The organism is Streptomyces sp. NPDC101776, assembly GCF_044766845.1.
GTDB lineage: Bacteria > Actinomycetota > Actinomycetes > Streptomycetales > Streptomycetaceae > Streptomyces.
Map to the genome: position 1 here is coordinate 70508 of NZ_JBIWMV010000022.1, position 56412 is coordinate 126919.

At 71.2% G+C, this 56412-nt stretch carries 53 protein-coding genes, 1 pseudogene and 1 riboswitch (1 of these 55 running past the window's edge); of the genes and pseudogenes, 37 read left to right on the forward strand and 17 right to left on the reverse strand.

The annotated features are described in order from the left end of the window. Window positions 1-1913, forward strand: partial view of a primosomal protein N' gene (locus ACIRRY_RS42750; protein ID WP_403984215.1) — the 3' portion only. 235 nt of this gene lie to the left of the window's left edge; the window shows 1913 of its 2148 coding nt (coding positions 236-2148); its start codon lies off the left edge, out of view; it ends in the stop codon at window positions 1911-1913. Window positions 1914-2237: 324 nt separating this feature from the next. Here ACIRRY_RS42750 and ACIRRY_RS42755 read toward each other — a convergent pair whose 3' ends face one another. Further along, entirely contained in the window at window positions 2238-2807 is a 570-nt protein-coding gene (locus tag ACIRRY_RS42755) for a hypothetical protein (RefSeq protein ID WP_403984217.1), read from the reverse strand. A 265-nt stretch (window positions 2808-3072) separates the two neighbouring features. Between ACIRRY_RS42755 and fmt the strand changes: the two genes are divergently transcribed. Together fmt and ACIRRY_RS42765 are read left to right on the forward strand one after the other, a co-directional pair. Beyond that, window positions 3073-4005 carry a methionyl-tRNA formyltransferase gene (fmt, locus tag ACIRRY_RS42760; RefSeq protein WP_403984219.1) on the forward strand — a complete coding sequence of 311 codons (933 nt, stop codon included), beginning with the start codon at window positions 3073-3075 and terminating at the stop codon, window positions 4003-4005. 84 nt (window positions 4006-4089) lie between these two features. Continuing rightward, window positions 4090-5508, forward strand: coding sequence for an RsmB/NOP family class I SAM-dependent RNA methyltransferase (locus ACIRRY_RS42765; protein ID WP_403984221.1), 1419 nt, complete (start codon window positions 4090-4092; stop codon window positions 5506-5508). A gap of 327 nt (window positions 5509-5835) precedes the next feature. Here the strand turns inward: ACIRRY_RS42765 and ACIRRY_RS42770 are convergent, their stop codons facing one another. The 7 genes and pseudogenes from ACIRRY_RS42770 to ACIRRY_RS42800 all read right to left on the reverse strand — a co-directional run bounded on the left by ACIRRY_RS42770 (window position 5836) and on the right by ACIRRY_RS42800 (window position 13159). After that, complete coding sequence (locus ACIRRY_RS42770) at window positions 5836-7023, reverse strand: alpha-hydroxy-acid oxidizing protein (protein ID WP_403984223.1); 1188 nt, start codon at window positions 7021-7023, stop codon at window positions 5836-5838. A 34-nt stretch (window positions 7024-7057) separates the two neighbouring features. Next, a pseudogene (locus ACIRRY_RS42775) lies at window positions 7058-8325 on the reverse strand (cytochrome P450). 102 nt (window positions 8326-8427) lie between these two features. Next, window positions 8428-8907, reverse strand: coding sequence for a type II toxin-antitoxin system RatA family toxin (locus tag ACIRRY_RS42780; RefSeq protein ID WP_403984225.1), 480 nt, complete (start codon window positions 8905-8907; stop codon window positions 8428-8430). A 44-nt stretch (window positions 8908-8951) separates the two neighbouring features. Next, on the reverse strand, window positions 8952-10082 hold the full coding sequence (locus ACIRRY_RS42785) for an acyl-CoA dehydrogenase (protein ID WP_403984227.1): 1131 nt from the start codon (window positions 10080-10082) through the stop codon (window positions 8952-8954). A gap of 710 nt (window positions 10083-10792) precedes the next feature. Next, window positions 10793-11968 (reverse strand): SDR family oxidoreductase, encoded by a 1176-nt coding sequence (locus tag ACIRRY_RS42790; RefSeq protein WP_403984229.1) that lies wholly within the window; start codon window positions 11966-11968, stop codon window positions 10793-10795. A 24-nt stretch (window positions 11969-11992) separates the two neighbouring features. Further along, complete coding sequence (locus tag ACIRRY_RS42795; protein WP_403984338.1) at window positions 11993-13006, reverse strand: aspartate aminotransferase family protein; 1014 nt, start codon at window positions 13004-13006, stop codon at window positions 11993-11995. A 9-nt stretch (window positions 13007-13015) separates the two neighbouring features. Beyond that, entirely contained in the window at window positions 13016-13159 is a 144-nt protein-coding gene (locus tag ACIRRY_RS42800; protein ID WP_403984231.1) for a hypothetical protein, read from the reverse strand. A 335-nt stretch (window positions 13160-13494) separates the two neighbouring features. Between ACIRRY_RS42800 and rpe the strand changes: the two genes are divergently transcribed. From rpe to ACIRRY_RS42825, 5 genes are all read left to right on the forward strand, one after another. Next, a complete protein-coding gene (gene rpe, locus ACIRRY_RS42805) occupies window positions 13495-14181 on the forward strand; it encodes a ribulose-phosphate 3-epimerase (protein WP_403984233.1) in 687 nt (228 codons plus the stop codon). 78 nt (window positions 14182-14259) lie between these two features. Then, window positions 14260-15306 (forward strand): sugar-binding transcriptional regulator, encoded by a 1047-nt coding sequence (locus ACIRRY_RS42810; RefSeq protein ID WP_200688342.1) that lies wholly within the window; start codon window positions 14260-14262, stop codon window positions 15304-15306. A gap of 90 nt (window positions 15307-15396) precedes the next feature. Next, window positions 15397-15762: a ribonuclease domain-containing protein gene (locus tag ACIRRY_RS42815; protein WP_403984235.1), complete on the forward strand. Its 366-nt coding sequence runs from the start codon at window positions 15397-15399 to the stop codon at window positions 15760-15762. Continuing rightward, a complete protein-coding gene (locus ACIRRY_RS42820) occupies window positions 15759-16076 on the forward strand; it encodes a barstar family protein (RefSeq protein ID WP_403984237.1) in 318 nt (105 codons plus the stop codon). Before ACIRRY_RS42815 ends, ACIRRY_RS42820 begins: the two co-directional genes overlap by 4 nt. Window positions 16077-16111: 35 nt before the next feature. Continuing rightward, entirely contained in the window at window positions 16112-16723 is a 612-nt protein-coding gene (locus ACIRRY_RS42825; protein ID WP_403984239.1) for a hypothetical protein, read from the forward strand. Window positions 16724-16788: 65 nt separating this feature from the next. Here ACIRRY_RS42825 and ACIRRY_RS42830 read toward each other — a convergent pair whose 3' ends face one another. Beyond that, window positions 16789-18324: a hypothetical protein gene (locus tag ACIRRY_RS42830; protein WP_403984241.1), complete on the reverse strand. Its 1536-nt coding sequence runs from the start codon at window positions 18322-18324 to the stop codon at window positions 16789-16791. 204 nt (window positions 18325-18528) lie between these two features. Here ACIRRY_RS42830 and ACIRRY_RS42835 point away from each other — a divergent pair, with 204 nt between their 5' ends. The 5 genes from ACIRRY_RS42835 to ACIRRY_RS42855 all read left to right on the forward strand — a co-directional run bounded on the left by ACIRRY_RS42835 (window position 18529) and on the right by ACIRRY_RS42855 (window position 22030). After that, complete coding sequence (locus ACIRRY_RS42835; RefSeq protein WP_403984243.1) at window positions 18529-19971, forward strand: GuaB1 family IMP dehydrogenase-related protein; 1443 nt, start codon at window positions 18529-18531, stop codon at window positions 19969-19971. Between the two features lie 88 nt (window positions 19972-20059). Continuing rightward, window positions 20060-20584: a GNAT family N-acetyltransferase gene (locus ACIRRY_RS42840; RefSeq protein WP_403984245.1), complete on the forward strand. Its 525-nt coding sequence runs from the start codon at window positions 20060-20062 to the stop codon at window positions 20582-20584. Between the two features lie 15 nt (window positions 20585-20599). Further along, window positions 20600-20995, forward strand: coding sequence for a hypothetical protein (locus ACIRRY_RS42845; protein ID WP_403984247.1), 396 nt, complete (start codon window positions 20600-20602; stop codon window positions 20993-20995). A gap of 98 nt (window positions 20996-21093) precedes the next feature. Beyond that, window positions 21094-21546 (forward strand): Lrp/AsnC family transcriptional regulator, encoded by a 453-nt coding sequence (locus ACIRRY_RS42850; protein WP_019066424.1) that lies wholly within the window; start codon window positions 21094-21096, stop codon window positions 21544-21546. Window positions 21547-21601: 55 nt separating this feature from the next. Beyond that, entirely contained in the window at window positions 21602-22030 is a 429-nt protein-coding gene (locus ACIRRY_RS42855; RefSeq protein WP_403984249.1) for a VOC family protein, read from the forward strand. An 80-nt stretch (window positions 22031-22110) separates the two neighbouring features. Here ACIRRY_RS42855 and ACIRRY_RS42860 read toward each other — a convergent pair whose 3' ends face one another. After that, window positions 22111-22851, reverse strand: a complete 741-nt coding sequence (locus tag ACIRRY_RS42860; RefSeq protein WP_403984251.1) for a GntR family transcriptional regulator — start codon at window positions 22849-22851, stop codon at window positions 22111-22113. Window positions 22852-23063: 212 nt separating this feature from the next. Here ACIRRY_RS42860 and ACIRRY_RS42865 point away from each other — a divergent pair, with 212 nt between their 5' ends. The 5 genes from ACIRRY_RS42865 (at window position 23064) to ACIRRY_RS42885 (ending at window position 28610) form a co-directional block, all read left to right on the forward strand. Then, window positions 23064-24221: an ABC transporter substrate-binding protein gene (locus ACIRRY_RS42865; RefSeq protein WP_403984253.1), complete on the forward strand. Its 1158-nt coding sequence runs from the start codon at window positions 23064-23066 to the stop codon at window positions 24219-24221. After that, window positions 24218-25117 (forward strand): ABC transporter permease, encoded by a 900-nt coding sequence (locus ACIRRY_RS42870; protein WP_403984255.1) that lies wholly within the window; start codon window positions 24218-24220, stop codon window positions 25115-25117. The genes ACIRRY_RS42865 and ACIRRY_RS42870 overlap by 4 nt, the downstream gene beginning before the upstream one ends. Next, a complete protein-coding gene (locus ACIRRY_RS42875; RefSeq protein ID WP_403984257.1) occupies window positions 25102-25920 on the forward strand; it encodes an ABC transporter permease in 819 nt (272 codons plus the stop codon). Before ACIRRY_RS42870 ends, ACIRRY_RS42875 begins: the two co-directional genes overlap by 16 nt. A 3-nt stretch (window positions 25921-25923) precedes the next feature. Beyond that, the gene (locus ACIRRY_RS42880; RefSeq protein WP_403984259.1) at window positions 25924-27006 is read left to right on the forward strand and encodes an ABC transporter ATP-binding protein; all 1083 of its coding nucleotides are present in this window, start codon (window positions 25924-25926) and stop codon (window positions 27004-27006) included. A gap of 128 nt (window positions 27007-27134) precedes the next feature. Next, window positions 27135-28610: an HAD-IA family hydrolase gene (locus ACIRRY_RS42885; protein WP_403984261.1), complete on the forward strand. Its 1476-nt coding sequence runs from the start codon at window positions 27135-27137 to the stop codon at window positions 28608-28610. A gap of 6 nt (window positions 28611-28616) precedes the next feature. Here the strand turns inward: ACIRRY_RS42885 and ACIRRY_RS42890 are convergent, their stop codons facing one another. After that, on the reverse strand, window positions 28617-29489 hold the full coding sequence (locus ACIRRY_RS42890; protein ID WP_403984263.1) for a DUF1963 domain-containing protein: 873 nt from the start codon (window positions 29487-29489) through the stop codon (window positions 28617-28619). Between the two features lie 233 nt (window positions 29490-29722). Here ACIRRY_RS42890 and ACIRRY_RS42895 point away from each other — a divergent pair, with 233 nt between their 5' ends. Both ACIRRY_RS42895 and ACIRRY_RS42900 read left to right on the forward strand, forming a co-directional pair. Continuing rightward, window positions 29723-30511, forward strand: a complete 789-nt coding sequence (locus ACIRRY_RS42895) for a carbon-nitrogen hydrolase family protein (RefSeq protein ID WP_403984265.1) — start codon at window positions 29723-29725, stop codon at window positions 30509-30511. Window positions 30512-30565: 54 nt separating this feature from the next. Continuing rightward, window positions 30566-32278: a flavin monoamine oxidase family protein gene (locus ACIRRY_RS42900; protein ID WP_403984267.1), complete on the forward strand. Its 1713-nt coding sequence runs from the start codon at window positions 30566-30568 to the stop codon at window positions 32276-32278. A 7-nt stretch (window positions 32279-32285) separates the two neighbouring features. On the opposite strand, the gene ACIRRY_RS42905 is transcribed toward ACIRRY_RS42900, so the two are convergent. Then, the gene (locus ACIRRY_RS42905; RefSeq protein WP_403984268.1) at window positions 32286-33215 is read right to left on the reverse strand and encodes a TIGR03619 family F420-dependent LLM class oxidoreductase; all 930 of its coding nucleotides are present in this window, start codon (window positions 33213-33215) and stop codon (window positions 32286-32288) included. Between the two features lie 88 nt (window positions 33216-33303). Further along, a complete protein-coding gene (locus ACIRRY_RS42910) occupies window positions 33304-33990 on the reverse strand; it encodes a DUF5995 family protein (RefSeq protein ID WP_403984269.1) in 687 nt (228 codons plus the stop codon). 143 nt (window positions 33991-34133) lie between these two features. Here ACIRRY_RS42910 and ACIRRY_RS42915 point away from each other — a divergent pair, with 143 nt between their 5' ends. The 3 genes from ACIRRY_RS42915 (at window position 34134) to ACIRRY_RS42925 (ending at window position 37266) form a co-directional block, all read left to right on the forward strand. Then, entirely contained in the window at window positions 34134-35252 is a 1119-nt protein-coding gene (locus ACIRRY_RS42915) for a glycoside hydrolase family 6 protein (protein WP_403984340.1), read from the forward strand. A 114-nt stretch (window positions 35253-35366) separates the two neighbouring features. Then, window positions 35367-36632, forward strand: a complete 1266-nt coding sequence (locus ACIRRY_RS42920; RefSeq protein ID WP_403984270.1) for an alginate lyase family protein — start codon at window positions 35367-35369, stop codon at window positions 36630-36632. A 175-nt stretch (window positions 36633-36807) separates the two neighbouring features. Further along, a complete protein-coding gene (locus ACIRRY_RS42925; RefSeq protein WP_403984271.1) occupies window positions 36808-37266 on the forward strand; it encodes an acyl-CoA thioesterase in 459 nt (152 codons plus the stop codon). Here the strand turns inward: ACIRRY_RS42925 and ACIRRY_RS42930 are convergent. Next, window positions 37226-38437 (reverse strand): MFS transporter, encoded by a 1212-nt coding sequence (locus ACIRRY_RS42930; protein WP_403984272.1) that lies wholly within the window; start codon window positions 38435-38437, stop codon window positions 37226-37228. The two genes, ACIRRY_RS42925 and ACIRRY_RS42930, sit on opposite strands and share 41 nt — an antisense overlap. Before the next feature lie 161 nt (window positions 38438-38598). Here ACIRRY_RS42930 and ACIRRY_RS42935 point away from each other — a divergent pair, with 161 nt between their 5' ends. Further along, window positions 38599-39942: an ROK family transcriptional regulator gene (locus ACIRRY_RS42935; RefSeq protein ID WP_403984273.1), complete on the forward strand. Its 1344-nt coding sequence runs from the start codon at window positions 38599-38601 to the stop codon at window positions 39940-39942. Between the two features lie 59 nt (window positions 39943-40001). Here ACIRRY_RS42935 and ACIRRY_RS42940 read toward each other — a convergent pair whose 3' ends face one another. Next, complete coding sequence (locus ACIRRY_RS42940) at window positions 40002-40883, reverse strand: RNA polymerase sigma-70 factor (RefSeq protein WP_403984274.1); 882 nt, start codon at window positions 40881-40883, stop codon at window positions 40002-40004. Window positions 40884-41141: 258 nt separating this feature from the next. Continuing rightward, window positions 41142-41275: riboswitch (FMN riboswitch) on the forward strand. Between the two features lie 148 nt (window positions 41276-41423). Here ACIRRY_RS42940 and ACIRRY_RS42945 point away from each other — a divergent pair. The 9 genes from ACIRRY_RS42945 to ACIRRY_RS42985 all read left to right on the forward strand — a co-directional run bounded on the left by ACIRRY_RS42945 (window position 41424) and on the right by ACIRRY_RS42985 (window position 48781). Beyond that, window positions 41424-42026: a riboflavin synthase gene (locus ACIRRY_RS42945; RefSeq protein WP_399122318.1), complete on the forward strand. Its 603-nt coding sequence runs from the start codon at window positions 41424-41426 to the stop codon at window positions 42024-42026. Further along, entirely contained in the window at window positions 42023-42667 is a 645-nt protein-coding gene (locus ACIRRY_RS42950) for a nicotinamide riboside transporter PnuC (protein ID WP_403984275.1), read from the forward strand. The genes ACIRRY_RS42945 and ACIRRY_RS42950 overlap by 4 nt, the downstream gene beginning before the upstream one ends. After that, a complete protein-coding gene (locus ACIRRY_RS42955; RefSeq protein WP_403984276.1) occupies window positions 42664-44007 on the forward strand; it encodes a bifunctional 3,4-dihydroxy-2-butanone-4-phosphate synthase/GTP cyclohydrolase II in 1344 nt (447 codons plus the stop codon). Before ACIRRY_RS42950 ends, ACIRRY_RS42955 begins: the two co-directional genes overlap by 4 nt. A gap of 49 nt (window positions 44008-44056) precedes the next feature. Continuing rightward, window positions 44057-44542, forward strand: coding sequence for a 6,7-dimethyl-8-ribityllumazine synthase (ribH, locus tag ACIRRY_RS42960; protein WP_019059681.1), 486 nt, complete (start codon window positions 44057-44059; stop codon window positions 44540-44542). A 34-nt stretch (window positions 44543-44576) separates the two neighbouring features. Then, window positions 44577-44849 carry a phosphoribosyl-ATP diphosphatase gene (locus ACIRRY_RS42965; RefSeq protein ID WP_018534786.1) on the forward strand — a complete coding sequence of 91 codons (273 nt, stop codon included), beginning with the start codon at window positions 44577-44579 and terminating at the stop codon, window positions 44847-44849. Window positions 44850-44908: 59 nt separating this feature from the next. Beyond that, window positions 44909-45757 (forward strand): ATP phosphoribosyltransferase, encoded by an 849-nt coding sequence (hisG, locus tag ACIRRY_RS42970; protein ID WP_403984277.1) that lies wholly within the window; start codon window positions 44909-44911, stop codon window positions 45755-45757. 14 nt (window positions 45758-45771) lie between these two features. Then, a complete protein-coding gene (locus ACIRRY_RS42975) occupies window positions 45772-46215 on the forward strand; it encodes a PH domain-containing protein (RefSeq protein WP_403984278.1) in 444 nt (147 codons plus the stop codon). Between the two features lie 176 nt (window positions 46216-46391). Beyond that, the gene (locus ACIRRY_RS42980; RefSeq protein ID WP_403984279.1) at window positions 46392-47726 is read left to right on the forward strand and encodes a hemolysin family protein; all 1335 of its coding nucleotides are present in this window, start codon (window positions 46392-46394) and stop codon (window positions 47724-47726) included. Further along, a complete protein-coding gene (locus ACIRRY_RS42985) occupies window positions 47723-48781 on the forward strand; it encodes a hemolysin family protein (protein ID WP_403984280.1) in 1059 nt (352 codons plus the stop codon). The genes ACIRRY_RS42980 and ACIRRY_RS42985 overlap by 4 nt, the downstream gene beginning before the upstream one ends. A gap of 131 nt (window positions 48782-48912) precedes the next feature. Here ACIRRY_RS42985 and ACIRRY_RS42990 read toward each other — a convergent pair whose 3' ends face one another. After that, window positions 48913-50772 (reverse strand): AAA family ATPase, encoded by a 1860-nt coding sequence (locus tag ACIRRY_RS42990; RefSeq protein WP_403984281.1) that lies wholly within the window; start codon window positions 50770-50772, stop codon window positions 48913-48915. 434 nt (window positions 50773-51206) lie between these two features. Continuing rightward, window positions 51207-51827: a uridine kinase gene (locus ACIRRY_RS42995; protein ID WP_403984282.1), complete on the reverse strand. Its 621-nt coding sequence runs from the start codon at window positions 51825-51827 to the stop codon at window positions 51207-51209. A 217-nt stretch (window positions 51828-52044) separates the two neighbouring features. On the opposite strand from ACIRRY_RS42995, the gene ACIRRY_RS43000 reads away from it, so the two are divergent. The 4 genes from ACIRRY_RS43000 to ACIRRY_RS43015 all read left to right on the forward strand — a co-directional run bounded on the left by ACIRRY_RS43000 (window position 52045) and on the right by ACIRRY_RS43015 (window position 55835). Then, window positions 52045-53424, forward strand: a complete 1380-nt coding sequence (locus ACIRRY_RS43000; RefSeq protein WP_403984283.1) for a peptidase C39 family protein — start codon at window positions 52045-52047, stop codon at window positions 53422-53424. A 128-nt stretch (window positions 53425-53552) separates the two neighbouring features. Continuing rightward, complete coding sequence (locus ACIRRY_RS43005) at window positions 53553-53699, forward strand: SCO1431 family membrane protein (RefSeq protein ID WP_403984284.1); 147 nt, start codon at window positions 53553-53555, stop codon at window positions 53697-53699. Between the two features lie 65 nt (window positions 53700-53764). Further along, entirely contained in the window at window positions 53765-54424 is a 660-nt protein-coding gene (locus ACIRRY_RS43010) for a TetR/AcrR family transcriptional regulator (protein WP_403984285.1), read from the forward strand. A gap of 229 nt (window positions 54425-54653) precedes the next feature. After that, window positions 54654-55835 (forward strand): acyl-CoA dehydrogenase family protein, encoded by a 1182-nt coding sequence (locus tag ACIRRY_RS43015; RefSeq protein WP_403984342.1) that lies wholly within the window; start codon window positions 54654-54656, stop codon window positions 55833-55835. The last annotated feature ends 577 nt before the right edge of the window (window positions 55836-56412 follow it).

The following is a 56412-nucleotide window of genomic DNA, read 5'->3' on the forward strand; positions in this document are numbered from 1 at the left end:
CGCAGCCCGGGGTGCGGGTGCGGGTCAGGTTCGGGGCCGGGCGGCATCGGGTGCGGGACGGGCGGCGCGAGGGCGGGGGGCTGATCGACGGGTTCCTGATCGAGCGGCTGGCCGAGTCCGACTACTCCGGGCCGCTCGCCGCGCTGGCGCAGGTCGTGTCGCCGGAGCCGGTGCTGAGCGCGGAGCTGCTCGGGCTGGCCCGGGCCGTCGCCGACCGGTACGCCGGGAGCCTCGCCGATGTGCTGCAACTGGCCGTGCCGCCGCGCAGCGCACGGGCCGAGCAGAAGCCGTCGCCCGCACCGTTGCCGCCACCGGAGGTGCCCGAGGCGGGGTCCTGGGTGCGGTACGAGCGGGGGGCCGGGTTTCTGGAGGCGCTGGCCTCGGGGGGCGCGCCGCGCGCGGTGTGGAACGCGCTGCCGGGGCCCGAGTGGAGCGAGGAGATCGCGCGGGCCGTCGCCGCGACGCTCGCCTCGGGGCGCGGGGCGCTCGTCGTCGTACCGGACGGGCGGGCCGCCGGGCGGGTCGACGCCGCGTTGACGGCGCTCCTTGGCGAGGGGCGGCATGCGCTGCTCACCGCGGATGCCGGGCCCGAGAAGCGGTACCGGCAGTGGCTGGCCGTACGGCGGGGGTCCGTGCGGGCGGTCGTCGGGACGCGGGCCGCGATGTTCGCGCCGGTGCGGGATCTGGGGCTCGTCGTGATCTGGGACGACGGGGACGACAGCCACAGCGAGCAGCACGCGCCGCAGCCGCATGCGCGGGAGGTGCTGCTGCTGCGGGCCGCGCTGGACAAGTGCGGCTTCCTGCTGGGGAGTTGGAGCTGCACGGTGGAGGCCGCGCAGCTCGTGGAGAGCGGGTGGGCGCGGCCGTTGGTCGCCTCGCGCGAGCAGGTGCGGGCGGCCGCTCCGCTCGTACGGACCGTGGGGGACGGGGACTTGGCGCGGGACGAGGCCGCGCGGGCCGCCCGGTTGCCGACGCTGGCCTGGCAGGCAGTGCGGGAGGGGCTGAAGCACGGGCCGGTGCTGGTGCAGGTGCCCCGGCGCGGGTACGTGCCGCGGATGGCGTGCGCGCAGTGCCGGGCCGCCGCGCGGTGTCGGCACTGCGCCGGGCCGCTGGAGGGGCAGGACGGGGGTGTGCTGCGGTGCGGTTGGTGTGGGGTCGTGGAGAGCGCGTGGCACTGTCCCGAGTGCGGGGGGTTCCGGTTGCGGGCCCAGGTCGTGGGGGCGCGGCGGACCGCGGAGGAGTTGGGGCGGGCGTTTCCGGCGGTGCCGGTCCGGACGTCCGGGCGGGAGCAGGTGCTCGACACGGTGCCGGGGTCGCCCGCGTTGGTGGTGAGTACGCCGGGGGCCGAGCCGGTTGCCGACGGGGGGTATGCGGCGGCGTTGTTGCTGGACGGGTGGGCGATGCTCGGGCGGCCCGATCTGCGGGCCGGGGAGGACGCGTTGCGGCGGTGGATCGCGGCGGGGTCGCTGGTGCGGCCGCAGGGGGCGGGGGGGACCGTTGTGGTCGTTGCGGAACCTACCTTGCGGCCTGTGCAGGCGTTGGTTCGGTGGGATCCCGTGGGGCATGCGGTGCGGGAGCTTGCGGAGCGGGGGGAGCTGGGGTTTCCGCCGGTTTCTCGTATGGCCGCGGTGGCCGGGGTGTCGGAGGCTGTTGCGGAGTTTCTTGCCGCGGTTGAACTGCCCTTGGACGCTGAGGTGTTGGGGCCTGTTCCGGTGCCGGTCGCTTTGGGTGGGGGGGCTCGGCGGAGTGGGGGGCCGGCGGTGGGGGAGCGGTGGGAAAGGGCGTTGATTCGGGTGCGGCCGGGGAGTGGGGGGGCGTTGGCTGCGGCGTTGAAGGCCGCGCAGGCTGCTCGGATGGCTCGGGGTGGGGGGGATGTGGTGCGGGTGCGGGTCGATCCCCCGGACATCGGGTGAGGCCTCGGCCTTCGGCCTCGGAATGTCTCCCACCCGTGCACCGTCCGTTTGCGGTTCGTTGACAGGTGGGCCTTTGCCGCGGGGGCTCTCGCCGTTGGCGGCTACCGGGCCGTTGTACGGATTGCCGGGCCCGTTGTGCGGGTGGCGGCCCGTTGCGCGGACTGCCGGCCCGTTGTGCGTGCTGGCGTGCCGTTGTGTGGGCTGCCGTGCCGCCCGTCTGCTGTCGGCTGAGTAGTCGGCCCTGCCCGTAGGAGTTCTCCGTGGGCCGGGAATGCGGCTGCCTCCCGGACGTTCGCCGGGAGGCAGGCTTGGGCGGTGGCGGAGTCAGCCGTTTCGGGGGCCCGGGAAAGCTGTGGGCCTGGCCTCGTCGCGGAGGGTGGGGCTGCCCGCTGTGGGCTGGGTCGGCATGGAGCGGGCCGCGGGGACCGTGGGGAGCGCCGGGAGGGTGGGGAGCGCCGGCATCGTGGGGAGGCCGGTGTTCACGCCCACCGGGCGGGTGACCGCCGCCTCCGTCGTGCGCTCGGCATCGGCCGCTGCCTGGGTCGCGGCGCGGCGGGCGCCGTAGCGGCGGTGCACTGCCTGCTTGGTGACCCCGAGGGCCGAGCCCACCGCGTCCCACGAGAAACCGAGCGAGCGGTCGAAGTCCACGGCGGCCGTGACCAGGGTCTCGACACTGTCCCGCAGCTCCTGCGCGAGACGGACCGTCGGGGCGGGCGCGCGCCCGTAGACGACGAAGCCCGTGGAGGGGCCGGAGCGGCGCGGGCGGTAGACGTTGCCGAGCTGGGCGGTGAGCGTGCGCAGTGCGTCCACCTGCCGGCGGACCCGCTCGATGTCCCGCACCAGCAAGTGCAGGCTGGCCCGAGCCTGGGCGTCGTGGGTTGCGTGGTCGGCCATGAACAAGCCTCTCGAACCGGCGTTGAAAAGGATCGGGCCGCGCGAATGCGGCCCATAGAGGTCAACTCTTTCTTGACCAACGCCTGTGCGCTCCGCTGGTCACGCAACGGGGGCGTAGGGGCATATGCGTACGCCCCCGCCGGACCGGTGTGCGCTGCGGGTGTCGGTGAGTTGACGGACGAGAGCCGCCGGGCGCGCGGGCCGGGACGCGCCATAGACTGGTGCGCTGCCCGCCCACCGTCGCCCGAGAGGCCCGAACCCTCCCATGAAGCTCGTCTTCGCCGGTACCCCCGAGGTCGCCGTTCCCGCCCTGGACGCCCTGATCGCCTCCGGGCGGCACGAGGTGGCCGCCGTCGTCACGCGGCCCGACGCGCCGGCCGGGCGCGGGCGCCGGCTGCTGGCGAGTCCCGTCGCCGAGCGGGCCGAGGAGGCGGGCATCGAGGTGCTGAAGCCCGGCAGGCCGCGCGACCCGGAGTTCCTGGAGCGGCTGCGCGAGATCGCGCCCGACTGCTGTCCCGTCGTCGCCTACGGCGCCCTGCTGCCCCGCGTCGCCCTCGACATCCCCGCCCACGGCTGGGTCAACCTGCACTTCTCGCTGCTCCCCGCCTGGCGCGGCGCCGCCCCCGTGCAGCACTCCATCATGTCCGGCGACGAGATCACCGGCGCCTCCACCTTCCTGATCGAGGAAGGACTCGACTCCGGGCCCGTCTACGGCACCGTCACCGAGGAGATCCGCCCCACCGACACCAGCGGCGACCTGCTCACCCGGCTCGCGTTCGCCGGCTCGGGCCTGCTCGCCGCGACCATGGACGGCATCGAGGACGGGACGGTGAAGGCCGTACCGCAGCCGGGCGACGGCATCACCCTCGCTCCGAAGATCAACGTCGAGGACGCCCAGGTGGAGTGGACGGCTCCGGCCCTGCGGGTCGACCGCGTGGTGCGCGGGTGCACCCCGGCCCCCGGCGCCTGGACCGTGTTCCGGGGCGAGCGGCTCAAGATCGTGCAGGCCGTGCCGGTGCCGGAGCGGACCGACCTCGCGCCTGGGGCGCTCGCGGTCGGCAAGAACAATGTGTACGTGGGCACCGGTTCGTACGCCGTCGAGCTGCTGTGGGTGCAGGCGCAGGGCAAGAAGCCGATGCGGGCGGCGGACTGGGCGCGCGGGGCGCGGATCGGCGCGGGGGAGAGCGTGGGGAGCTGAGAGGCGTGACGCCCAGCGCGCGTCCGTGTCGGTGCGACGTACGCTGGACGCACATCTCAGCCAGAAATCCGGAGCACCTTTTTCGTGAGCGAGCAGTCCCCTCGACCCCGTAAGCCCGGCAAGCCCTACCGCCGGCCGCAGAAGGACCCCGTCCGTTTCCTCGCCTTCGAGGCACTGAGGGCCGTGGACGAGCGGGACGCGTACGCCAACCTCGTGCTGCCGCCGCTGTTGCGCAAGGCCCGGGAGAAGGGTGACTTCGACACCCGGGACGCGGCCCTCGCCACCGAGCTGGTCTACGGCACGCTGCGGCGGCAGGGGACGTACGACGCGATCATCGCCTCCTGCGTCGACCGGCCGCTGCGCGAGGTCGACCCGCCGGTGCTGGACGTGCTCAGCCTCGGGGTGCACCAACTGCTCGGGACGCGGATCCCGACGCACGCCGCCGTGTCCGCCTCCGTCGAACTCGCCCGGGTCGTCCTCGGCGACGGACGGGCCAAGTTCGTCAACGCCGTGCTGCGCAAGGTCGCGCAGGACGACCTCGACACCTGGGTCCAGAAGGTCGCGCCGCCCTACGACGACGACCCCGAGGACAACCTCGCCATCGTGCACTCGCATCCGCGCTGGGTCGTCTCCGCGCTGTGGGACTCGCTGGGCGGTGGACGCGCCGGTATCGAGGACCTGTTGGAGGCCGACAACGAACGGCCCGAGGTGACCCTGGTCGCCCGGCCCGGCCGCTCCACCACCGAGGAACTGCTCCGCGAGGAGGCCGCGGTGCCGGGGCGCTGGTCGCCGTACGCCGTGCGGCTCAGTGAGGGCGGGGAGCCCGGGGCCGTGGCGGCCGTGAAGGAGGGCCGGGCCGGGGTGCAGGACGAGGGCAGCCAGCTCGTCGCGCTGGCCCTCGCCAACGCGCCGCTCGACGGGCCGGACGAGAAGTGGCTCGACGGGTGTGCGGGCCCCGGCGGCAAGGCCGCGCTGCTCGCCGCGGTGGCCGCCGAGCGCGGGGCGACACTCCTCGCCTCCGAGAAGCTGCCGCACCGCGCGGTCCTGGTCGCGAAGGCGCTCGTTGGGAACCCCGGGCCGTACCAGGTCATCACCGCCGACGGGACCCGGCCGCCGTGGCGTCCCGGCAGCTTCGACCGGGTCCTGATGGACGTGCCCTGCACCGGCCTCGGCGCGCTGCGCCGCCGGCCCGAGTCCCGCTGGCGCCGCCGCCCGGAGGACCTCGAAGGCTTCGCGCCCCTCCAGCGCGACCTGCTGCGCACCGCCCTCGAATCCGTGCGCGTCGGCGGTGTCGTCGGCTACGCCACCTGCTCACCGCACCTCGCCGAGACCCGGGCCGTCGTCGACGACATCCTCAAGCAGTACCCGGCGACCGAACTCATCGACGCCCGCCCGCTCCTCCCGGACGTATCGGCACTCGGCCCGGGACCCGACGTACAACTGTGGCCGCATCTGCACGGCACGGACGCCATGTATCTGGCACTCATCCGCCGGACCGGTTGACCTGCGGCACGGTTGCGTGAGGGCGGGCCCTCTGTCACTTCCCCGCGGACGCCGGACGGACCCGCGGGGTTCCTCCCGGCCGGCGAATCCGCCGCACATGCCCCGGCGGATTCTGCGGGGTGTCGGCGGAGGACGCCGGAGTGACGCGGGCAGTGGGGGCCGGGCCGGGTGATCTGTGGCCCGGCTGTCCGGGCGCCGGCCCGGACGGACCTGCGGGGTGACGGCGGCGCGGGCCGGGCGGCGCTTGCGCTGGGAGTCGGGCGACCGGTCCGTCGTGTCGGGGACGAGGAGGTCGTGCGGGAGCCGCCGACCGTCCGGACGTGTCCGTCATACGACGCGCTGGAGTGCGTCCTTCGTGAGGTCGGCGAGGGTCGGGTAGCCGTCGACTGCCATGATCAGATCGGTCTCCGCGAGGAGTGAGCGCAGGACGTGGACGATGCCGTCCGTGCCGCCCAGGGCCAGGCCGTAGGCGTACGGGCGGCCGATGCCCACGGCTGTCGCGCCCAGGGCGAGGGCCTTGACGATGTCGGCGCCGCTGCGGATGCCGGAGTCGAAGAGGACCGGGAGACCGTCGGCTGCTTCGGCTACGGCGGGGAGCGCGTCGAGGGCCGGGAGGCCGCCGTTGGCCTGGCGCCCGCCATGGTTGGAGCAGTAGATGCCGTCGACGCCCGCGTCCTTGGCCCGGCGCGCGTCCTCGGGGTGGCAGATGCCCTTGACGATCAGGGGGAGGGTGGTGAGGGAGCGCAGCCAGGGGAGGTCGTCCCAGGTGAGCGGGTTGCCGAAGAGCTGGGTCCAGAGCAGGACCGCGGACCGCGGGTCCTCCTCCGGGGTGCGGGCGAGGCGGGCGCGGAAGACCGGGTCGCTCGTGTAGTTGGCGAGGCAATGGCCGCGCAACTGGGGGAAGTTGGCGGTGGACAGGTCGCGCGGGCGCCAGCCGGTGACCCAGGTGTCGAGGGTGACCACGATGCCCTTGTAACCGGCCTGTTCCGCACGGTGCACGAGGCTCGCGGCGAGGTCCCGGTCGGTGGGCGTGTAGAGCTGGAAGAGGCCCGGGGTGTCCCCGGACTCGGCGGCGACCTCCTCCAGCGGGTCGACCGTGAGCGTCGAGGCGACCATCGGTACGCCGGTGCGCGCGGCGGCCCGTGCGGTCGCCAGGTCGCCGTGTCCGTCCTGGGCACACAGGCCGATGACGCCGATGGGTGCCATGAACACGGGGGAGGGCAGCCGCATCCCGAACACGTCGACGGACAGGTCGCGTTCGGCCGCACCGACGAACATGCGGGGGATCAGTCCCCAGTGGTCGAAGGCGGTCACGTTGGCGCGCTGGGTGCGTTCGTCGCCGGCGCCGCCCGCGACGTAGGACCACACGGAGGGCGGCAGCGCGGCGCGCGCCCGGTCCTCCAACTCCGCGAAGGCCATGGGGTAGGAGGGCACGATGCCGCCGAGCCCGTTCAGGTAGATCTCGTTCTGGTACGAGCCGAACGGCTGTCCCAGCGGCTGTCCCACGGCGTTCATGGCGTCTCCCTCGTCGCTTGCGCTCCCGCCATTTTCACATCGGGGCGGCTGCTTCCGAGGGGGGGTCCTTGAGGGGGGCCGGGGTGAGCCGGACCGGCAGTTCGCGCCAGCCCTGGGCGATGAAGGACGGGACCTGTTCCAGCTCGTCCTCCGGCACCGCCAGGGCGATGTCCGGGAAGCGTGCGAAGAGTGCGGGGAGGGCGGTCAGCGTCTCCACGCGGGCCAGCGGTGCGCCGACACAGCGGTGCACCCCGATGCCCAGGGCGAGATGCCCGTCCGCGTTCCTCGCCACGTCGAAGAGGTGGGCGTCGGGGCCGAAGCGCTCCGGGTCGTGTCCCGCCGCGGCGATGGTCGTGAGGATGGCCTCCCCGGCGCGGATCGTCGTACCGTCCGGTGTCGTGATGTCGGTGACCGCGTAGCGCAACGGGACGTTGGCGATGGACGGCGCCCAGCGCAGCGTCTCCTGGACGACCTGGTCCCAGGTCAAGTGCCCGGCCAGCACCCGCTTGAGCTGGTCGGGGTGGCGGAGCAGGGCGTGGACGGCGTTGCCGATCAGGTTGACGGTCGTCTCGAAGCCCGCGCCGATGACGAGGAGCAGGGTGTGGATCAGCTCCTCCTCGGAGAGCCGGTCACCTTCGTCGCGGACCATGATCAGCTCGGTGGTCAGGTCGTCGCCGGGGTGCTCGCTCTTCTCCGCTATCAGCGCCGGCAGCACCGTCACGATCTGCTCGAGGACGTCCGCGGCCTGCTCCGGGGTCCCGGTGGTGTCCATGATCCCCTCGATGAGCCGCGCGACCGCGCCCCGCATCCGCTCGGGCACGCCGAACAGATCGCTGATCATCCGCATGGGCAGCGGATGCGCGAACTCCGCCCGCAGATCTACGACTTGGCCCACCGGTATCTCCGCCATCGCGTCGAGGAGACCGGTGGTGATCTCCCGCACCCGGGGGAGCATGGCCTCGGTGCGGTCCCGGGTGAAACTCGGGGCGACGAGCTTCCGCAGCCGGGTGTGGTCCTCGCCGTAGGAGCTGAGCATGTTGACGATGCTGGTCCAGCTGTAGAGCCAGGCCCACTCCGGTTCGCCGGCGACCTTGTCGTACAGGGTCCAGTGGCGGCGGGCGTCCCTGCTGACGCGGGGGTCGAGCATCAGTGACTTGAGCAGGTCGTACCGGGTGACGGCCCAGGCGGGGACACCGCCGGGAGTTCCACCGGCACGAGGGCGCCGAGCGCGCGCAGCCGGGCGACCTCCGCGGGGACGGCCTTTCCGTAGGGGTCGAGCACGACGGTCCGGCGTTTGTCCACGGGGCGCTCCTCAAGGTTGGCGGCGGCACGGTCGTACGGAAGAAGGTGTGGAAGTCGGTTCGGTGGCACGGGAGTTGGGTGCCTGGTGCGGTGCGCGGGTGGTCAGCGCACGGCGGTGGCCGTGTCGCGGCGGCTGCCGGTGAGGCGGATGTCGTCACCCAGGAGGCCGCGCAGGATGAGGCCCATGCTCTCGTCCAAGGCTCGCATCGCGACCGGGTTGATGATCGGTTCCAGGCTGGGGATGCCCAGGTCGAACTCGCACGTGAACAGCACGCTGACGTCCCCGCCGGCCTGGGTGATCTCCCATTGGCCGGCGAAACTCGCGAAGTCGCCGGTGAGCTGGTCGAAGGTGATCCGCCGGGCGACGGGATCCATGACGTCCCGCTCGGTCCACCGCAGCAGACCGCTGCGGAAGCGCACTTCCCACGCGGACACCACGGTGCCGGCCGCGTCGGGCGTCACGGTGACGGACCGGACCGTGTCCGTGTACTCGGTGTACCGCTCGTAGTCCTGGACCCGGTCGAAGACGTGGGTGGCGTCGCCGTTCGGGACGATCGCCTCGATCCGTACGTGGCAGGTCATGCGGATTTCTCCCTTGGGGTATGTCGATACGTCGGATGTCGCGGTCAGCCCAGCACCAGCGGGCCTCCCGCGAAGGCGGCGCAGATGCCCTCGGCCGCCCATCTGCGCGACGGCGGATGGAACTTCAGGGCCGCCGAACACGCCGCGAGATACGCGGTGTCGTCGGTGGAGACGTACTCCATGCCGCCCAGCGCCTCCAGGCAGCGCGGTACCACCCGGTCGATGGTGTCCTGCGTCGAGAAACGGCAGACCAGCGCGCGGAGCAGATCGTCCTGACCGAGCGGTCGGCCCGAGTCCACGGTGGCGGCGGCACCGCGGATGCCGCCCATGGCGGACTCCAACTCGACCAGGATCGCGGCCCGTTCGCCCGCACTCGCCCGCTTCGCCAGGAGCACGCGCTCGGCCAGTGCGCTGACCATCCCGAGATACGACGCGGACATCAGCAGCTCGAACCACACGAAGCCGACGGTCTGGACGGGGTCCAGCGTGCGGTCCTCGCCGAGCCCGGTGCGGATCACGAGATCCGGCGGGACCCGTACGTCGCGCAGCCGGACCTCGTCGCTCTCCGCGCCGGCCAGCACGAAGCTGCCCCAGAACGGGTGCACGGAGATACCGGGTGCGGCGGCGGGGACCACGGCAACGGCGAGTTCCGGGCCCTTCTCGCCGTCGAGGGAAACCGACACGCTCAGCAGATCCATCGACGCCGACAGACTGCACGGCTTCTTGGCGCCGTTGAGCACGACGTCGTCGCCGTCCTGGTACGCCTTGATGGAGGAGTCGAGGATCGACTGTCCCGGCCGGCCCTCGGCGAAGCCGGAGGCGACCAGCAGCCGTTGGTCGGCCACGGCCTCCAGCAGCATCCACTCCATGCCCTGCGCGACCTCGTACGCCTGGACCAGCCCGGCCACCGACAGGTGGTGCATGGTGGTGGCCACCGCCAGCGACGGACTGCGCGCCCCGACCGCCCGCTGCAACGACACGGCGTCCTCGGCACCGATGCCGAGTCCGCGGTGCTCGGCCGGCACCAGCAGGGCGGGGCCGCCCGCTTCCTTGAACAAGGGCAGCGCGGGACCACCGGGACGCTCCCGTTCCCGTTGCGGCAGCGCGCCGAGGCGGTCGTCGAGCCCGGGCAGAAACCGGTTCAGCACCGCGCGCTCGGGTTCAAGAAAGTACATCGCCGTCTCCTTCTTGATCTGCGGGATTCGTGCGGGGGTGTGGTGGCGGGTGGCCGACGGGGGGTTTCTCCGGTGTGCGGTTCATGTGGCTGCGGGTGCTCTCGGCCGAGGGCGCACTTGATCTGCGGCACTTCTACGGGTTTGTGGCGCGGGGCGATCGGCGGGGTCCGGTGCGGTGGCTGTCGTTTCCGAGGCTGCCCTGGAGGCTGGTGGCGGTGTCCCTCCGTGCCGGCGACTGCCCGGTTGGGACGGGGCTGGCGTGGGCTTCTTCGGCTGGGGGCACGGGTCCGCTGCGGGCTTCTCCGGCCGGTGGTGAGTGGCGGCCGGCGGCGGGCACGGCTGAGGGTGTGCGCCGATTTCGGGTGTGCAGGGCCGAAGCTGCCCGCTGATTACGGGTGCGCGCGGCCGAGGGTGCCCGCTGATTACGGATGTGCAGGGCCGAGGGTGCCCGCTGGTTACGGGTGTGCAGGGCCGAAGCCGCCCGCTGAGTACGGATGTGCGCGGCCGAAGGTGCCCACCGATTACGGATGTGCGCGGCCGAGAGTGCCCGCCGACTACGCGTGCGCACCGCCAAGGGCCCCCGTCGGCTACGGATGTACACGGCCGAGGGCGCTCGCCGGCTACGAGCGCGCACGGCCAGGCGTGCTTGTCGACCGCAGGTGTGCGTGATCGGCCGTGCATGTCGGTCGGCGGTGTTCTCTGCCGGTGTCTCACGCCGACGCCCGGGTGCCGAGGCGGTCGGTGATCAGACGTCGTACCGATGCTCGCCAGGCGTCCTCGTTGGCTTGTGTTCCCGCCGTGGGCCCGAGACCGGGGACGTCCGCGACCGAGCTGGGCAGGGGTTCCTCGTTGAAGAGGACGGAGGACATGTCCAGCAGCCGGTCCAGCCGGGTCTGGGCCCACTCGGGGACCACGTCGAAGAAGGCCGGGCGGACCAGGCGTTCGACGACGTCGGGGGCCAGCACGCGGAGCGGTCGGACCGTGATGCCCGCGTCCGCCGCCTCCTCGACGATCACCTGGACCAAACGGTCGCAGGTCAGCGCGTGGGCCCCGCCGCTGAGCCAGTACTCGGCGGGATGCGCGTCGTCGTCGAGCAGCGACACGATCGCCCGGGCCACCACGTCCTGCGGTACGAAGTCCACGTAGCTCGCCGGATCGCTCGGCACGAAGGGCAGACGGTTGCGGAGCACCTGCTGGGCGAACGTGTGCAGCCCCTGCGGTTCGGCGATCTCCCCGGTCACGGAGTCGCCGATGATGATCGACGGGCGTACGACCGTCACCTTGCCGCCGGCCGAGGCGACCGCCTCCTCGCCGGCCATCTTGGAGGCCACGTAGTCCGCGGGGCTGTTTCCGGCCCGCTCGGCGCGGTTGCCGCCGGCGGCCAGGATCTCCCGGTAGCGGGCCACGTACGCCGTGCTGACGTGGATCAGCGGGACACCGGCGTCGGCCGCGAACCGGGCGACCCGCCCGGCGCCCTCGACGTTCACCGCGTGCATCGAGGCACGGCCGGAGCCGAACGCGACCATGCCGGCGGCGTGCACCACCACGTCCGTCCGCTCGCACAGTCGCCGGTAGGAGGCGACGTCCAGCTCCAGCCGGGGACGGGTGACGTCCCCGGCCAGGACCTCACCGCTGGGGGAGGGGGTCCTGCGGTGCGTCAACGCGATCACGTGGTGGTGGCGCAGGTACGGCAGCAGGGCGGTGCCCAGGACGCCGCTGGCGCCGGTGAGTAACACGGTCCGTGGGCGCGGCGCGTGCGGTGGATGTCGCGGGTCGAGTGAACTCGCCCTGTTCTCAGGGTTGTTGGGGCGTGCGGGGTTCGTCGGCATGGTCGTCAGCCTTTCGGGAGCCTTGGTGGCCGTGGCCGTGGCCGTGGCCGTGGCCATGGGTCGTGTGGGCCATGGGCCGGGTCAGGTCAGGGACTTGGCCATCGCGGACAGGGACCCTTCGACGGCCTCCAGCAGCCGGGCCTCCTGCGCCGGGGAGAGCACGGCGGGCGGGGTCAGCCGGACGACCGGATGGGCGTTGAGGGAGTGGTTGACCACCACCCCGCGGTCGACCATCTCCAGCAGGAACTCGCCCGCCGCCCCCGCGTCCACCAGCTCGATGCCGATCAGCAGCCCGGCCCCGCGGACCTCACGGACCAGGCCGGGAGCGCGGTCGGCGGCGACGGCCCGGAGCGCGGGAAGGAGCCGGGCACCGATGGCGGCGGCCCGCTCCACCAGCCCCTCGTCCCGGACGACCCCGACGGTCGCGCTGACGGCGGCCATGGCGATCGGTGCGCCGGAATAGGTGGAGGTGTGCAGAAAGGGGTCGGCGTCGAACGGCTCGAACGCCTCCTGGGTGGCGAGCGTGGCCGCCACCGGCATCACACCGCCGGACAGCGCCTTGCCCGTCACCAGCACGTCCGGCCGCACGCCCTCGGCCACACAGCCCCACCAGGAACCGAGCCGCCCCAGTCCCGTCATCACCTCGTCGACCACCAGGAACGCCCGGTGTTCCCGGCACAGCGCGGCCACCGCCCCCAGATATCCGGCCGGCGGCACGATCACACCGGCCTCGCTCTGCACCGGCTCCACCACCACACAGGCGTCCGCGCCACCGTCGCCCAGCACGGCGGCCAGCGCCCCGGTGTCACCGAACGGCACATGGCGCACGTCCGGCAGCAGGGGCCGGAACGGGTCCTGGTAGAGCGGATTCGCGGTCAGGGACAGCGCGCCGATGGTCTTGCCGTGATAGCCGTTCCGCATCGAGACCAGCCGTCGTCTGCCGTGCGCACGGGCCAGTTTCACGGCGGCCTCGACGGCCTCGGTGCCCGAACCGGAGAAGTGCACCCGGTCCAGGCCGGCCGGCGCGACCCCGGTGAGCACCTCGGCGGCGAGCGCGGAGACCGGGTCGAGGAACAGCCGGGTGGACAGGGCCAGCCGCGCCGCCTACCGCCGCACCGCCTCGACGACCCTCGGATGCCCGGCCCCGGCGAAGAACACCCCGTATCCACCGCAGTTGAGATACGTCCGCCCGTCGGTGGCGGTCACCTCCGCACCCCGCGCGGACTCCTCCACCACGTTCCCGAACATCGCCGCCAGCCGCCCACGCCCACTACTGAGATGCCGCCCATGCAGCCCGACCAAGTCACGCGAATCTGTCCGACCCACTACGTGTCCCCCCATGGTCACGTCCCACGTGCCGCCGAGCATGGGCTCACCGGACCTCAGGGTCACCCTCTGGTCCACTCACCGGAACGGCGCCGTTCGACGCCGCTCACAGAGGGCGCCCCCGAAGGGGCGCGGGGCAGTGTCGATTTGCGGCTCCGCCGCGGGGCGCGCCCGGCCACAACGAACCGGCACCCGAAAAGGACCGCACTCAACGGACCGATGCGGCCAACCCCCGGAGGGCATGGCAGGCTTGGGGCATGGCCGTCCAGATCAACCCCAGCATCCTGTCCGCCGACTTCGCCCGCCTGGCCGATGAAGCCAACGCGGTGCAAGGAGCCGACTGGCTCCACGTCGACGTCATGGACAACCACTTCGTCCCGAACCTCACGCTCGGCGTGCCGGTCGTAGAGTCGCTGGCGCGGGCGACGGACACCCCGCTGGACTGCCATCTGATGATCGAGGACGCCGATCGCTGGGCGCCGCAGTACGTCGAGGCGGGTGCCTCCTCCGTCACCTTCCACGTCGAGGCGGCGGCCGCCCCCGTGCGGCTCGCCCGCGAGATTCGGGCCAAGGGCGCCCGCGCTTCCATGGCGCTCAAGCCCGCGACGCCCATCGAGCCGTACGAGGATCTGCTCCCCGAACTCGACATGCTGCTGATCATGACCGTGGAGCCGGGCTTCGGTGGCCAGTCGTTCCTCGACATCATGCTGCCGAAGATCCGCCGCACCAGGGAGCTGATCCGGAAGCACGGACTGGAGCTGTGGCTGCAGGTCGACGGCGGAGTTTCGGCCGCGACGATCGAGCGCTGCGCGGACGCGGGCGCCGATGTGTTCGTCGCCGGTTCGGCGGTGTACGGGGCATCCGACCCGGCCGCGGCGGTACGTGCATTGCGCACACAGGCCGAAGCTGCCGCGAGCAAGGCATCCTGGGCGTGCGACCACTGAGCGGCAGGTATGTGAACGGCGGCCATCGAGGCTGATCAAGCACGCCGGATCTGCGAGGATGAACGGCGAACCCAGAGTGTGAACAGCAGTGAGGAGAACGCCGTGTCGGGTATGTCGGCGGGCCGGTCAGCCATGCGGATGGGACCCGCTGAGCTGGTGCAGGCGGCGGCCATGGCCCGCCGCTTCTACCTCGAGGGCAAGTCCAAGATCCAGATCGCGGAGGAGTTCGGCGTCAGCCGCTTCAAGGTGGCCCGGGTCCTGGAGACCGCTCTCGAACGGGATCTCGTACGGATCGAGATCCGAGTACCGGCCGAACTGGACGCGGAGCGCTCGGACGCGCTGCGTGCCCGGTACGGCCTGAGGCACGCCGTCGTGGTCGAGTCCCCGGCCGAGGTCAGCGAGGAGTCGCCCGATCCCGAGAACCTCGGCGAGGTCGCGGCCGACCTGCTCGGCGAGCTGGTCAACGAGGGCGATGTGCTCGGCCTCGCGTGGGGCCGGTCCACCATCCACATGGCGGCGGCTCTCGACCGGCTGCCGCCCTGCACGGTGGTCCAGCTGACGGGCGTGTACGACGCCGGGACCGCCGAGCGCGGCTCGGTCGAGGCCGTACGGCGGGCCGCGCAGGTGTCGGGCGGCGACGCCCACCCCATCTACGCGCCGATGCTGCTGCCGGACGCGGCCACCGCGGAGGCGCTGCGCCACCAGACGGGGATCGCGCGGGCCTTCGAGTACTTCGACAAGGTCACCGTCGCCTGTGTCTCCATCGGCTCCTGGGAGCCGGGCATCTCGACGGTCTACGACATGCTCAAGGACGAGGAGCGGGCGCACTACTCGTCCCTCGGTGTCGCCGCCGAGACCTCCGCGCACCTCTTCGACGCCGAGGGCCGCCGGGTCGGCCGGGACCTGGGCGAGCGGTGCATCACCGTCAAGGCGGACCAGTTGCGCCGTATCCCCGAGGTCGTCGCGATCGCGGGCGGGCAGCGGAAGGCGGCGGCGATCGACGCGGTGCTGCGGTCCGGTCTGGTCACCAGCCTGGTGACGGACACCGCGGCGGCGGACTATCTGATGACGGCCGGTTCCCCGCCGAAGTCGGCACTCAGCCGGACGGACCCCGACGGGATCTGACGAGCACGGGCGGGCACCGACGGGCACCGGCGAGCACTGACGGGCCCTGACAGCGGGTCGTGCGGGGGCGGCCGTGGCAGCATCGGACGCATGCTGCTGCGGTTCGTCTCCCGGGTGCTCCTCGTCTGTCTGGCCGTACTGCTGCCGGTCGGCTGTTCGTCCACCGTCACGAGCGGTGGCACGGGGACCGTCAAGGAGTCCCAACTCCCCGCCGAGGCACGGCAGACGATCACTCTCATCGACCGGGGCGGGCCCTTCCCGTACGCCAAGGACGGGGTCGTCTTCGGGAACTACGAGAAGCTGCTGCCCCAGCAGAAGCGCGGTTACTACCACGAATACACCGTCAGGACGCCGGGCTCGCGCGATCGCGGGGCCCGGCGCGTTGTCACCGGGCGGGACGGCGAGATCTACTACACCGATGATCACTACAAGTCGTTCAGGACGGTACTGAGATGACGCAGTTCGCGGTCACGCTGGACCTCGACGGAGTCACGGACAAGGCCGGCCTGATGGACCGCTGCGCCACCGCGCTGTCCCTGCCCGACTGGTTCGGCCGCAACTGGGACGCCCTCGCGGACAGCCTCGGCGACCACACGGTGTGGCCCGAGGACGCGGTGGAGCAGGGCCTGTTGATCGTCGTACGGAACTGGCGGCCGTACGCCGAGGCACGGCCGGACGAGTGGGAGACCGCCGTCGACGTCTTCGGCGACGCGGCCGACCGCACACCGAACCTCTCCGTGGTCCTCGCGCTGGGCGGAGCCGGGCACTAGCCCGATTGTCCGAGGCGGCTGGCAGAGTGTTCGGTATGGAGCAACAGGAGCAGCGCACGTCGGTCCGGCTGGTGGTCGTCGATCCGGATCTCGATGCGCAGTGCGACCGGGTGGAGGAGCACTTGCTGGTGCCCCTGGCCGAGTCCGTGGGCGGAGCGAGTGGGCACGCGCTGTTCACGGACGGGCTGGTCGCCTTCCGGCGGGTGCGGGCGACACTGGCCGAGGCGGTGGCCCGCGGGCCCAAGGTGAGGTCGCCCAACGGCCGTTGGGAACACGAGGGTCTGCGCATCGTCGAACTGCCCACCGAGGACACGGACTTGCTGTACGCGCTGCTGCGCGAGCTGTCCGGGCTCCTCGTGGCCCCGCCGGACCTCCCCGACCCCTCGGGCGTCATGGCCACCGTCCGCGGCACGGTCCTGACCCCCGAGAAGACCGCCGTCGGCCTGGTCGGCGCGCTGGCCCGGGTGCTCTCCCTGGTGGACCTCACGCCCGACGCCGATACGGCCGCCCTGTTCGCGGCGATCGACGAGGGCGACGGCGAGGACGTGCGGCTCAGCTACGGACAGGACGAGGCGTGGCAGCGCCTGGCCCACCGGCTCACGATGCTGCTGACCGAGTCGGCGCCGTTGCATCGCTTCCTGTACTGATCCCTTACTGATCCCTTGTTCTAGCGGGAACGGATCTAGCGGGAACGGATCTAGCGGGAACGGATCTAGGGGGAAGGGTTCTGGCGGGATCGCCCGCGGCGCCGGAGGACGAGGACCACGCTGCCCAGCAGGGCGATCCCGATGGCCGCGCCGGTGACGAGTACCGTGCGTTCCGTGCCGGTGTCGGCCGGTGCGCCGAAGGTGAAGGTGGCGCTGTCGTTCGACGTGCGCGGGTCGTGTAGGGCGATGCCGGCCGGGCCGGAGCGCACGGTCGCCGTGCCCTTGGCACCGTCGTAGCTCTTGTCCGGCTTCACCGACAACACGGCCTCCACGTCCTTGCCCGCCCCGATACCGAACGGCACGGCGCACACGTAGTGCCGGTGGCCCGCTTCGAAAGGAGCCGTCGTGGTGTCGTCGACCCATACGAAGCAGGGGCCGTACGCGCTGTCCTCCGACTCCGAGTGCTCGTAGTCGGTCGCGACCGTGTGCGGTGGCAGGACCACGTCGACCTCGGCGACGTACTCCTGGCTGTCGATCGCGTACACGGAGGCCGGGCCGTGGTCCGTGACGGTGAGGTTCAGCGTCCATCCGTCTGCGTCTGCGTCTGCGTCTGCGCCCGCGTCGGTGACGGGCTTCGTCGTGGCCGTGGCCGCCAGATCCGCGGAGCTGTCGGCCGAGACGGCGAGCCGGCCCGTGGCGCCGCTCTCGAAGCCGGCTCCCGTTCCGGACACGGGCACCAGGGTGAGCGCCGGCCCGGTGCCCGGCTCGGTGCTGCCGTCGGGTTGCACCCCGGGTTGCAGCAACGCGACCGTGTAGTCGATCTCGGCGTTCAGGGTGTGCGCGCCGATCGTGGCGGTCAGCGGGCTGCTCAGCCCGACGGTGCCGCCCGCGGCCACGGAGGCCGGGAAGACGCAGGTGACGGAGGTCGGCCCGGCGGGGTCGTCGCCGGTGCGGTAGCCGCAGTTGGAGAACTTCCGGTCGAAGACCGGACCGCCCGCCGCCGCCCAGGTCACAGCGATGCGCCGGTCGGTGGCCAGGTTCCCGATGTTGCGCAGCCGGAGCGGCACGTCGATCCGGGACCCGGTCCTGGCGTGTGTCACGGCGGGCACCTTGCCGACGACCAGGTCGGGGACGCCGACGATCACCTTCGCCCGCGCGGTGCCACGGGTGCCGGGGCCGCCGGAGGCGGTGTACGTGACCGTGCCGGTGGCGCCGACGGCGGCGCCCGCGTCCGCCTGCACGGTGAAGTCGAGGTTCGACAGCTGGGAGAGGTCCTTGTTGACGCAGGTGAAGACCTGCCCGTCGGCCGTGCACCTCGGGTCGACGACCGCGACGCGCGCGACACCGGCCAGGCCCCGGGCGTCGATGACGAAGGTCTGGTGCACGGGCAGGGGAAGGTCCGGACTGCCGCCGTAGAACGACCAGACCACGTGCACCGACTGCGCGTCCGGCCCCACGTCGAGCTGCCGGTCCGCCTGGATCGTCGTGGGGCCCGGCGCCGGAAGGGGCGACGGGCCGGCGGCCACGGCGGTCGCACCCGGCGCCAGGGCGAGGAGCACGGCGGTGAGCGCCGCCCCGAGCAGCGTCCTGCGGGGAATCATGCACGTTCGATACGCGAGGTGCCCCGAAGGTTGCCCGCGCAGGAAACACAGACCCCGTTGGATGTTCCTCCAGAGACGCCGTCGACCTGCCTGGACGATGATCCGAGGCATGGCATTCCGTCCGACATGGGACAATGAAGTACGTGCTCTTCCCCCTGGCTGACCTGCCCGGGGGTCACCTCGATCGACTGGGATGTGCGGCACGTGCGTTTCCTCAACGACATCCAGCCCCCGTACGACCTGACGTACGACGACGTCTTCATGGTGCCGCGCCGCAGCGCGGTCGGCTCGCGTCAGGGCGTGGACCTCAGCTCCCCGGACGGCACGGGCACCACCATCCCGCTGGTCGTCGCCAACATGACCGCCATCGCCGGGCGCCGGATGGCCGAGACGCTGGCCCGGCGCGGCGGGCTCGTGGTCATCCCGCAGGACATCCCGATCGAGGTCGTCACCGAGGTCGTCTCCTGGGTGAAGAGCCGCCATCTCGTCCTGGACACCCCGATCCGGCTGGCCCCGCACCAGACCGTCGCCGACGCGCTGGCCCTGCTGCCCAAGCGCGCGCACAACGCGGGTGTCGTCGTGGACGAGGACCAACGCCCGGTCGGTGTCGTCACCGACGCCGACCTGACAGGTGTTGACCGCTTCACCCAGCTCGGCGAGGTCATGTCCCGTGACCTGCTGCTGCTCGACGCGGACATCGATCCGCGCGAGGCGTTCAACAAGCTGGACGGCGCCAACCGCCGCTACGCCCCCGCCGTCGACCGGGACGGCAAGCTCGCCGGCATCCTCACCCGGAAGGGCGCGCTGCGCGCCACGTTGTACTCGCCGGCCGTGGACGCGGACGGCAAGCTGCGCATCGCCGCCGCCGTCGGCATCAACGGCGACTTCGTGCAGAAGGCCAAGCAGTTGCTGGACGCGGGCGTGGACACGCTCGTCATCGACACGGCGCACGGCCACCAGGAGTCGATGATCAGCGCGATCCGGCAGGTGCGTGCCCTCGATCCGCAGGTGCCGATCGTGGCGGGCAACATCGTCGCCGCCGAGGGCGTCAGGGACCTGATCGAGGCGGGCGCCGACATCATCAAGGTCGGCGTGGGCCCCGGCGCGATGTGCACGACCCGCATGATGACCGGCGTCGGCCGGCCGCAGTTCTCGGCCGTCATGGAGTGCGCCGCCGAGGCGAAGAAGTACGGCAAGCACGTGTGGGCCGACGGCGGGGTCCGTCACCCGCGCGATGTCGCCATGGCCCTCGCGGCCGGTGCGTCGAACGTGATGATCGGCTCGTGGTTCGCGGGCACGTACGAGTCCCCGGGCGACCTTCAGCAGGACGCCAACGGCCGTCTCTACAAGGAGTCGTTCGGCATGGCGTCCGCGCGCGCGGTCCGCAACCGCACGTCGGACGAGTCGGCCTACGACCGCGCCCGCAAGGCGCTGTTCGAGGAGGGCATCTCCACCTCCCGCATGTTCCTCGACCCGGCCCGCCCGGGCGTCGAGGACCTGATCGACTCGATCATCGCGGGCGTCCGCTCCTCCTGCACCTATGCCGGCGCCGCGTCCCTGGAGGAGTTCGCCGAGCAGGCGATCGTCGGCATCCAGAGCGCGGCCGGCTACGCCGAGGGCAAGCCCTTGCACGCCAGCTGGAGCTGACCCAACTCCCTTTGCTGCGGCCCCTGTTGTCCTGGCGCGCGGGATATTGGGGGGCCGTCGGCGGGTGGTTGCGCCTACTGTCGGAGCCATGGACATAGCCGTCTGCGGGGCCGACGACGTGGCGCTGCTCGACCAGTACATCGGCGCGCCCGGAGCCACCTCGTTCCACGCCCGTCGGTTCGCGCGTCAGGAGCGGTGCGAGAGCACGTATCTCGTCGCCTGGCTGGACGGGCGGCCCGTCGGGCATGTGGAGCTGCGGTGGACCGGCTGCGACGCCTCCGCGGTGCGGGCCGCGCGGCCCGGCTGCCTGGAGATCGGCGGGCTCGGTGTGTGGCCCGAGGAACTCCGCTCGCGGGGCATCGGCACGGCCCTCATCCGTGCCGCCGAGGAACTGGCTGTGGAGCGGGGGCTCACGGATGTCGGCATCGGTGTCGAGAAGGACAACGTGCGTGCGGCGGCTCTCTACGCACGACTCGGCTACGAACCCCTGACGGACTACTACGACCGCTGGTCGTACGAGGACGCCGACGGCTTCCTGCACGACAACGTCGACCACTGCACCTTCCTGGTCAAGGACCTGCCGTCAGGCCCCCTTGACGTCAAGGGGGCCTGACGCAACGCTGAATCCATGACCACACCCCAGGGCATCGAACCCGAGCACACCCTCCTCACCGCCGTCGCCCGCCTCGACGACCTCCGCACCCGCGAGTCCCTCGCCGGCTTCGGCAGCGACGCCGAGGCTCTCGACCGGACGGAGACGCTGGAGCTGCTCGCCCTGAGCGAGGTCGTCGCCCGCAAGGCCGCCTACGGCCGTCAGCTCACCGTCCGCGCGGCCCGCGAGGCCGGTGCCTCCTGGACGCAGATAGGGGCCGCGCTCGGCATGAGCAAGCAGGCGGCGTGGGAGGCGCACATGCGCTGGATCGACGGCCAGGCGGAGGTCTTCGGACAGCCCGGGCGGATCGGTTTCGACGAGGGCGATCTGGCCGAGGCACGCGCTCTCGCGGGGGAGCCGGACGAGGGCTGAACCATGGTCTACTTCGTATACGGCCGTCGCCGCTCCCGACCGCCACCACCCGTACCACCCGCACCACCCGCACCACCCCGAGAAGTGATCGATCCCCCGTGCTGAACGAACTCGACGAACGCATCGTGCACGCCCTCGCCGAGGACGCCCGCCGCTCCTTCGCGGACATCGGGCAACTCGTCGGCCTCTCCGCGCCCGCCGTGAAACGGCGCGTGGACCGGCTGCGCGCCACCGGCGCCATCACCGGCTTCACCGTACGGGTGGACCCGGCGGCGCTCGGCTGGCAGACCGAGGGGTTCGTCGAGATCTACTGCCGGCACAACACCTCCCCGGACACCATCAGGCGAGGCCTTGAGCGCTACCAGGAGGTCGTCGCCGCCTCCACCGTCACCGGCGACGCGGACGCGGTCGTGCAGGTCTTCGCCGCCGACATGCGCCACTTCGAGCGGGTGCTGGAGCGGATCGCGGGGGAGCCGTTCGTGGAACGGACGAAGTCCGTGCTGGTGCTGTCCCCGCTGCTCCGCCGCTTCTCGTCCGGCTCGCCCACATAGGCACGACAGAGGCGCACAGGGCCGATTGTCAGTGCCGCGCCGTACGGTCGAGGGCATGGCAGCACGAATCGATCTCACCCTCGACTGCGACGACGCCCCGCGCCTCGCCGCGTTCTGGAAGACGGCCCTCGGCTACGTCGACGAGCCGCCGCCCGCTCCCTTCGCCACCCGCGCCGAGTGGATCGCCCACTACGACCCGGAGGACGACGGGACCGAGGACGACGGCGCCTGGCTCTGCGACCCGGACGGCGTCGGCCCGCGCCTGTCCATCCTCAAGGTCCCCGAACCCAAGACCGCCAAGAACCGGCTGCACCTCGACATCCGGGTCCCGGTGCGGGGCGGCCCGGACGAGAGAGGGGCCGCGATCAGAGCGGAGGCCGAGCGGCTGGTGGGCGCGGGCGGCCGGGTCCTCGCGGAGTTCGACGGACACCATGTGGTGATGGCCGACCCCGAGGGCAACGAGTTCTGCGTGGCGGCCGGTTGAGCCTCCGGGCCCCCTGGGCCCACGCCAGGCCCCTCTGAGCTCACGCCAGGCACCTTGGGCTCACCGCGGGCCGACTCGCCTCACTCCGCCGTCTTGCGTGCCAGCGCGTTGTTCCCTATCGAGTTGTGCACACTGAAGCTCACCGCGTCCGAGCGGTAGCGGTCGTCCGACCACTCGACAGGCCGCCCCTCGCGGGTCGTTGTCACCCGGCGCACCCGCAACAGCGGACTGGTCCGGCGGATGCCCAGCAGCTCCGCGTCCTGCGCGCCCGCCGCCACCGCGTCGATGACGTGCTCGCCGTACGCGAAGACCAACCCCGTGTCGTCGTACAGGCGTTGAGTGACCGACGGGCACTCCGGCTCGATCGCCACGACGGCGGGGGAGATCCAGTCGGCGTACACGGTCCGCTCCAGGAGGACCGGCTCACCGTCCAGACCGCGCACCCGCAGGACGTGCAACACCGGTGTGCGCTCGGGGAGTTGGAGGCGTACGGCGTCCTCGGCGGTGGCCGGGCGGTACTCCTGCGCGACCACGTGCCCGGTCGCCTCGCGGTCCATCGCGCGGGCCCACTCGGCGAAGCTGCGCAGTTCCGCGAAGCTCTGGCTGCGCCGGCTGGCCAGCACCACCCGGCGGGCGCCCTGACGGGAGCCGATCAGCCCCTCGGCGGTGAGGGCCGCGACGGCCTGGCGGACCGTGCCGCGCGAGACGCCGTACTGCGCCGCGAGGTCCGTCTCCGCGGGCAGCAGGCTGCCGACTGTGTACTCCTCGCGGTCGATGGCTTTCCGCAGCTCGTCGGCGATCTCCTCGTGTCGCGCCGTCATGCTTCCCCTCTGAATTGGTGGCTGTGCACAGCGTGAGCAGCGTAGTCGAGTTCCCTTGGTGATCCGTGTCAGCCAGGAGTGTGCAGAGAAGAAGGGGTCACGGTTTCGCCAATGTTTACGAACAAGACACCATCAGCGGGCGTACTGAGGCCAACTTGTTCAGACAAGTTCTCCGCTCTGCTCAAACCCTCGTGCGCACCCCTGGAGAGACCGTGACCGTGTCCCCGCCGAGAAACGCCGTCCTGGGTGGATCCCTCGCCGTCGTCGCCGCGCTCGCCCTCAGCGCCTGCGGCGCCGCTCCCACCAACTCGTCGACCACCGCCGACGGCAAGAACGCCGCCACCGCCACCTCCGCCGCCGACTTCGGTGGCACGGCCGCCCTGGTGAAGGCCGCCAAGAAGGAGGGCGCGCTGCACATCATCGCGGTGCCCCGTGACTGGGCCAACTACGGCGCCATCATCGACGGCTTCACCAAGAAGTACGGCATCAAGATCACGGACGAGAACCCGGACGGCTCCAGCCAGGACGAGATCAACGCCGTGACCTCCCGCAAGGGCCAGGACCGTGCGCCCGACGTCCTCGACCTCGGCTCCTCCTTCGCGCTCAGCGCCGCCCAGCAGGGGCTGCTCGCGCCGTACAAGGTCGCCTCCTTCGACCAGATCCCCGAGGGTCAGAAGGACCCGAAGGGACAGTGGTTCAACGACTACGGCGGCTACATCTCCATCGGCTGCGACGCCAAGCGCGTCAAGACCTGTCCGACCACCTTCGCGGACCTGCTGAAGCCGCAGTACAAGGGCCAGGTCGCCCTCAACGGCAACCCCACCAAGTCGGGTTCGGCCTTCGGTGGCGTGTACGCGGCGGCGCTCGCCAACAAGGGCTCCTTCGACGACATCCAGCCCGGCCTGGACTTCTTCGCCAAGCTGAAGAAGAACGGCAACTACACGCCCGTCGAGTCCACCCCGGCCACCGTCGAGAAGGGCGAGACGCCCATCTCCATCGACTGGGACTACCTCAACGCCGGTTACGCCGACGAGTTCAAGTCCAAGGGCGTCGACTGGAAGGTCGCCATCCCGAGCGACGGCCAGTACGCGCAGTACTACTCGCAGGCCATCAACAAGGACGCCCCGCACCCGGCGGCCGCCCGCCTGTGGCAGGAGTACCTGTACAGCGCCGAGGGCCAGAACCTGTGGCTCAAGGGGTACGCGCGTCCGGCGCTGATGACCTCCATGGAGTCGGCCGGCACGCTCGACAAGACCGCCGCCGCCAAGCTCCCGCAGGTCTCCGGCACGCCGTCCTTCCCGACCGAGGCCCAGCAGAGCAAGGCCAAGACCGTCATCGCGTCCGGCTGGGCGAAGGCCGTCTCCGGATGACGGCCACGCTCACGCGGGCCGACGTCGGCGCCGCCGCTTCCGTGAAGCGGCGGCGCCGCGTCCCCGGCTGGATCGCCGTGGTCCCGCTGCTCGTGTTCGTCGCGGTCGCCTTCGGGGTGCCCGCCGTGGCGATGCTGAACGGCGCCTTCACCGTCAAGAACCAGACGACGGGCGCCACTTCGTACACCACCGCCAACCTGACCGACTCGCTCCAGGGTGCCTACTTCACCGCGTTGGTCGGCAGCGTCAAGCTGTCCGCCCTCTCGGCCGCCCTCGGCACCCTGCTCGGCCTGCCGCTCGCGCAGGTCGTCGTCACCTCCCGCTTCCGCGCGCTGCGCGAGGCCGTCCTCACCGCCTCCGGGGTCCTCGCCAACTTCGGCGGTGTCCCCCTCGCCTTCGCGTTCGTCGCCACCCTCGGCAACGCCGGTGTGCTGACGACCCACCTGGGCCTCAAGGACAAGGGCTGGGACCTCTACAGCTTCTCGGGTCTCGTCCTCGTCTACCTGTACTTCCTCATCCCGCTGATGGTCCTCACCATCACCCCCGCCCTGGAGGGCCTGCGCACCCAGTGGCGCGAGGCCGCCGCGAACAACGGCGCCACCGGCGTGCAGTACTGGCGGCACGTGGCCCTGCCGGTGCTGCTGCCCTCGCTGCTCGGCGGGTTCGTCCTCCTCTTCGGCAGCGCGTTCGCCGCGTACGCCACCGCCGCGGCCATGGTGGGCAGTTCCATCCCGCTGGTCACCCTGCAGATCGCCGACGCCATCTCCGGCAACGTGCTGGTCGGCCAGGAGAACGTGGCCCTCGCCCTCAGCCTCGACATGGTCCTGGTCGCGGGCCTGGTCATGGCCGTGTACCTGCCCCTGCAACGACGGAGCGCGCGATGGCTGGACGCCTGAACATCTGGCGGTGGGTCGTCCTCGGCCTCGCCGCCCTGTACTTCCTGGTGCCGCTCGCCGCGTCGGTCGTCTTCACGGTCGACGTGCCGGGCCAGGGCGTCACCTTCGACGCCTACACCCAGATCGTCTCCGCCGACGGCTTCACCTCCAGCCTGGTGCTCTCGCTGGAACTCGCCGCCGCCACCATCGCCGTCGTCCTGCTCCTGATGGTGCCCGCCATGGTCGCGCTACGACTGGGCGCGCCCCGGCTGCGCCCGGTCGTCGAGGTGATCTGCTCGCTGCCGCTGGTAGTGCCGCCGATCGCGTTCGTCGCCGGCATCGCCACGGTCCTCAAGTGGGGCCCCGACTACCTCTCGCGCACCCCGCTGTTCGAGACGTTCGTCGCCATCCAGAACCCCAGCTTCCCCTTCATCCTCGTCCTCGCCTACGTCGTGATGGCGCTGCCGTTCGTGTACCGGGCGCTGGACTCGGGGCTGCGCGCGATCGACGTGAAGACCCTCGTCGAGGCCGCCCGCAGTTGTGGCGCGGGCTGGCCGCAGGCGCTGGTGCGGGCCGTACTGCCCAATCTGCGCGGGGCGTTGCTCAACGCGTCCTTCCTCACGCTGGCGCTGGTGCTCGGCGAGTTCACCGTGGCCCAGCTCCTGGGCTTCCAGCCCTTCGCCGTGTGGATCTACAGCGTCGGCGGGTCCAACGCCCAGCTCTCCGTCGCCGTCTCCGTGCTCAGCCTGGTCGTCACCTGGGCACTCCTCCTCACGCTCGCCGGTGTCGGCGGACGTGACAAAACCGCTTCGTCCCGGGGATGAACCATGACCGCCACCACGCTTGAGAAGACCACGACGGACAACGCAGCCACCGTCGAATTCCAAGACCTGCGCCGGGAGTTCGGCCCGACCATCGCCCTCGACGGACTCGACCTGACGGTCCGTCCCGGTGAGTTCCTGGCCCTGCTCGGCCCCTCCGGCTGCGGCAAGACCACCGCCCTGCGCATGCTCGCCGGCTTCGAACACCCCACCTCCGGCGCTGTGTTGGTGGACGGCAAGGACGTCACCGACGTGCCCGCGCACCGCCGCGACGCCGGGATGGTCTTCCAGTCGTACAGCCTCTTCCCGCATCTCAACGCGCTCGACAACGTCGCCTTCGGACTGCGCATGCGCAAGGTGCGTTCGGCCGAACGGCGTTCCCGCGCGGGCGAGTTGCTCGACCTTGTCGGGCTCGGCGACAAGGGCGAGCGCTTCCCGCACCAGCTCTCCGGCGGCCAGCAGCAGCGTGTCGCGCTGGCCCGCGCGCTGGCCCTGCGTCCGCGCGTGCTGCTCCTGGACGAGCCGCTGTCGGCGCTCGACGCCAAGGTACGGCTGTCCCTGCGCGAGGAGATCCGCCGCCTCCAGCAGGAACTCGGCATCACCACCCTCTTCGTGACGCACGATCAGGAGGAGGCCCTGTCCATCGCCGACCGGGTCGCCGTGATGCGGGCCGGAAAGCTCGAACAGTGCGCCGCCCCGGCCGAGTTGTACGGCCGGCCCGCGACCGCGTTCGTCGCCGAGTTCGTCGGCACGATGAGCCGCCTCCCGGGACGGCTCGCGGACGGGACCGTCGAAGTTCTCGGCGGCCAGCGCCTCCCCGTCGACGGCGAGGCCCCGGCCGGACCGGACGTGGACGTACTCGTGCGCCCCGAGGCGATCGACGTGCGGGCCGACGAGACCGGTGACGCACGTGTCGTGGGAACCGCCTTCCTGGGCGCGGTAGTTCGCGTCACGGTACGACTCGCCGACGACACCGAGGTCAAGGCCGACCTGCCCACCCACGAGGCCGCCGCGCTGGGCGCCGGAGTCGCCGTGACGGTGTCGCTGCCGGAACGGCCGGTACTCGTGGCGGAACGCATCAACCCCTAGGCCGTGTCCGCAAGGTCCCGCCGGCCCCGCGACGCCCGGCACGTGCTCTCCGGGCGGACGACGGGACCTTGCGGACACGACCTAGGGCCATAGTTGCCCCTGTACCACCCGTACTGAAAGAGAGAAACGTGACCCCCCACGCCCAACTCCCGCTCCAGGCCGTCCTGTTCGACATGGACGGAACGCTCGTCGACACCGAGCGGCTGTGGTGGGAGGCGGTGGAGCAGGTCGCGGGCAGAACCCTGACGGACGCGGACCAGCCGGAGGTGCTCGGCCGCCCGGTCGAGCACACCGCCGACTGGCTCGCCACGACCACGGGCGAGTCGGCGGCGGTCCTCGCGACCACCCTGCACCGGGAGTTCGCCGCCCGCGTCCGCACCGGCATCGTGCCCCGCCCCGGCGCGCTCGACCTCCTCGACGCCCTCGCCCGCGACGGCGTCCCCACGGCGCTCGTCACCGCGTCCCCCCGCGCGGTCGCCGACACCGTCCTCGACGCCCTCGGCGCGAGCCGCTTCGCCGTCTCCGTCACCGCCGACGACACCGGGCCCACCAAGCCCGCCCCCGACCCCTACCTCGCCGCCTGCCGCGCCCTCGGCGTCGACCCGGCGGCCTGCGTGGCCGTAGAGGACACCCAGACCGGCGTCAGCTCCGCCGAGGCGGCCGGCTGCGCGGTCCTCGCCGTACCGTCGCTGGCCCCGATCGACGCGGCCCCCGGCCGGACCGTACGGGCGAGCCTCGTCGGGATCAGCCCGGCGGACCTGCGCGCGATGGTGACGCACGAAACGCCGTACGAGCTACGCGTGTTGAGTTGGAACCTCTGGCTCGGCGGCAGCAAGGTCGACGACCACCGCACCAAGCAGCTCAAGGTCATCGCGGAGACAGGCGCGGACGTGGTCGGCCTCCAGGAGACGGGCGGCACCGCCGCCGAGGAACTGGCCGAGGCGCTCGGCTGGCACCACCACCGCGCCGGCGAGAACCTCGGCGTCATCAGCCGCCACCCGATCACCACCCGCTTCGGCGACCCGGACGTCGGCTTCTACGGAGCCGCCGGGGTCCGGATCGCCGTCGCCGAGGGCCGCGAGGTCGACCTGTGGACCTGCCACCTCGACTACACGCCCTACGGCCCCTACGAATCCGCCTTCGACGGGCTCCCGGCCACCGAGCTGATCGCCCACGAGGACGTCCGGCTCGCTCAGATGCGGGATGCCCTCGGCCGGATCGCGGAGGTGGCCGAGGACGCCGTACCCGTCATCCTCGTCGGCGACTTCAACAGCCCCTCGCACCTGGACTGGCCGGACGTGGAGTGGCCTGTCACGAAGGCGGCGGCGGACGCGGGGCTGCGGGACTCCTACCGGGAGGCCAACCCGGACCCGGTTGCTGAACCCGGTCACACCTGGTCCCCGATCCACCCCCTGCACGAGGACGGCAGCGGGCGGGCTGAGCCCCAGGACCGCATCGACTACGTCCTGCACCGGGGTCTGACCGTGCTCGGCTCCCGCACCTTCGTCACCGGCGCGCCGAGCCCCTGGCCGCATGTGGCGTCCAACTGCTGGCCCTCGGATCACGCGGCCGTTCTCTCGGTGTTCGAGGTGCCCAAGAGGTAGGCCCGGTCAGGGATTCCAGAAGAAGGACGCGTGCGCCCGGTCGAAGCGGCGCTCGGCCAGGTCCTGGCGCGGGACCACCCAGTGCAGGGTGGAACCCTCCCGGCCGTCGAGATCGATGTCCCACTGGGCGAGCAGCACCCACTCCGCGGCGGCGGGCAGCTCGGCGGTGTCGGCGGACCCGGGGGACTGCTCGTTCCGGAGTCGTCGCGACAGCTCCGCGTCCGCCGCGGCGTCCATGACGGGGTCCGTCTCCGTGCACTCGTGGGAGGCGTACCCGCCGATGTGCAGCGGCCCGTCGACGACGACGTCGCCGTACGTCTCGTCCCATGCCTCGGCCAGCTCCCAGGCATGGGGATGGCCGGGGAGCGTGACGGTCTCCCCGCCGCGCTCCCCGGTCCAGGCCAGGAAGTGGGACGCCATGGAGACATCGGGCGCCAGCCGCAGCTCCTCCTGCGGGAACTGCTCGTGGATGGCGACCGTCGTGTCGTCGTGGACGCTTTCGTACTTCGGCCTCCGCTCCTCGACGGGTGTCCCCTCGGGGATGTACACGACGTCTCCGGCGCTGTCGCCGTAGTACGTCATCTCGGGAAAGCCGAAGAGCAGCAGCCGACCGTCGGCCGGCAGCGCGAGGCCCGTCGTCTCCTCGGGCAGGGCCGCGCAGTCGAGGGTCGCGAGTAACGGGGTCCAGGGGTCGGGGACGTCGGCGGGCAACAGCAGCGGCCCGCCGAACCTGCCGACGACCGGCCCGTCCCCGCCGGTGACGAGGGTCCCGGACGGACGGGCGGTGGCGATCCACGCCTCGACGTCCTGGAGCGGTGTCCCACGCCGCAGTGCCTCCGCACGGAACGGCGCGAGCCGGTTGATCAGTTCAGGATTCATGGGCGGAAAGCTACGCCCGAGGACTGACAACGGGCCCGCCGCACCCGAACGACCGGCTCCCACCAGGCACGCAACGAATCGCCGCCCCACCGCACCCGCACGCAACGAAACGCTCACCGGCACGCAACGGCTCCTTCTTGTCCGGCCCAGCCCCTCGGCCGTACCGTCTAGAGGGCCCCTTGATAGGTGGCTCTCCCCTCTTTTCCGCCTTTTCGTACCGGTGAGGACCAGACATGCGCACCGCCCTCCTCCAGAGCTCCGGCCGCCCCGGCTCGATCGTCGAGAACCTCAAGGTCCTCGACGAGGCCGCGGGCCGGGCCGCGGCCGGCGGTGCCGGGCTGCTCGCCGCGCCGGAGATGTTCCTCACCGGGTACGCGATCGGCGACGAGATCGGCCGCCTCGCCGAGCCCGCCGACGGCGCCTGGGCCGACACCGTCGCCGAGATCGCCGGCCGCCACGGCCTGGCCATCGCCTACGGCTACCCGGAGCGCGACGGCGACACCGTGTACAACTCGGCCCAGCTGATCTCCGCCGACGGCACCCGCCTCGCCAACTACCGAAAGACCCACCTCTTCGGCGACTTCGAGCGCGCCCACTTCACACCGGGCGAACAGCCGGTCGTCCAGGCCGAGTTGAACGGCCTCCGGGTCGGCCTGATGATCTGCTACGACGTCGAGTTCCCGGAGCCCGTCCGCGCCCACGCGCTCGCCGGCACCGATCTGCTCCTCGTCCCGACGGCGAACATGCACCCGTTCCAGTTCGTCGCCGAGTCCCTGGTCCCGGTGCGGGCCTGGGAGAACCAGATGTACGTGGCGTACATCAACAGGATCGGCCGGGAAGGGGAGTTCGACTTCTACGGCCTCTCCACGCTCGCCGGTCCCGACGGAGTCGCCCGCACCCGCGCCGGCCGCGGCGAGGAACTCCTCCTCACCGACATCGACCCCGAGTTCCTCGCCGACTCGCGTACGGCGAACCCGTATCTGACGGACCGTCGCCCCGGCCTCTACGGGTCCCTCGCCTGAATCCCCCCTGCCCTTCCCGCACTTGTTCTTCGTTCCGCAAGGAGTCCCTGCCCCATGACGTCCACGGTGCCCAACGCCGTCCAGCACGCCGACGAGCGGCAGCCGCCGATCACGATGTTCGGGCCGGACTTCCCGTACGCGTACGACGACTTCCTCGCCCATCCGGCGGGCCTCGGCCAGATACCCGCGACCGAGCACGGCACCGAAGTCGCGGTGATCGGCGGCGGGTTGTCCGGCATCGTCGCCGCCTACGAGCTGATGAAGATGGGCCTCAAGCCCGTCGTCTACGAGGCTGATCAGATCGGCGGCCGACTGCGCACCGTCGGCTTCGACGGGTGCGACCCGTCCCTCACCGCCGAGATGGGCGCGATGCGCTTCCCGCCCTCCTCCACCGCCCTCCAGCACTACATCGACCTGGTGGGACTCGAGACCCGCCCGTTCCCCAACCCCCTTGCGGAGGCGACCCCTTCGACGGTCGTCGACCTCAAGGGCGAGTCCCACTACGCGACCACCGTGGACGACCTCCCGCAGGTCTACCGCGACGTGATGCACGCCTGGAACGCCTGCCTCGAAGAGGGCGCCGACTTCTCCGACATGAACCGCGCCATGCGCGAACGCGACGTCCCGCGCATCCGCGAGATCTGGTCGAAGCTCGTCGAGAAACTCGACAACCAGACCTTCTACGGCTTCCTCTGCGACTCCGAGTCCTTCAAGTCCTTCCGCCACCGCGAGATCTTCGGCCAGGTCGGCTTCGGCACCGGCGGCTGGGACACCGACTTCCCGAACTCGATCCTGGAGATCCTGCGCGTCGTCTACACCGAGGCCGACGACCACCACCGCGGCATCGTCGGCGGCTCCCAGCAACTCCCGCTCCGCCTCTGGGACCGCGAGCCGCAGAAGATCGTCCACTGGCCCTACGGCACCTCGCTGGCATCCCTGCACGTGGGCGGCGAGCCCCGCCCCGCCGTGACCCGGCTGCACCGCACGGCCGGCAACGGCATCACGGTGACGGACGCGGCCGGCGACATCCGCACCTACCGGGCGGCGATCTTCACCGCCCAGTCCTGGATGCTGCTCTCGAAGATCGCCTGCGACGACTCGCTCTTCCCGATCGACCACTGGACGGCGATCGAGCGCACCCACTACATGGAGTCCAGCAAGCTCTTCGTGCCGGTCGACCGGCCGTTCTGGCTCGACAAGGCCGTCGACGACAAGGGAAATCCGACCGGCCGGGACGTCATGTCGATGACCCTCACCGACCGTATGACGCGCGGGACTTACCTCCTCGACGACGGTCCGGACAAGCCCGCCGTCATCTGCCTCTCGTACACCTGGTGCGACGACAGTCTCAAGTGGCTGCCGCTGTCGGCCAACGAGCGGATGGAGGTCATGCTGAAGTCGCTCGGCGAGATCTATCCCAAGGTCGACATCCGGAAGCACGTCATCGGCAACCCGGTGACCGTCTCCTGGGAGAACGAGCCCTACTTCATGGGCGCGTTCAAGGCCAACCTGCCCGGCCACTACCGCTACCAGCGGCGCCTGTTCACCCACTTCATGCAGGACCGGCTGCCCGCGGACAAGCGGGGCGTGTTCCTCGCCGGCGACGACATCTCCTGGACGGCGGGCTGGGCCGAGGGCGCCGTCCAGACCGCGCTGAACGCGGTCTGGGGCGTCATGCACCAGCTCGGCGGCGCGACCGACCCGACCAACCCGGGCCCAGGAGACGTCTACGACGACATCGCGCCGGTCGAACTGCCGGAGGACTGACGGGAGTTCAGATCCCGGCCGCGCGGGCCGCCGTATACAGCTCGGCGGCGAGGTCCTTGAGTTCCTCGGCGTCGCGCGGGGCGCCGGCGAACTCGAAGAAGTACTCGTCGAGGCCGACCTCGACATGGGACACGAGATCGGTCACGATCTGGTCGAAGTTGCCGTGGAACGGCGGGCGTTCCGCGCCCTCGTACGCCTTGGGCGTGTACCGCAGGTTGATCCGGGCCACCGACTGGAGCGGCTCGGTACGGCCGCGCTCGGCGGCCAGCTCGCGCAACGCCCGCCACTCGGCGGCCAGTTGCCCGGCGCCCATGGCCACCGGCTGCCAGCCGTCGGCGTGGTCCACGAGACGGATCCTCGCCTTCTTGCTCATCGCGGGCAGCAGCACGGGGATCGGCCGGGCGGGCTTCGGGCCGACCACCGAGGAGTTGACGGTGCTCAGGTCGCCCTCGTAGACCACCGGGTCCGGGCCCCACACGGCACGGCACACGGCGAGCACCTCGTCCAGGGACTTGCCCCGGTCCTTGAACGGGGCGATGCCCGCCGCCGCGTACTCGTCGAGCGACCAGCCGGTGCCCAGCCCGGCCACCACCCGGCCGCCGCTCGCCGCGTCCAACGTGCCGAGCGTCCTGGCCAGTTGGAACGGGCCGTGCAGCGGGGCCACCAGGACACTGGTGCCGAGCCGGGCCCGCCGGGTGGCCGACACGGCGAGCGCCAGCGTCACCAGGGGTTCGGCGACCGAGCGGTACTCGTCCGGCCACGGGACGCCGGGCATGCCGTAGAGCCCCTGGGTCGCGGGTTCCGGGAAGAGGGCGCGTTCGAACACCCACAGGCTCTCGTAGCCGATCTCCTCGGCCGTGCGGGCCACGTCCGGGACGTCTCTGCCGATGTCGTACTGCCGTGTCTGGGGAAGAGTGAGACCCAACCTGGTGGTCATGCTCGTGCTCCTTCGCATCAGGCATTCCGGCCGTCAACGTAACTCTCGCGACGTCCCACGGCGGGTCCTGTCTCCCGGTATGGCCGGATCAGTCCGGCAGTGGCGTGAGCATCATGCGCCCCGCGAGCCCGACCGCCGCGTCCAGCCGCTCGGTGAACTCCTCGGCGACATCGGGCAGTCCACGCAGCGCCCACAGGGCCCGCGCCGCCGTCCAGGTGGCCTCCCGGGCGCGCTCCAGACTCCACGAGCCGAGCAGATGCGTGAGCGGGTCGGCGATCTGGAACAGGTCGGGCCCCGGCATCAGTTCCTCGCGGACGCGCTCCTCCAGCGAGACGAGAAGATCGCCCACGCGGTCGAACTCGTCCTCCAGCTCGGCCGGTTCGCAGTCGAGCGTACGACAGGCGTCCACGACGGCCAGCGCGAGATCGTGGCCGATGTGGGCGTTGATGCCGGACAGGGCGAACTGCAGCGGTCGTACGCCCGGATGCCGTCGGAGCTGGAACAGCGGACGCCAACAGGCGGGCGGGCGGCGCCCGTTGGCTGCCATGTCCACCGCCGCCAGATATCGTTCCGCGAACCGTACGTCCAGCGTGATCGCGGCCCGCGCGTCGGTGAACCGCCCGGCGTCGACGCTCCGGTCGACCGCCTCCGTGACGGCGAGGTAGACGCGGTTGAACACCGCGACCCCGTCCCGCGCGGGCAGATCCTCGTCGAGCGCGCGCAGCCGGGAGACGACGATGTCCACGGGTGTGGTGAAGTGTGCCAATTGCCCCATGGGGGCAGCGTCCCAGTCCTAGGCTGGCCGCGGTGCCGCCGGGCCCGACACTTCCCCAGAACGGGGGAACGGGCGCGGCGCGAGGGGGCGGCGTGTCAGGTTCGCGTGGCCGACGGCGGAGCCGGGCCACCCGGCGGGGCGTGCTGGTCGTGGCCGCTTCGGTCGTGGTCGCGGTCGGCACGGTGACCGGGATGATCAGAGCGCTGGACGACGGGCACGGTGCGAGCGCGGCGCGGCCCGACGCGAGTGGCGCGACGCTGCTGGTGCCGCTGCCCGATGTGCCGTCGGCGTCGAACTCCCCGTCCGCGAAGGCGAGTTCGTCCACGCGCCCGAAGAAGACCGCCACGTCCTCCACCACGACCGGCACCGCGCGGAAGCCGCACCGGACCGCCACCGTCTCGCCCCGCCTCTACCGCCACCCGGAGTCCCAGGTCCTCGACTGGGTCCACGCCCACCCCGACGACCCCCGCACGGAGGTCATAGAGTCCCGGATCGCCGACCAGCCGGCGGCCGTGTGGTTCGCGGACTTCACGCCGTCGACGATCACCTCCCGGGTCCGCGCGGTCACTTCGGGGGCCGCCGCGCAGGGCCGGGTGCCGGTCGTCGTGCCGTACGCGATCCCGGAACGGGACTGCGGCGGGGCCTCCGAGGGCGGGGCGGCGGACTTCGACGCGTACGACGGCTGGATCGACGGCTTCGCGGCGGGACTGGGTTCCAGGGAGGTGGTCGTGATCCTGGAACCGGACTCCATAGCCCAGGCCGACTGCCTCTCCGAGGCCCAACGCGCCGACCGCTTCGAGGCGTTGGCCCGCGCGGGCCGCGTCCTGAAGACCGCCGACCCGAAGGCCCGCGTCTACTACGACGCGGGCCACTCCGACTGGAACCCGGCCGCCCAGCAGGCGGCCCTCCTCGAACAGGCGGGCGCGGCCTCCGCCGCCTCCTCCGACGGGATCTTCAGCAACGTCTCCAATTTCCACGCCACTTCGGCCGAGATCGCCTACGACCGCCAGGTCCTCGACGCCCTCGGCGGCCCCGCGAGCCTCGGCGCCGTCATCGACACCAGCCGCAACGGCAACGGCGCGCCGACCGACGGCCAGTGGTGCGACCCGGCGGGCCGGAAGATCGGCCGGGCGCCGACCCTGAACACCGGGGAGGCGCGGATCGACGGGTATCTGTGGGTCAAGTTGCCGGGGGAGTCGGACGGTTGCAGGGGCGCCGCCGGCACGTTCACGGCGTCGTACGCCTACGACTTGGCACGCTGACCGACATCTGCGTATGTGAATCCGGTCCGGACCATTGTCAGGGCCGGTGGCTGGTCATACGCTCACACGGTTCCATTCATGAACGACGTTCATATACGTGATTGGAGTTGGTGGATGAGCGCCAGATCTCGCCTCGGTGTTCTTCTCGCGGCCGTGACCGTCCTGACAGCCGTGTTCGTCCCCTCCGTCTCGGCGCACCCGGCGCCCGCCGTCCCGAAGACCGCCGTCCTCGACGGCACCCGCCTCCAGCAGACCAAGCTCCGTCTGGACCGCGGTGACCCCCAACTCCGCCGAGCCCTGCGGAACTTGACGGCCCGCGCCGACAACTGGCTGCACCAGGGCTCCTGGACGGTCGTGGACAAGCCGAAGCCCGCCCCCGGAGGGGATGTTCACGACTATCTGAGCCAGGCCCCGTACTGGTGGCCCACGACCACCCCGACCGCCGCCAACCCCTGGGGCTGCCCGTACGTCCAGCGCGACGGTCAGCGCAACCCCGAGGTCGACACCGGGACCGACCGCCAGGACGTGGAGAGGGTCTTCGACTCGACGTACGACCTCGCGCTCGCCTGGTACTACACCGGCGACAAGCGCTACGCGCAGAAGGCCGACCAGGTCCTGCGCACCTGGTTCCTCGACCCGGCCACGAAGATGAACCCCAACCTGGACCACGCCCAGTTCATCCCCTGCAAGTACGACGGCCGCGCCATCGGCATCATCGACTTCTCCCAGTCGTACACCAGCGTCGTCGACGCCATCGCGATCCTCGACACCGGCGCCCCCGGCTGGACGAAGACCGACCGCACGGCGATGGCCCGGTGGAACTCCGACTTCCTCGGCTGGCTGAAGAACAGCGCCTTCGGCACGGAGGAGGGCGCCGCCGCCAACAACCACGGCACCTTCTACGACATGGAGTTGGCCGCCCTCGCCTACGCGACCGGGGACAAGGCCCTGGCCAAGCGGACCGTTCTCGACGCCCGCGCCAAACGCATCGACCCGCAGATCGCCGGCGACGGCAGCCAGCCGCAGGAGCTTGCCCGGACCCGGAGTTGGCACTACTCGACCTTCGACCTGGTCGCGTACACCCGGCTCGCCGCCATCGGCCGGCATGTCGGCGTGAACCTGTGGACCTATCAAGGCCCGGACGGACAGGGCCTGTTGAAGGCCGTGGACTATCTGCTGCCCGCTGCGACCGGCGCCGCCGCGTGGTCGCATCCGGAGCTGGAGTTCTACCGGTACGCGGCGAGCGACGTCGTCCACGCGGCGGCCGACGCGGGCGACGCGCGGGCGAAGGCCGCCGTACCGAAGCTGGAGGCGCCGCCCGGCGGTGACCTGTGGGCGCTGCGGCCGGCGGCCGAGCAGTTGGACTCGATCACGGGCTGATCGGTCTTCAAGGCCCGACTGGCCGGCCGACGCAGGCCCGCCCGTCGCCGGCTGACCGGTCCGCACCGGCCCGCCTGACCTGGGCCTCTCGAACAGGGGTTCCTGAGCGGTCGCTTAGAATGGGGCGTCCCCACAGTCTCCACCGCCCCACTCAGCACCGCTCGGGAGCCCCGCCGTGACCGTCGCATCCCCGTCCGCCACGACCCTGTCCCACGGCCGGCTCATACCGGTCACCGTCCACTTCGACGACCTCGACGCGCTCGGCATGCTGCACAACGCCCGCTACCCGCTCCTCGTCGAGCGGGCCTGGACCGAGCTGTGGCAGGAGCACGGGGTCCGCTTCGACGGCGACTGGGCGAGCGCCGGCGACGCCTGCAACGTGGTGAAGGAACTGCTGATCAGCTACGAGGCGCCGGTCACCAGGCCGGGTGCGTACGCGGTCCACCTCTGGCTGGACCGGCTCGGCACCACGGGTCTGACGTACGGCTTCCGGTTCTGCTCGGAGGAGGGCGAGACGACGTATGCCACCGGTACCCGGGTCCTCGTCCGGTTGGACGCGGGGACGCTGCGGCCCGCGCCCTGGAGCGACGGGTTCAGGAGCGTGGGCCGGACACTGCTGCGCTCGGCGGACTGACCTTCGGGCGGTCCCGGTCCCCGGCGCGCAGCACGCCCGCGAAGATCACGAGCCCGCCCGCCAACGCCGTGACCAGGCAGAACGACACGACGAGGCTCGTCGCCTGGGCCACCCCGCCGATCAGGCTCGGCGCGACAAGCCCCGAGGTGTAGGTGATCGTCGCCACGCCCGCGATGGCCTGGCTCGGGTTCGGGCCGCTGCGGCCCGCCGCCGCGAAGCAGAGCGGGACGACCACGGCGATGCCCAGACCGAGCAGCGCGAAGCCGCCCATGGCCAGCGCCGGGTTGTCCGCGAGGACGATCAGCAGCCCGCCGAGCACGGCGAGGACGCCGCCCGCGCGGACCGTACGCACCGAGCCGAAGCGGTTGACGACCGCGTCGCCCACCAGCCGGGCCACCGCCATCGTCAGCATGAAGCCGGTCGTCGAGGCCGCCGCGAGCCCGGCCGAGGTGCCCAACTGGTCGTGCAGGAACACCGCCGACCAGTCGAGGCTGGCTCCTTCCGCGAACACCGCGCAGAAGCCCACCGCGCCGATGAGCAGCGCCGACCTGGGCGGCAGTGTGAAGCGGGGCGGTGCCTCCTCCTCCACCCCCGGCTGGATGTCGAGCACCCAGCGGCAGGCGGTCACCCCGAGCACGGTCAGGATCACGGCGGCGATGGCGTGGTGCACGCGCGCGTCCGAGCCGAGGTGGGCGGCGAGCGTGCCGCCCGCCGAACCGATCAGGGCGCCCGCGCTCCACATGCCGTGCAGCCCCGACATGATCGACTTGTCGAGCAGCCGCTCGACCTCGACGCCGAGCGCGTTCATGGCGACGTCGGCCATGCCCGCGCTCGCGCCGTAGGTGAACATCGCCAGGCACAGGGTGACCAGGTTCGGTGCGAGGGACGGCAGGACCAGGGACATCGTCCACATGGCGATCAGCCCGCGCAGGGCCGTGCGGCTGCCGAAGCGGTGGGTGATCCAGCCGGCCAGCGGCATCGAGCAGGAGGCGCCGAACGCCCCGAAGGCCAGGGCGAATCCGAGCCAGCCCGCGGCGACGTGCGCGTGCTCCTGGATCCACGGCACGCGGGTCGCGAACGAGCCGGTGACCGCGCCGTGCACGGTGAAGACGGCCGCCACGGCGTACCGGGCGCGCTTCACCTCGTGTCGGTCGTAGACCACTTCGCTCATTGTCCGGCCCCTCCTGCTGTTCCCGCTGTTCCCTGCTGGTCAAGTCCCGCTCGCGTGGTCCCATCCCCGCTTGCGCCGCGTAAACTATCAGGAACCCTGCCTGATAGATAGAGAAATACCGGCCGCCCGTCGCACCCCCTCGATCTGGGAGGATTCCCGGCATGCCCGCATCCCCGAGCACCGCCCGGGCCATCAACGACCGGCTCGCCCTGCGGCTGTTGCAGCAGGAAGGCCCGCTGACGGCAGGGCAGTTGAAGCAGCGCACCGGACTGTCCCGGCCGACCGTCGCCGACCTCGTCGAACGCCTCACGGCCTCCGGGCTGATCGAGATGGTCGGTGAGTCCGGGGAGCAACGGCGGGGCCCGAACGCCCGGTTGTACGGGATCGTCGCCGACCGCGCGTATCTGGCCGCGCTGGACGTCCGTACGGAGGGCGTCTCCGTGCTCGTCTCCGACCTGGTGGGCCGGGTGCTGGCCGAGGCGTCCGTACCGATCGACGGCGACTCGGGCACGGGACCGGCGGTCGAGCAGGCCGTCGCGCTCGTGGAACGCGCCGCGAAGGAGGCGGGCGCGGAGCAGCTCCACACCGTGGCCATCGGCGCCCCCGGCCTCATCGACCCGACCACCGGCGAACTCCGCGACACCACGGGCCTGCCCGCCTGGCACCGCCGCCTGGTCGCCGCCCTCCACGAACGCCTCCCCGACGCCCGCATCGTCGTGGAGAACGAGACCAACCTCGCGGCCCTCGCCGAACAACGCGACGGCGCGGCCCACGACCGCGACACGTTCGTCCTGCTCTGGCTGGGCATGGGCATCGGCGCGGCGGTGGTCCTGGACGGGGTGGTACGCCGGGGTGCGTCGGGGGGCGCGGGCGAGATCGGCTTCCTCCCGGTGCCGGGGACAAGGGGATTGCCCTCGGCGATGGACTGCGAGGGGGGTTTTCACTCGCTCGCGGGTGCGGGGGCGGTGCTTGAACTGGCGCGGGAGTGTGGGGTGTTGGGGGGAGGGGGTGCCGCCGCGGGGGACTGGGGTGGTGCGGCGGAGGTTGTTCGGTGGGCGGTTGCGGGGGTGGGGCGGGGGGAGTTGGGGGTCGGCGCCGAAGTGGCCGGAGCGGTCGGAGCCGATGAGGCACCGGACGGCACTGGGACCGGCAGGCCCGACTCCGCCACCACCGACGCCGGGCAGCCGCCGCCCACGCGAGACGCGACCCCCGGCACCGACGACCCCCAACTCGCCTCCGCGGCCCGCTTCCTGGACACCCTCGCCGACCGTCTCGCCCTCGGCGTCGCCTCCGTCGTCGCGCTGCTGGACCCCGGCTGTGTGGTCCTCGGTGGCGAGGTCGGGCAGGCCGGCGGCGACGAACTCGCCGTACGGGTCGCCGAGCGGATCGTCCGGATGTCCCCCCTGCCCGCAGAGGTACGCCCGAGCGTCCTCGGTGGCGCGGCCGTCCTGCGCGGGGCGCTCCTGACCGCACAGGACGGCGCCCAGAACGACCTGTTCGGCTAGCCGACGGGTCACCCGGCGCGGTCGTCAACTCCCGCGTACCGGCTGCTTGTTGGCGGCCTCTAAGCCCCCGCCAACTGACCCCGGACAAACCCCAGCTTCTCCGGATTCACCACGGCCCGAACCTCCCCGATCAACCCGCCCCGCACCTCGAACGACAGCACACCGATCAGCGCGTCCCCCGCCCAGACCGTCAGCCCGCTCGTGCCGTTGATCTCGGCGGGGGTGAACTCCAGCCCTGTCGTCCACCGTTCCGAGACGCCCATCAGGAGTCGTACGACCTTGTCGCGGCCCTCGATCGGACGGCGGGTCGCGTTGGCCTTGCCGCCGCCGTCGGCCCACCAGGTCGCGTCGGTGGCCAGGACCTTCTCCAGGGTGGCCAGATCGCCTTCGCGGGCCGCCGTGATGAACGACGCGACCAGCTCCTCCTGGTGCTCGGGCCGGGCGTCGAAGCGGGAGTCCGGATCGCCCACCCGTTGGAGCGCCCGCCGGTACAGCTGGCGGGAGTTGGCCTCGGTGAGGTCCAGGACGCCGGCGATCTCGCGGTGGCCGTAGGCGAACGCCTCGCGGAGCACGTACACCGCGCGCTCGGCCGGGGTGAGCCGCTCCAGCAGGACCAGCATCGCCATGGACACGGCGTCCCGCTGCTCGGCCGACTCGAAGGGGCCGAGGGTGCCGTCCGCGGTGATCACGGGCTCCGGGAGCCAGGTGCCGACGTACTGCTCGCGGCGGACCCTGGCCGAGGTCAGCCGGGTGAGGGAGAGATTGGTGACGACCTTCGCCAGCCAGGCCCCGGGGTGCTCGATCCCGGTCCGCTCGGCCGCGTCGAACCGCAGATACGCGTCCTGGACCGTGTCCTCCGCCTCGGCCGCGGAACCGAGCAGGCGATAGGCCAGGCCGAACAACCGCGGCCGATGCGCCTCGAACTCGTCGGCGATCGTCATGCGCCCAGCCTGACAGAAGCCGGGCCGCACCACAGCAGGGGCTGCCCGCTGAGTGGCCCGGCGGTGGGCAAGGGCCGTCGTCACCACCGCCGGACCGGTCCAGGGGTGTCCCCTCCGGAGATCCAAAAAGGACTAGACCATATGATTCAGCAGGTAGGGGCCGCTTGAGAAGTCCATCGACACTGTCTGTGAGCCAGCCCACACTCTTCACCTGGATGGACCCTTGCCGGGCGTGGCACACTGGCCGTGTACCAGAAGCAGCGCACTCCGGGGTCGGTGAAAGTCCGAACCGGCGGTTATAGTCCGCGACCCGTCCGTGTTGTTCAGCGGCCGGTTGACCAGGTGGAATTCCTGGACCGACGGTTAAAGTCCGGATGGGAGGCAGTGCGCGGCGGGCGGGCATTCGTGCGCGCCGCCGTATCGGCTCGTCCTGCGTGGGCGGGTTCTGTCCGGCGTCGCCCTAGGTGTCCTCGCTCGTTCATTCTGTCGTCTTCGACAGGCCCCGGAGTCCGTGCCCTATGAGGCAGGAGGACCCGGGAAGTGTTCACCGGAATCGTCGAAGAGCTGGGTGAGGTCACCGCCGTCGAGAGTCTCGACGACGCGTCCCGCTTTCGTCTGCGCGGCCCCATCGTCACCGAGGGCGCGAAGCACGGCGACTCCATCGCCGTGAACGGCGTCTGTCTCACCGTCGTCGAGCACGAGGGTGACGAGTTCACCGCCGACGTCATGGCCGAGACCCTGAACCGCTCCAGCCTCGGCGCCCTCGCCGTCGGCTCCCGCGTCAACCTCGAACGCCCGATGGCCCTCGGCGCCCGCCTCGGCGGACACATCGTGCAGGGCCATGTCGACGGCACCGGCGCCGTGTTGGAGCGCAAGCCGTCCGAGAACTGGGAGCTCGTCAAGATCTCCCTCCCGGCCGACCTCACGCGCTACGTCGTCGAGAAGGGCTCCATCACCGTCGACGGCATCAGCCTCACCGTCGTCGACGCGGGCCCGGACTACTTCACGGTCAGCCTCATCCCCACCACCCTCGACCTGACCACCCTCGGCCTCAAGCAGCCCGGCGACCCGGTCAACCTCGAAGTGGACGTCATCGCCAAGTACGTCGAGCGGCTCATGGGCGACCGCGAGGTGACCCCGTGAACTGGCTCAACTCCGAGGCCTTCGTCCTGTTCGACCAGCACATCAAGTGGTCGGACATGATCGGCAACGTGGTGGGCCTGATCGCGCTGGCCTTCGGCTGGCGGCGCTCGATCTGGAGCTGGCCCACCCAGTTCGTCTCCGGAGTGATCCTGTTCGCCGCCTTCGCCACCGCCCACCTCTCCGGCAGCGCAGGCAAGCAGATCGTCGTCATGGTCGTCGCGGTCTACGGCTGGTGGCAGTGGAACGGCGGCAGGGGCCGGTCCGGCGACGGCCACATCACCCCCCGCTTCGCCACCTGGCGCGAACGCGCGATCCTCGTCGGCTCCGCCGCCGTGGGAACGGTCGCGGTCGCCGCCCTCTTCAAGGCGTACCCCTCCCTGTCCTGGGACCCGTGGCCCGACGCCTACATCTTCGTCGGCACGATCGTCGCCATGTACGCCCAGGCCCGCGCCATGGTCGAGTTCTGGTTCGCCTGGCTCCTCGTCGACCTCGTCGGCGTCCCCCTCAACTTCGCCAACGGCTTCGCGTTCTCCGGCTTCGTCTACGTCATCTACGGCGCACTCGTCCTGTGGGGCATGCGCGACTGGTGGCTGCGCTCCCGCAAGGCCCCGCAGCCCGTCCTGGAAGGAGCGCCGGCATGACAGCCCGCCCGTCACCCACCACCGCCCTGAACGAGACGCTTCGCGTCACCCCTTCTATCCCGCCGATCCTGTACAGCACCGACGGTTTCGAGGACTTCTCGCTCGACCCGGTAGAGCAGGCCATCGCCGACATCGCGGCCGGCCGCCCCGTCGTGGTCGTCGACGACGAGGACCGCGAGAACGAGGGCGACCTCGTCATCGCCGCCGAGAAGGCCACCCCCGAGATCATCGCCTTCATGATGAGCGAGTGCCGCGGCCTCATCTGCGCCCCGATGGAGGGCGAGGAGCTGGACCGGCTCCGGCTCCCGCAGATGGTCGAGGACAACACCGAGTCGATGAAAACCGCGTTCACAGTGTCGGTGGACGCGTCCCCCGTTCACGGTGTGACCACCGGTATCTCGGCCGCCGACCGCGCGACCACGCTTCAGGTCCTCGCGAGCGGCAGCGCCCAGGCCGACGACCTGGTCCGCCCCGGCCACATCTTCCCGCTGCGCGCCCGCTCCGGCGGCGTGCTGGTCCGCAACGGCCACACCGAGGCCGCCGTCGACCTCGCCCGCCTCGCGGGCCTGCGCCCGGCCGGAGCGATCGTCGAGATCGCGGGCGAGGACGGCCGTATGCTCCGCCTCCCCGAACTGATCCCCTTCGCCCGCAAGCACGGCCTGACGATCATCTCCATCGAGGACCTGATCGCCTACCGGCAGACCGCGGAACCCACCGTCCGCCGCGAGGCCGAGGTCCAACTCCCGACCCGTCACGGCCAGTTCACGGCCTACGGCTACCGCTCCACCGTCGACGGCGTCGAGCACGTCGCCCTCGTCCACGGCGAGATCGGCGACGGCGAGGACGTCCTGGTCCGCGTCCACTCCGAGTGCCTCACCGGCGACGTCTTCCACTCCCTGCGCTGCGACTGCGGCCCCCAGCTGGAAGCCTCCCTTGAGCGCATCCAGGAGGAGGGCAGGGGAGTGGTCGTCTACCTGCGCGGCCACGAGGGGCGCGGCATCGGCCTGCTCTCCAAGCTCCGGGCGTACGAACTCCAGGAGCGCGGCCGGGACACCCTCGACGCCAACCTGGAGCTCGGCCTGCCCGCCGACGCCCGGGACTACGGCGCCGGCGCGCAGATCCTGGAGGACCTCGGCGTCCACAGCCTGCGCCTGATGACCAACAACCCCGACAAGACCGACGCGCTCGTCCGGCACGGCCTCAAGGTCATCGGCCGGGAGCCGATGCCCGTGACAGCGGGCGAGCACAACCTCCGCTACCTGCGCACCAAGCGGGACCGCATGGGGCACGACCTGCCCTGGCTGGACGCGGCCCCCGTGTCGACCTGCGGCAACCAGTAACCGGCAATCGCACTTCCACGGCAATCACACTTCTAGGAGACAAGAGAACGTGAGCGGCAAGGGCGCACCCGAACTGTCCGTACGCAACGTCGGAGACCTGCGGGTCGCCGTCATCGCGGCACAGTGGCACGAAAAGGTGATGGACGGTCTGGTGGACGGCGCCCTGCGCGCCCTGCACGACCTGGGGATCGACGAGCCGACCCTGCTCCGGGTCCCCGGCAGCTGGGAACTCCCGGTCGTGGCAAAGGTGTTGGCGGGCCGGGGCTACGACGCGATCGTCGCCCTCGGCGTCGTCATCCGGGGCGGCACCCCGCACTTCGAGTACGTGTGCCAGGGCGTGGTCCAGGGCCTCACCCAGGTCTCCGTCGAGACCGGCGTCCCCGTCGGCATGGGCGTCCTGACCTGCGACACCGAGGAGCAGGCCCTCGACCGGGCCGGCCTGGAGGGCTCGAACGAGGACAAGGGGCACGAGGCGGTGACGGCGGCCGTGGCGACGGCGGCCACCCTCCGCTCAGTATCTGAACCGTGGCGTTAAGCCCACGATTGTTTGCAATAGGGTGGGCAGCACCATGTCCAATAAGACGTTCGAGGAGCTCTTCACCGAGCTCCAGCAGAAGGCCGCCACGGGCGACCCCGCCACTTCCCGCACCGCAGAACTGGTCGGCAAGGGCGTCCATGCCATCGGCAAGAAGGTCGTAGAAGAGGCCGCCGAGGTCTGGATGGCCGCCGAGTACGAGGGCAAGGAAGCAGCCGCCGAGGAGATCTCGCAGCTGCTCTACCACGTCCAGGTGATGATGGTCGCCCGCGGAATCTCGCTGGACGACGTCTACGCCCACCTGTAAAACCAGTTCAGAACCGTTTGCGACAGATCACCCCATTTCACGCGAAGGAAGCCGACCTCATGCTGCGCATCGCCGTCCCCAACAAGGGTTCCCTGTCAGGACCTGCGGCGGACATGCTGCATGAGGCCGGCTACCAGCAGCGGCGGGAGTCCAAGGAACTGCGGATCGTCGACCCGGTCAACGAGGTCGAGTTCTTCTACCTCCGCCCCCGCGACATCGCGATCTACGTCTCCTCCGGCCGCCTCGACATCGGCGTCACCGGGCGCGACCTGCTCATCGACTCGGCCGCCTCCGCGGAGGAGATCCTCCCGCTCGGCTTCGCCCGCTCCACGTTCCGCTTCGCGTCCAAGCCCGGCGCGGCGAGCAGCATGGAGGACCTCAACGGCATGACGGTCGCCACCTCGTACGAGGGAATCGTCGCCAAGCACCTGGCCGACAGCGGCATCGACGCCTCCGTCGTCCACCTCGACGGCGCCGTCGAGACCGCCATCGAACTCGGTGTGGCCGAGGTCATCGCGGACGTCGTCGAGACCGGCACCAGCCTGCGCAACGCGGGCCTTGAGGTCTTCGGCGATCCCATCATGAAGTCCGAGGCCATCGTCATCCGCCGCAAGGGCGCCGATGCCGAGGAGCCCAAGGTCCAGCAGTTCCTGCGCCGCCTCCAGGGCGTCCTGGTCGCCCGTACGTACGTGATGATGGACTACGACTGCCGGGTCGAGCAGTTGGAGAAGGCCGTCGCGCTCACCCCCGGCCTGGAGTCCCCGACCGTCTCCCCGCTGCACAACGAGGGCTGGGTCGCCGTCCGCGCGATGGTCCCCGCCAAGGAAGCGCAGCGGATCATGGACGACCTCTACGACATCGGCGCCCGGGCCATCCTGACGACGGCCATCCACGCCTGCCGTCTCTGAGGAACACGCCAGCCATGTCTCAACTCCCCGCCCTGCCGGTCACGTTCCGGCCGGGCCGCACCCGTGCCGTACTGCTCACCGCGGGCGCCGCGATCTTCGTCGTCATCACGACCGTCGCGCTGCTGCTCGAGCAGCTCGGCCCGGGGGAGAAGCTCAGCTTCGTCTTCACCGGTGCCCTCCTCTTCGCCGTGCTGGCCCTGCTCGCGCGCGTGAAGGTCGTCGCCGACGAGACCGGTGTCACCGTCGTCAACATCGCCGGCAGGCGCCATCTGGAGTGGGCCGAGATCCTCCAGGTGAACCTGCGGCCCGGCGATCCCTGGGTTTTCCTCAACCTCAGCGACGGCACCAGCCTCCCCGTACTCGGCATCCAGCCCGGTATCGCCAAGGAGCGGGCCATCGCCGACGCGCGCACTCTGCGGGCGCTCGCCGAGGACAGGTCCCAGAGGGATCTGCCGTAGATGGCCATGTCTTGATTAATCTGTTGTCGGTGGCGTTTTTCGTTCCCGCCTCCGCCACCGAGGTTCCCCCTGTTCCTCAGAGGCACCCTGCGACCCGAGGAGTGACTCCCTCCAGCGATGGACGGATCGTCCTGTAGTACCTGCGCCGCCCCCTCCCGACATATCGAGGCGGCGGCATGACCATCCCCTTGTTGCTCCTCGGAGCGGCGATCCTGCTGATTCTGGCCAACGGCTTCTTCGTTGCCGCCGAGTTCGGGCTCGTCACCGTGGAGCGTCCCGAGGCCGAGAAGGCCGCCGCCGAGGGCGACCGACGGGCCGCCACGGTCGTCGAGTCGCTCAAGGAGCTGTCCTTCCAGCTCTCCGGCACCCAGCTCGGCATCACCATCACCTCCCTGGTCGTCGGCATGCTCGCCGAACCGGCCCTGGCGGAACTGCTGCACGGCCCGTTCAGCGCGATCGGCATCCCCGAGGGCGCCGTCTCCGGCGTCGCCGTGGTCGTCGGCATGCTGCTCGCCTCCGCCGTACAGATGGTGATCGGCGAGCTCGTGCCCAAGAACTGGGCGGTGTCGCGGCCCTTGCAGGTCGCACGCTTCGTCGCCGCGCCGCAGCACGCGTTCGCCCGGCTGTTCCGCCCGGTGATCTCCGCGCTGAACACCGTCGCCAACCGGCTCGTCCGCGCCCTGGGCGTCGAGCCCACCGAGGAGCTGGCCTCGGCCCGTACCCCGGGCGAACTCGTCTCCCTGGCCCGGCACTCGGCGCAGGCCGGCACGCTGGAACAGGACACCGCCGATCTCTTCGTACGGACGCTGTCGCTGGGCGAGTTGACCGCGCAGCACGTCATGACCCCGCGTGTGAAGGTCAGCGCCCTCCAGTCCTCCGCGACCGCCGAGGACGTGGTCAACCTGACCCGCGCCACCGGTCTGTCCCGCTTCCCCGTCTACCGCGAGAAGATCGACGAGATCGTCGGCATGGTCCACCTCAAGGACGCCCTGGCCGTGCCCTCGCACGCCAGACTCCGCACCCCCGTCACCAGCATCGCCAAGTCCCCGCTGCTGGTCCCCGAGACCCTGCCCGTCCAGCCCCTCCTCGCCCGGCTGCGCAGCGAGCAGCCGATCGCCGTCGTCGTCGACGAGTACGGCGGTACGGCCGGAGTGGTCACCTTGGAGGACATCGTCGAGGAACTCGTCGGCGAGGTCCGCGACGAGCACGACGGCCAGGACGTACCCGAACTCGCCGCGGCGCCCCCGGAGGACGGCAAGCCGGCCTGGGACGCGGACGGCAGCTGCCGCGTCGACATCCTCCAGCGCATAGGCCTGGACGTACCCGAGGGCCCGTACGAGACCGTCGCCGGACTGGTCGCCGACCTCCTGGGCCGCATCCCGGCCCCCGGCGACAAGGCCGAACTCCCCGGCTGGCGGCTCTCGGTACGCCAGGTGGGCCACTACCGCGCCGAACGCGTCCGCCTGGTCCGCACGGCTCCCGCCGTGAACGTCATGGAGGCGGCCCGATGACCGTCCTCCAGCTCCTCTTCGCCGTCCTCCTGGTGCTCGCCAACGGCTTCTTCGTCGGCGCCGAGTTCGCCCTCGTCTCCGTCCGCCGCAGCCAGATCGAACCCCTCGGCACGGCCCGCGCCCGCCAGGTCCTCTACGGCCTCGAACGGCTGCCGCAGATGATGGCCGCGGCCCAATTCGGCATCACCGTCTGCTCGTTGACCCTGGGCGCGGTCGCCGAGCCGACCATCGCCCACGTACTGGAACCGGTCTTCGAGTGGATGCACCTGCCCGAGGGCGTGATCCATCCCCTCGGCTACGTCCTCGCGCTCGCCGCCGTGGTCTTCTTCCACCTCGTCATCGGCGAGATGGTCCCGAAGAACCTCGCGATGGCCGCGCCGGAGAAGGCCGCTATGTGGCTCAGCCCCGGCCTGGTCGCGTTCGCCCGGGTCTGCAGGCCGATCACCGTGGCCCTCGGCGCCGTCGCCCAGGGCATCCTGCGGCTCTTCCACGTCGAGCCCAAGGACGAGGTCGAGGCCGTCTTCACCAGCGAACAGCTCAACCGCCTGGTGGAGGACTCCGGCCAGGCGGGCCTCCTCGACCCCGAGGAACAGGAACGCCTGGAGGACGCCCTGGAGTTGGGCTCCCGCCCGGTCACCGATGTCCTGCTCCGCCGCGAGAACCTGGTGACGGTCAGTCCCTCGGTCACCCCGGGCGAGATCGTCGCCCTCACCGCCCGCACCGGCTACTCCCGCTTCCCGATCGCCGCGGAGACCGGCGCCTTCATGGGCTACCTCCACGTCAAGGACGTACTCGACCTGGAGGAGTCCGAACGGGCCGTCCCGCAACAGATCTGGCGCCCCATGACGACGCTGTGCTCCGAACTCCCCCTGGACGACGCCCTCACGGTCATGCGCCGCGCCGCCACGCACCTGGCCCAGGTGGCGGACGCCTCCGGCAAGGTGCTCGGCCTGGTGGCCATGGAGGACGTACTGGAGCTGTTGGTGGGCGAGGTGACGGACCCGGCCCACAGGGAGGTCCCGACCCAGAAACTGAAGGAAACGGTACCCAGCTGACACGCGTCCCCCGTGCCCCGTTCTTAGGGGCGCGGGGCTGTGTCTATTTGCGGCTCCGCCGCGCGGGCGCGACACCCCCCACCGGCCCGCGGCCGCGAATCAACAGAACCACCCCACCCAGCGCGTACCGCTCAACCCCCGGCAGGCCCCCGCCCAGACAACACCTCGCCATACGCCTGCATCAGATCCGGCAACCGCAACGTCGACAGATCATCCCGAGACAACATCCCGGGATACACAGACAACCGCAGATCCCGATACGCACAGCTCTTTTCGTACAGCGTCCGCAGGAACCGCCCGTTCCCCAGCTCGTCGATCCACCCCTGATCAACCACGTGCCCGGCGATGGACCGCAACTCGTCCAACGCCTCCTCGTCCCACACATCCCCGTTCTCCGCCGCCAACACCTCACCGATGGACGTGAGTTCAAGCGGCCGGTACGAGGGAAAGTCGACGCGGGTCGTGAACCGGGACGACAACCCGGGGTTGGCCGCGAGCAGCCGATCCATCCCCTCCGGATAGCCCGCCAGGATCACCACGAGGTGATCGCGATTGTCCTCGGCCCGCTTCAACAGCACCTGCAACGCCTCGTCGCCGTACGCGTCCCCCTTCCCGTAACCGGAGTTGGAGAGCGAGTAGGCCTCGTCGACGAAGAGGACCCCGCCGATCGCGGAATCGATCAACTCGTTGGCCTTCACGGCCGTTTGACCGAGATACTCACCGACGAGATCGGCCCGCTGCGCCTCGACGAGATGGTCCCCGCCGAGCAGCCCGAGGGCGTAGAAGACCCGCCCGAGGATGCGGGCCACGGTGGTCTTGCCGGTACCGGAGGGCCCGGAGAAGACGAAGTGCCGCTTCGGCGGCTGGACCGGCAGCCCCTGCCCGGCACGCAGCCTGGCCATGTTCAACTGGGCGGACAGCGCCTTGACTTGGCGCTTGACCGGCTCCAACCCCACCATGCGCTCCAGCTCGTTGAGCGCCTCCTCCAGCAGGACGGGATCGGTGGGCCCGGTCGGCAGCGGCAGGACCGGATTCGAGGTCTTCTCGCGCACGGAGTCGGCCGCGGAGGACAGCGGCCCGGTCGGCGGCAGACCGGGCTCCGACAGCTTCAGATCGCGCCCCTCCGCGCCGAACAGCGGATCGAGCCCGTCCGGTCCCTCCAGTGCGTCCGCCCCACCGGAGAGTGTGATCGCCGCGAGGTCGGTCACGTCCTCGGAGTCGTCGTACCCGTCGGAGTCGGTGATCGCCGCGAGCCGCGCCGAGGTGTCCATGAACGCGGGGTCGACGCGGTGCACCGCCCGGTACAGGGGCAGCGCGGCGGCACTGCGCCCGGTGCCCTCGTGGGCCCGCGCCAGCCAGTACCGCAGCTCCTTGCGCTGCGGCTGCTCGCTGCGACAGCGCATCAGCGCGGAGGACAGGAGCGGCTCGGCCTGGCCGTACATCTCAAGGCGCACCCGGGCCATCCCGCCGAACAACCCGGCCTCGATACCGAGGAGTTGGTCGTTGATCAGCGGGTCCGTGTGCCGGACCAGCTGCTCCCAGTCCTTGACCAGATAGGCGCGGCACGCGTGCAGGAAGCGGACCTGGTGGTCGGTGTCCACGGGCGGCAGTCCCGCCAACGCCCGGTCCAGCTCCGGCACATGGCGGCCGTCCAGCCAGTGCGAGGCGTGCGCGAGCAGCAGATCACGCGGGCTCTCCAGCACGGGCTGGACCCACCAGCCCAGCCAGTACCAGGAGTTGAGCGTACGGCGGTGCCTGGTGCGCTGTTCCCCGAAGCGTTCCCGGTGCCGGTACATCCGCAGCAGCGCGGTCGTCGTCTCGACGCGCAGCGCGTGCAGTCCGAGCCAGCCGTCGGCCATCCCGGGATCCATCCGAACCGCGTTGCGGAACTCCTCCTCCGCCTGCGGATAAGCGCCCATCGTGTAGGCGTCCACGCCTCGCAGCCACGCGAGGTCGGCCGGGGCCTCGGGGCCCTGCGTGCCGAAGTCCATCACGTCCCCCCACAAACCGTGCCCCCGTTGATTCGCCGCCGGGCCGGCGCCCGTCGGCAGTCTGGGTCGAACCGCTGTGCCGCGGACGGGAGTTGCCGTGGTGCGCGAAGCAGCCGTCCGTCGCTCGCACCCTGGGCATCGTACCTGCGGGGCAGTCGCCCATCGAAGGGTGCCGCACAGGCCGTTTGGCGAGGTGGGAGCAGATGGGGCGCACTCAAGACGGTGACCCAGGGTGAGCAAATCACGGCTCGTGACGGCCGGAAAACGGGCTGGGAGCAGAACGAAGCCCCCGATCACGGGGGAACAACCGGGGGCTTCGCGACTCTGGGCGGCTTCGAACCGGCCGCACATCCAGAACGTAAGACCTGTACGGCCCCTGGGTCAAGCCGAGTTGAGGCACTCAGAGAAGTTCAGGCGGAAGGGTCTTCACAAGTTCAGCACACTGCGGGCGGTTCGTCACCGTGGGTCACCCCGTGGTCCGGTCCAATCGTCCCTGAAGGCCCCGTGAGTACCTCGTACCCCTCCCTCAACTGCCTTACCAGGAAGTCCGCGTGGGGGCGCGAAGGGTCTTTGGCGAAGTGTTCGCGTTCCGCCTCGACCCAGCCGTCCCAGAAGTCCCGCTGCTCCGCCCCGTCCCGCAGCCGTCCCCGTGCCCAGGCCTTCTCGCGGGGGAACTCCATCCACAGCAGCCCCGCCAGGAACGGGCGCAGCTCCCGGCGCCCGGCACCGACCCCCTCGACGAGGACCACGGGCGCGGGCGGCAGCGCGCGCGGGGAGCCGAAGCGGCGGGCGTGCCAGTCGTAGGGGAAGTAGTGGGCGGTCTCGCCGCGGCCGAGCGGGGTGATCGCCTGGCTCAGCAGTCGGTCGGTCCAGCCGAACGGTTCCTCGTGGGTGGCGAGATCGTCGAGGTGCAGGACGGGGGCGCCGCCCAGGGCCTCGGCCAACTGCCCGGTGAACGTGGACTTCCCGGATCCGGCGTGCCCGTCGACACCGACGAGCCGGACCGGGCCGCAGGACGGAGGGAGTCGGCGGAGCCGGTGGGCGAGGTCGTGCATGACTGGTCCCGGGAGGTCGTGGGCGATGCCGGAGGGTGCCAGGGCAGTCTAGGGAGCGGCGGCTCCCCTCCCAGGTCATGCCAGTGGTCGAGACCAATATTGGTGGGTGTGGCGCGGCCCGAAGTGCTGGCAGGGACGTGCTGTCCGTGCCCATAGTTGGGCGCACAGCCGTGCACTGGATCTGTCCCTACTCGGAACACCCGGGGGTCTTCCGCCCATGAGCAGAGCCGAACAGCCGTCCCGACGGGCCGAACAGCCCTCGCGCAGGACCGTCCTGGCCGCCGCGGTCGGCGCCGCCGTGGTGAGCGGCGCGGTCCCCGCCGTCGCCGACACCGCCGAGTCCGCAGACACGGACCGGGCCCCGACCGGCCAGGTCGACTACCACGCGTGGACCAGCTACGCCGACTGGTGCCGCGGCACCGCCCGGGGCACCCGTGCCGTCGAGGGCTCCCGCCCCGGTCTCGCGATCGACACCGCCCTCGGCAGCGTGGACTACCCGGACCCGCACACCGGCAGGACCTCGACCTGGGAGTACGCGACCTGGACGTCCCCCGTCCACAGACTCTCCGTCCCGGCGACGGAGACCATCGCCTCCTGGAACGCCCACACCCCCGCCGGCACCTGGATCCAGGTCGAACTGCGCGGCACGTACTCCGACGGCACGGACACCCCCTGGTATGTGATGGGCCGCTGGGCGGCCGGCGACCAGGACATCAAGCGGACCTCCGTCGACGACCAGACGGACGGGAAGTCCACGATCTGGACGGACACTTTCGCGATCGACGACACGGCCACGGGGCTGCGCCTCGCGTCGTACCGGCTGCGTCTGACGCTCTACCGCAAGCCCGGCACCAAGCTCACCCCCGCCGTGTGGCGGCTCGGCGCGATGGGCTCCGACGTCCCGGACCGCTTCACGGTCCCGGCCTCAACTCCGCGCCTGACACGGGAGTTGACCGTCCCGCGCTACTCGCAGGAGATCCACGTCGGCCAGTACCCCGAGTACGACAACGGCGGCGAGGCCTGGTGCAGCCCCACCTCCTCGCAGATGATCATCGAGTACTGGGGCGGCCGGCTCACCCCCGCCCAACTCGCCTGGGTGGACCCGGGTTACGCGGACCCGCAGGTCGACAACGCGGCCCGCTTCACCTACGACCACCAGTACAAGGGCTGCGGCAACTGGCCGTTCAACGCCGCCTACGCGGCCACGTACAGGGACCTCCAGGGCGTGGTCACCCGGCTCGGCTCGCTCGGCGACCTGGAGACACTGATCGCGGCGGGCATCCCGGCCATAACGTCACAGTCGTTCCTGAGCGGCGAACTGACCGGCGCGGGCTACGGCACCTCCGGCCACCTGATGACGGTGATCGGCTTCACCGCAGACGGCGACGTGATCGCCAACGACCCCAACTCGCCCAGCGATCCGGCCGTCCGCCGCGTCTACGCCCGGCGCGAGTTCGAGAACATCTGGCTGCGCACCAAGCGGTACAACGCCTCCGGCAAGGTCGCCTCCGGTACTGGCGGCGTCTGTTACCTCTACTTCCCGGCGCACCCGACCGCCGCCCAGCGCGAGGCGCTCGCGGCGGTGGGCGTGCGCTGACCCCTGCCCCGGAGACCGAGGTGTACCGAGGTTTCCTGTGACCAAGGTCTCCGGCGCAAAAGACGACAGGGATGGCAAGGTGGACAGAAGGGGGGAGTCCACCACACATCCGACCTCTGCGAGCCACCATGACCGCACACTCAGCCACGTCCGCCCGCGCCCGTACCCGTACCGGCGGCCCCAAGAGCGACGGCCCGAAGATCGCCGAGCACATCATGGGCTGGACCCTCGTCGTGGTGATCGCGATGCTCGTGACCCAAATCGGCCTCCTGTGACCTGACGCATACCCGACCTGCCATACTGCGGTTGACCCAGCCCAGTTGGAGAGCCAGAGTCGAAATTGGAAATCAGTCAGCAGCGTGACGTCGCACGTCCTCGGGCGCGCGGTACCGAGCGTTCCTTGGCGCGCCGCGCCGAACTCATCACCATTGGCCGGAAGTTGTTCGCCGACACGTCCTACGACGCACTGTCGATGGACGACATCGCGCGGCAGGCCCACGTCGCCAAGGGGCTGATCTACTACTACTTCCAGTCCAAGCGCGGCTACTACCTGGCGATCATCAACGACTCGGTCGCCGACCTGGTGACCTTCGCGGCGAGCGGCCTCGAACTGCCCCAACTGGACCGTGTGCAGCGGACGATGGACAGCTATCTGCGCTGGGCCGAGCACAACCAGGCCGCGTACCGCACGATCGTCAGCGGCGGCGTCGGCTTCGACACCGAGGTGCACGCCATCCGTGACGGGGTGCGCGCGGCGATCGTCGCGACCATCGCCGAAGGGGCCTACGGCCGTACCGACATCTCCCGGCTCGCGCGCATGGCCCTGTTCGGCTGGGTGTGCAGCGTCGAGGGCGCGACCCTTGAGTGGATCAGCACCTCCGACCTCTCCCGCGAGACGATGCGCGAACTCCTCGTGAAGACCCTCGGCGGCACCCTGCGCGCCATCGAGGAACTCGACCCCGCCTACCCGACGCCGAAGCCGGCCCGCCGGGACGGCTGAATCGGCGCTCCCGCCCCCTTCCGGACGACCGGGCTATTCTTGAAGTAAGCGGTCGTTAACTGGTGACGAGAGACCTCCGATCGGGCATACTCACAGCGCAGAGCCGCTGGTCAGCCGCTTCCGAGACCCGGAAGCGGAACAGCGGCCGCATCCGTGCGGTACCCGGCCGCGTCGCCTCGACCCAAGGCGTACGCCCGCCGAAGTGCCCGACAGGGAGGAGAGCGTCGCCATGCCCGACCGCGCCCCGCAACCGGTGGACCGGCAACTGCCCACGGACGAGGCCCGGGATCTGATCTCGCTGGCCCGCGACATCGCGCAGCGCGAGATCGCCCCGAGGGCGGCCGAGGAAGAGGACGCCGGACACTTCCCGCGCGAGATCTTCACCCTGCTCTCCCGCTCCGGACTGCTCGGCCTGCCGTACGACTCCGAGTACGGCGGCGGCGACCAGCCCTACGAGGTCTACCTCCAGGTACTCGAAGAACTCGCGGCGGCCCGCCTCACCGTCGGCCTCGGCGTCAGCGTCCACTCGCTGTCCTGCCACGCGCTGGCCAACTACGGCACCAAGCAGCAGCAGGTCGAGCACCTGCCCGCGATGCTCGGCGGCGGCCTGCTCGGCGCCTACTGCCTCTCCGAACCGTCCTCCGGCTCGGACGCGGCCTCCCTGCGTACGAAGGCGGTCCGCGACGGCGAGGACTGGGTGATCAACGGCACCAAGGCCTGGATCACGCACGGCGGCATCGCCGACTTCTACACGGTCATGGCCCGCACCGGCGAGGACGGCCCGCGCGGGATCAGTGCCTTCCTGGTGCCCGGTGACGCGCCCGGTCTGAGTGGCGCGGTCCCGGAGAAGAAGATGGGCATGAAGGGCTCGCCCACCGCCCAGGTCCACTTCGACGGGGTCCGTGTCTCCGACGAGCGGCGCCTCGGCGAGGAGGGGCAGGGCTTCGCGATCGCTCTGTCCGCACTGGACTCCGGCCGGCTCGGCATCGCCGCCTGCGCGATCGGCCTGGCCCAGTCCGCGCTCGACGAGGCGGTGGCGTACGCGAGCGGCCGACAGCAGTTCGGGCGCCCGATCTCCGACTTCCAGGGCCTGCGCTTCATGCTCGCCGACATGGCCACCCAGATCGAGGCGGGCCGCGCGCTCTACCTCGCGGCGGCCCGGCTGCGCGACGCGGGCCGCCCGTTCGCCAAACAGGCCGCGATGGCCAAGCTGCACTGCACCGACGCCGCGATGAAGGCCACCATCGACGCCGTCCAGATCCTCGGCGGCTACGGCTACACCGCGGACTTCCCGGTCGAGCGCTACATGCGCGAGGCCAAGGTCCTGCAGATCGTCGAGGGCACCAACCAGATCCAGCGCATGGTCATCGCCCGCCACCTGGCGGGTCCCGAAGTCCGCCGATCCGGCTGAGGCCGGGGCCCTGTTCGGTGGATCATGCCGCGGGCGTCGGGCGTCGGGCGTCGGGCGTCGGGCGTCGGGCGTCGGGCGTCGGGCGTCGGGCGTCGGGCGTCGGGCGTCGGGCGTGGGACGCCTCCAGCGTCACGGGCCGGGGGAATCCGTCGCGTCGCCCGCGGCGACAGCCGCCTGACGCCGACGTCTCCTCCGTCCTGCCGCCGCACGCACCGCGCCCCGCTCACCAGTGCCGATCGGGCGCCGTCGACTCCCTCCAGCCCGATCCGCCGGACAGACCCAGCGGCGGCGCCGCCAACCGCGCCCACTCCGGGTCGTGACGCCCCGGCAGGGTGCGGCCCCGGTCGGCCCAACTCCGCATGAGATCAAGGTAGATGGGCGGATCCTGGGGCTGCGGCGGCGCCGGCGGAACCGATTCTTCCGGTACGGGGACGAAGATCCGGCGCTGACGCCCGGCCGGCGCATATGTGGGGGTCATACCAGGGCAACGCAGGGACGCTTCCACAGGTCACCGGCGCCGGTAATCGAGCGTGAGTTCACCGGCGTACAGGTCACGGGTCTGGCTACCGAACCCGAC

Coding starts and splice junctions, on each gene's coding strand:
- ACIRRY_RS42755 (WP_403984217.1), bottom strand. CDS start 2,807: ATGGCCGACCACGCAACCCACGACGCCCAGGCTCGGGCCAGCCTGCAC.
- fmt (WP_403984219.1), top strand. CDS start 3,073: ATGAAGCTCGTCTTCGCCGGTACCCCCGAGGTCGCCGTTCCCGCCCTG.
- ACIRRY_RS42770 (WP_403984223.1), bottom strand. CDS start 7,023: ATGAACGCCGTGGGACAGCCGCTGGGACAGCCGTTCGGCTCGTACCAG.
- ACIRRY_RS42780 (WP_403984225.1), bottom strand. CDS start 8,907: ATGACCTGCCACGTACGGATCGAGGCGATCGTCCCGAACGGCGACGCC.
- ACIRRY_RS42785 (WP_403984227.1), bottom strand. CDS start 10,082: ATGTACTTTCTTGAACCCGAGCGCGCGGTGCTGAACCGGTTTCTGCCC.
- ACIRRY_RS42790 (WP_403984229.1), bottom strand. CDS start 11,968: ATGGCCACGGCCACGGCCACGGCCACGGCCACCAAGGCTCCCGAAAGG.
- ACIRRY_RS42800 (WP_403984231.1), bottom strand. CDS start 13,159: ATGTTCGGGAACGTGGTGGAGGAGTCCGCGCGGGGTGCGGAGGTGACC.
- rpe (WP_403984233.1), top strand. CDS start 13,495: ATGGCCGTCCAGATCAACCCCAGCATCCTGTCCGCCGACTTCGCCCGC.
- ACIRRY_RS42815 (WP_403984235.1), top strand. CDS start 15,397: ATGCTGCTGCGGTTCGTCTCCCGGGTGCTCCTCGTCTGTCTGGCCGTA.
- ACIRRY_RS42820 (WP_403984237.1), top strand. CDS start 15,759: ATGACGCAGTTCGCGGTCACGCTGGACCTCGACGGAGTCACGGACAAG.
- ACIRRY_RS42825 (WP_403984239.1), top strand. CDS start 16,112: ATGGAGCAACAGGAGCAGCGCACGTCGGTCCGGCTGGTGGTCGTCGAT.
- ACIRRY_RS42830 (WP_403984241.1), bottom strand. CDS start 18,324: ATGATTCCCCGCAGGACGCTGCTCGGGGCGGCGCTCACCGCCGTGCTC.
- ACIRRY_RS42840 (WP_403984245.1), top strand. CDS start 20,060: ATGGACATAGCCGTCTGCGGGGCCGACGACGTGGCGCTGCTCGACCAG.
- ACIRRY_RS42845 (WP_403984247.1), top strand. CDS start 20,600: ATGACCACACCCCAGGGCATCGAACCCGAGCACACCCTCCTCACCGCC.
- ACIRRY_RS42855 (WP_403984249.1), top strand. CDS start 21,602: ATGGCAGCACGAATCGATCTCACCCTCGACTGCGACGACGCCCCGCGC.
- ACIRRY_RS42860 (WP_403984251.1), bottom strand. CDS start 22,851: ATGACGGCGCGACACGAGGAGATCGCCGACGAGCTGCGGAAAGCCATC.
- ACIRRY_RS42870 (WP_403984255.1), top strand. CDS start 24,218: ATGACGGCCACGCTCACGCGGGCCGACGTCGGCGCCGCCGCTTCCGTG.
- ACIRRY_RS42875 (WP_403984257.1), top strand. CDS start 25,102: ATGGCTGGACGCCTGAACATCTGGCGGTGGGTCGTCCTCGGCCTCGCC.
- ACIRRY_RS42880 (WP_403984259.1), top strand. CDS start 25,924: ATGACCGCCACCACGCTTGAGAAGACCACGACGGACAACGCAGCCACC.
- ACIRRY_RS42890 (WP_403984263.1), bottom strand. CDS start 29,489: ATGAATCCTGAACTGATCAACCGGCTCGCGCCGTTCCGTGCGGAGGCA.
- ACIRRY_RS42895 (WP_403984265.1), top strand. CDS start 29,723: ATGCGCACCGCCCTCCTCCAGAGCTCCGGCCGCCCCGGCTCGATCGTC.
- ACIRRY_RS42900 (WP_403984267.1), top strand. CDS start 30,566: ATGACGTCCACGGTGCCCAACGCCGTCCAGCACGCCGACGAGCGGCAG.
- ACIRRY_RS42905 (WP_403984268.1), bottom strand. CDS start 33,215: ATGACCACCAGGTTGGGTCTCACTCTTCCCCAGACACGGCAGTACGAC.
- ACIRRY_RS42910 (WP_403984269.1), bottom strand. CDS start 33,990: ATGGGGCAATTGGCACACTTCACCACACCCGTGGACATCGTCGTCTCC.
- ACIRRY_RS42920 (WP_403984270.1), top strand. CDS start 35,367: ATGAGCGCCAGATCTCGCCTCGGTGTTCTTCTCGCGGCCGTGACCGTC.
- ACIRRY_RS42930 (WP_403984272.1), bottom strand. CDS start 38,437: ATGAGCGAAGTGGTCTACGACCGACACGAGGTGAAGCGCGCCCGGTAC.
- ACIRRY_RS42935 (WP_403984273.1), top strand. CDS start 38,599: ATGCCCGCATCCCCGAGCACCGCCCGGGCCATCAACGACCGGCTCGCC.
- ACIRRY_RS42940 (WP_403984274.1), bottom strand. CDS start 40,883: ATGACGATCGCCGACGAGTTCGAGGCGCATCGGCCGCGGTTGTTCGGC.
- ACIRRY_RS42955 (WP_403984276.1), top strand. CDS start 42,664: ATGACAGCCCGCCCGTCACCCACCACCGCCCTGAACGAGACGCTTCGC.
- ACIRRY_RS42965 (WP_018534786.1), top strand. CDS start 44,577: ATGTCCAATAAGACGTTCGAGGAGCTCTTCACCGAGCTCCAGCAGAAG.
- hisG (WP_403984277.1), top strand. CDS start 44,909: ATGCTGCGCATCGCCGTCCCCAACAAGGGTTCCCTGTCAGGACCTGCG.
- ACIRRY_RS42975 (WP_403984278.1), top strand. CDS start 45,772: ATGTCTCAACTCCCCGCCCTGCCGGTCACGTTCCGGCCGGGCCGCACC.
- ACIRRY_RS42980 (WP_403984279.1), top strand. CDS start 46,392: ATGACCATCCCCTTGTTGCTCCTCGGAGCGGCGATCCTGCTGATTCTG.
- ACIRRY_RS42985 (WP_403984280.1), top strand. CDS start 47,723: ATGACCGTCCTCCAGCTCCTCTTCGCCGTCCTCCTGGTGCTCGCCAAC.
- ACIRRY_RS42990 (WP_403984281.1), bottom strand. CDS start 50,772: ATGGACTTCGGCACGCAGGGCCCCGAGGCCCCGGCCGACCTCGCGTGG.
- ACIRRY_RS42995 (WP_403984282.1), bottom strand. CDS start 51,827: ATGCACGACCTCGCCCACCGGCTCCGCCGACTCCCTCCGTCCTGCGGC.
- ACIRRY_RS43000 (WP_403984283.1), top strand. CDS start 52,045: ATGAGCAGAGCCGAACAGCCGTCCCGACGGGCCGAACAGCCCTCGCGC.
- ACIRRY_RS43005 (WP_403984284.1), top strand. CDS start 53,553: ATGACCGCACACTCAGCCACGTCCGCCCGCGCCCGTACCCGTACCGGC.
- ACIRRY_RS43015 (WP_403984342.1), top strand. CDS start 54,654: ATGCCCGACCGCGCCCCGCAACCGGTGGACCGGCAACTGCCCACGGAC.